We start from the raw sequence: 57,671 nt of genomic DNA, 5'->3' as shown, positions 1-57,671 counted from the left end.
GCATGGTCATCGCGACGCTGGCGACATTCGCGATCACCGGCGGGCACAACCTCTGGCTGATCGTCGGCGGCATCCTGGTCGGCGTGGTGCCAACCTGGATCTGGGGACGCCGCGTCGCGATGACCGACATGCCGCAGATGGTCGCGCTGTTCAACGGCATGGGCGGCGGTTCGGCCGCGGCGATCGGTGCTGGCGAGCTGCTCAAGTACGCCCAGCCCGGCGCGCCGGTGCTGCCGGCGGCCACGCTGACGCTGGCCGTGCTCGGCGCGCTGATCGGCTCGGTGTCGATGACCGGCTCGATCATCGCCTGGGCCAAGCTCGACGGACGCATGGACAAGCGCTTCACGTTCTCGGGCCAGCAGTTCGTCAACTTCGCCGTGCTGGCCGCCGCGGCGCTGGCCGGGCTCGCGCTGGTGCTGTGGCAGCTCGACAGCTCGCTCGTGGTCGTGTTCTTCGTGCTGGCGCTTGCCTTCGGCGTGCTGATGACGCTGCCGATCGGTGGTGCCGACATGCCGGTCGTGATCTCGCTGTACAACGCGCTGACCGGCCTGGCGGTCGCGTTCGAAGGCTATGTCATGCAGAACGAGGCGCTGATCATCGCCGGCACCGTGGTCGGCGCAGCCGGTACGTTCCTGACCCAGCTGATGGCCAAGGCGATGAACCGGCCGCTCAGCAACGTGCTGTTCTCGAACTTCGGCGGTGGCGGCGCCGGCGCCGGCGAGATCGCCGGCTCGCAGAAGCCGATCGAGGCCAGCGACGCGGCCTCGCTGCTGTACATGGCCGAGAAGGTCATCATCGTGCCCGGCTACGGCATGGCCGTCGCGCAGGCGCAGCACAAGATCTGGGAACTGTCGCAGCTGCTGATCAAGTCCGGCAAGGACGTCAGGTTCGCGATCCATCCGGTCGCCGGACGCATGCCGGGCCACATGAACGTGCTGCTCGCCGAGGCCGGCGTGCCCTACGATCTGATCGCCGACATGGACGACATCAATCCGGAGTTCAAGACCTGTGACGTGGCGATCGTCATCGGCGCCAACGATGTCGTCAATCCGGCCGCCAAGACCGACAAGTCCTCGCCGATCTTCGGCATGCCGATCCTCGACGTGGTCGATGCGCGCCAGGTCATCATCATCAAGCGCGGCAAGGGCACCGGTTTCGCCGGCATCGAGAACGCGCTGTTCTACGCCGACAACGCGCGCCTGCTCTACGCCGACGGCAAGGAAGCGGCGAACCGGCTGATCGGCGAACTCAAGGCGATCGAGGGCGGCGGTCACGGATGAGCGGTGCCGCGAGCGAGGCGGTGCGATCGCCCGGTCGCGATCGCGCGGTTCCCGCGCCATTGCGCGCCGGATCGCAGCGAGCCACGCATAGGGTGCGGCGGGCGGCCCGCAACTGGCCATTCCTTTCCGAAGCCGGAGCGGACCAGGTCCCTGGCTGATGCCGATCGCCGCGTGCGCCGGCCGTCCCAAGTCGTCAAAGACGCTTGCGCGACATGGATGCGGTGAGGATTCCCGCGACGGCAGCGGACCCGGCCATCAGCGCCGCGTCCCAGGCACCCACGCGCGTCTTGATGACGGCCAGCGCCATGTCCGGTCCGATCTTCGTCAACGCCATGCCCATCGGCAGCCCGAGCAGCGAGGCGATCTGTGCGGTCGCCAGCAGATACTGCGCGTAGAAGCAGGCGGCCAGGGTGCAGATCACGGCGAGGATCGCGCCGGTGGCGGTGCCCGCATAGTCGTGCGCGCGCAGCACCGCGGCCAGGATCAGGCCGATCGCGACCGCGAGCGCGCTGAGATCGCGTCCGGTATACAGCGTCAGCACGCACCAGATGGCGCCGGCCGCCAGCGCACACATCAAGGCAGTCGCGAGGCCGAGGGCGCGCGAAGCGGAGGCGCCGGGCCGGGCTGTGCTCACGGAAGACATGCAGGGCAGGGACGGGACATCGTGGGCGCTTAACCTCAGCAGGCGGATCGCCGATGATAGCGCAGGCTCCGGCGTGCTCCGTAGGGTGCCGTCGTGCGCCATGACGCCGGCGAATTGAGGCGGGCCGGGTACGTCCCGGCCCCGGTCGAGAACGAATCATGCACGTGGAACTGGACGGTCAGGGACCTCGCTACGGCCAGCTGATCCGGGCCTTCAAGGATGCCATCCTGTCCGGACGGCTGCCGGCCGGCGCGCGACTGCCGGCGAGCCGGACGCTCGCCGCGGAGCTTGCGCTGTCGCGCAACACCGTCCTGGCCGCCTACGAGCAGCTGCAGGCCGAAGGCTTCCTGCTCGGGCGCGTCGGCTCCGGCAGCTATGTCGCGCCGATCGCGCTCGGCAAGGCCGCCACGCGCAAGGCGGCTGCGGCGCCGGTCGCGCCGCTGTCGGCGTTCGCGCGGCGTGCGCTGACGGTCGGCGATGGGGCATTCTCGGGTACCGGCCACACCGATCCGCTGCGCTACAACCTGCAGTATGGCCTGCCGCTGACCAACCCGGCGCTCGCGTCGGCATGGCGGCGCGAGATCGTGCGGGCCGCCGATACCGCCGATCCGGACTATCCGGATCCGCAGGGACTGGCGGCGCTGCGCGAGCAGATCGGCGACTATCTCGCGCGCCGCCGCGGCATCCAGGCCGATCCCGACGACATCCTGATCGTATCCGGCACGCAGCAAGCGTTCTCGCTGGCTGCGCGCGTGCTGCTGAGCTCGGGCGAGGGCGTGGCGCTGGAGGATCCGCATTATCGTGGCGCACGCCAGGCGTTTCTCGCGCAGGGCGCCAAGGTCCACGGCTGCCGGGTCGACGCCGAGGGCCTGGTGCCGCAGACCCTGCCGGCCCATGCGCGGCTGGCAGTGGTGACGCCGACGCATCAGTTTCCGACCGGTGCACTGCTGTCGCTGGCGCGACGCATGGCCCTGCTCGAATGGGCGGCGTCGCGGCGCGCCTGGCTGGTCGAGGACGATTACGACGGCGAGTTCCGCTACGGCGGGCGGCCGCTGGCGGCGTTGAAATCGCTCGACCGCGACGAACGCGTCATCTACATCGGCAGCTTCTCCAAGGCGCTGTTCCCGGCCTTGCGCCTGGGCTACATGGTCATGCCGAGCGCGTTGCGGCGCCCCCTGGTCGCCGCCAAGTGGCTCGAGGATCGCGGCTGCAGCGCGCTCGAGCAGGCCGCCCTGGCGCGCTTCATCGCCGGTGGCGGCTTCGAGCGCCATCTGCGGCGCGCGGCAGCCGCCCTGCAGTTGCGGCGTGCGGCGATGCTCGCCGGCCTGGCGCGCCACGCCGGCGCGGTGACCGAGGTGGCCGATTCGAGCGCGGGCATGCACGTGACCGCCTGGCTGCACGGGATCGGCCATGCCGAAGCCGAGCGCCTGGTCGCGCATGCACGCACGCGAGGCCTGGGCCTGCATACGCTGGCGCCGTACTGCCTCAAGCCGCCACCGCGTCCCGGTCTGCTGCTCGGCTACGCCGGCCTGTCGTCGGCGGACATCGAGGCGGCGATGCGATTGTTCGGGCGTTGCCTGCGCGAACTCGGCTTCGACGGGGCGGCGCGGCCGGCCGGCGGTTGAACGGCGGCGCTCCGTCCCGATATCACCGGAGCCGTGATGCGGACGCTGCGCTATGTCGCGCATGCGGCCGCGCCGTCATAATGCGCGACCGCCGCCCACCGCTCCCTTCGATCTGTCCATGTACGGTTACAGCCAAACGTCCGAGCCGGTTCGCTTCGAACGCGATTGCGAAGCGGTCATGGTGCCGCAAGGCGAGGTGGTGACGCTGCCGGCCGGCCAGGCCGGTTACGTCACCCAGGCGCTCGGCGGCAGCTTCACGGTCTACGTCGACGGCAATCTGTTCAGGATCCGCGGTGCCGACGCCGATGCGATCGGCAAGCCACCGCCGCCGCCGCTGGAGCTGCCCGAGGACGCCGACGACGCGACCGTGGAGCGCATGGTCTGGGACCAGCTCAGGACCTGCTTCGATCCCGAAATTCCGGTCAACGTCGTCGAACTGGGTCTCATATACGATTGCACGCTCGAGCATCGGCCCGACGGCAGCCGCGCGGTCAGCGTCCGCATGACCTTGACCGCGCCGGGCTGCGGCATGGGCGACATCCTCGTCGACGACGTGCGGACCAAGCTCGAGCTGGTGCCGACGATCGCCGAAGCCGACGTGGAACTGGTCTTCGATCCGCCGTGGAACCAGAGCATGATGTCCGAACTCGCCAAACTCGAGACCGGCATGCTCTGATTGTGGGTGGACCGATAGGCGGCAGGAGGGCGTTCGACGATGAAGAAGATCCGGGGCTGGGCGGTTGCGCTGGCATTGCTGCTGTGGAGCGTTGCGTTCAATCTGATCGTCTGGGGCGCGGTGCCGTCGCTGCCCGATGTCGGGCCGCAGATCGCGGCCTCGGCGCATCGCGAGGCGCCGCTGGCGACCACCTATATCGTGCTCGGCAGCGCCGTGGACGATGCGGTACCGGCGTTGCGCGGCTATGGCATGCGCTGGCTCGAGCGCGCCTGGAGCGAGGGATTCGCGCGCATCGCCGAAGACGGGCGCGTCGCGATGGATTTGATCACCGGTTCCACCTGGAACGGCGCGCACCGCTGGCTCAAGTTCGTCTACTGGCTGCCGCCGCTGCTGCTGCCGGTGTTCCTGCTGTTCTGGATCAGGCGGCCGCGCCAGGTCCGCCTGATGGGTGCGCGCCGCTGAGAGGGGCGTCGCCGGTTCAGTTGCGGGTGTCGACCAGGGTGCCGATCGCCTCGCCGTGCATGATCCGCATCAGATTGCCGGCCACGCCCATGTCGTAGATGCGCAGCGGCATGCGGTGATCGCGGCACAGCGCGATCGCACTGGTGTCCATCACGCGCAGGTCGCGATGGATGACCTCCTCGTAGGAGAGATGATCGTAGCGCGTCGCGGCCGGATCCTTGGTCGGATCGGCCGTGTAGACGCCGTCGACCTTGGTCGCCTTGAGCAGCAGATCCGCGCCGATCTCGACCGCGCGCAGCGCAGCGGCCGAGTCGGTCGTGAAGAACGGATTGCCGGTGCCGGCCGCGAAGATCACGATGCGCCCCTTCTCCAGGTGACGCACCGCGCGGCGGCGGATGAAGTCCTCGCAGACCTCGTTGATCTTGATCGCGCTCATCGTGCGCGCGTAGCCGCCGGCCTTCTCGATCGCGTCCTGCATCGCCAGCGCGTTCATGACGGTCGCGAGCATGCCCATGTGGTCGCCGGTGACGCGGTCCATGCCGGCTGCCGCCAGCCCCTCGCCGCGGAAGATGTTGCCGCCGCCGATGACCACGCCGACCTGCACGCCCGCCCGCTGCACTTCGATGATCTCGCGCGCGAGGCGCTGGATGACCTTGGGGTCGATGCCGTAGTCGGCCTCTCCCATCAGGGCCTCGCCGGAGAGCTTGAGCAGGATGCGGCGGTAGGCGATCGGGTCGGTCATCGAGCTCTCCAGTCGGGCAAAACGGTGAAATTCTACCTGAAGCGGCTCGATGAAAATCAGATGACGAGGTTTTCGGAGCCCGATCGGCCTGCGGCACGAGCGCGCAACGAAAAGGCCGCGGTTTCCCGCGGCCTTTTCGTTCTCAGCCATGCGTCCGGCTTCAGGCCAGGCCGGCCTGCTTCATGACTTCGGCCGCGTAATCCTCGACGACCTTCTCGATGCCCTCGCCGACGACGAGGCGGTGCATCGAGACGACTTCCGCGCCTTCCTTCCTGAGCACGGCGCCGACGGTCTCGTTGCTGTCGAGCACGTAGGGCTGACCGGTCAGGGTGACGTCGTTGACGATCTTGTTGATCTTGCCGCTGATGATCTTCTCGAGGATCTCGGCCGGCTTGGCCTTGTCCTTCTCGGACATCTTGGCCAGCTCGATTTCCTTTTCCTTGGCGATGAAGTCGGCCGGGACGTCTTTCTCGGCCACGTACGGCGGGTTCATCGCCGCCACGTGCATCGCCAGGCCGCGCGCGAGATCGGCCGATCCGCCCTTGACCTCGACCAGCACGCCGATACGGCCGCCGTGGACATAGGCGCCGACCGTGTTCGGCGTGTCCAGCGCGACCAGGCGGCGGACCTGCACGTTCTCGCCGACCTTGGCGATCAGCGCCGAGCGCGCTTCTTCGACCGTGCCGCCGTCCGGATAGGCGGCCGCCTTCAGCGCCTCGACGTCGGCTGCGCCGGCACCGGCCACGGCTGCCTTGGCGACCTTGTCGGCAAAGCCGAGGAAGTTCTCGTCCTTGGCGACGAAATCGGTCTCGCTGTTGATCTCGACCAGGGCCGAGCGCGAGCCTTCCTGCGCCAGCACGACGCGGCCTTCGGCGGTGACGCGGTCGGCCTTCTTGTCGGCCTTGGCGAGGCCGGCCTTGCGCAGCCACTCGATGGCAGCTTCGATGTCGCCGTTGTTCTGGGTGAGCGCCTTCTTGCACTCCATCATGCCGGCGCCGGAACGCTCGCGCAGTTCCTTGACCAGCTGTGCGGTGATTTCCATCGGATGACCTCGATTGCTTGCGACGCCGGAAACGGCGCCGCGCGAAAGAATGGGACACGGGTGTGACGGCGGCCCGCCCGGGAGCCGCACGCCGGAACCGGGGCGCGCCCGCCGCAGCGGACGCGCCGATACGGCTTACTCGCTCTTGTCGGCGCCGCCGCGCGGACCGTCGCCGCGCTTGCCGGCCGGTGCGCCGCGGCGGTTGTTCGGCGGGGCCTTGCGCGGAGCCGGCTTGTTGCGGCGGTTGTCGCGGTCGTTGGCATCCTTCTTGGTGACCGGATTGCCTTCGGCGTCGAGCTCGACGAACTCGTCCTTCTCGCCGGCCGCGATCTGCGGGGCGGCGGCCTTGCCTTCCAGGACCGCGTCGGCGACCGCACGGGCGTAGAGCTGGACCGCGCGGATCGCGTCGTCGTTGCCCGGGATCGCGTAGTCGACCAGGCTCGGATCGTAGTTCGTGTCGACGACCGCGATGACCGGGATGCCGAGCTTGCGCGCTTCCTGGACGGCGATGTTCTCGTGGCCGATGTCGATCACGAACAGCGCGTCGGGCAGGCGGTTCATGTCCTTGATGCCGCCCAGCGACTTCTCGAGCTTCTCGCGCTCGCGCTGCAGCGCCAGCACTTCGTGCTTGACCAGGCGGCCGAACGTGCCGTCGGTCTCGCCGGCCTCCAGCTCCTTGAGGCGCGCCACCGACTGCTTGACGGTGCGGAAGTTGGTCAGCATGCCGCCGAGCCAGCGCGCCGCGATGTAGGGCATGCCGCAGCGGGCGGCTTCTTCCTTGACCGCGTCGCGCGCCGAGCGCTTGGTGCCGACGAACAGGATCGAGCCGCGCTTCTGCGCCAGACCCGACACGAAGTTCATCGCGTCGTTGAAGAGCGGCAGGGTCTTCTCGAGGTTGATGATGTGAATCTTGCCGCGCGCGCCGAAGATGTAATCGGCCATGCGCGGGTTCCAATAGCGGGTCTGGTGTCCGAAATGCACGCCCGCTTCCAGCATCTGGCGCATCGTGACCTGAGGCATCGTTGTCGACTCCAATCGTGCGTGGGCCGCCGCGCCGGTATCATGGCGGCGTCGGTGGGGCCCGGGGTTGAGACCTCCACGCATCCGCCGCTTGCGACCCGGAACCTTGGGTTCAGGGCACCCCGAAAGCGGTGACGATGCGTGTGCGGATTTGGCCGTTCGGCCAGTTCATGGTCTTGCCGGATTGCCCGGCAGGCCATATTTCCGTAACGCCGCCGGCTACTTACGCTGGCGGCACTACGAAACCGTAGAATCATACGCCGTCGCCGACTTCCTCACAAGCCACCCGGAGAACCCACCGCTCTCATGCACGTCAAGATCAAGACCCCCGAGCAGATCGCCAAGATGCGCGAGGCCGGCCGCCTGGCCGCCGAGGTCCTGGAACTGCTCGTCGAGCACGTCAAGCCCGGCGTGACCACCGAGGAGCTCGACCGTATCGCCCACGATCACATCGTGCACGTGCAGAAGGCGGTGCCGGCCAACGTCGGCTACAAGGGCTATCCCAAGACGCTGTGCACGTCGGTCAACCACGTGATCTGCCACGGCATTCCGAGTTCGACCAAGGTCCTCAAGGACGGCGACATCGTCAATATCGACGTGACCGTGATCCGCGACGGCTGGCACGGCGACACCAGCCGCATGTACTTCGTCGGCCAGCCCTCGGTGCTGGCCAGGCGGCTGGTCGACACCACCCTGGAGGCGATGCTGCGCGGCATCGCCCAGGTCCGGCCCGGCGCCACGCTCGGCGACATCGGCCACGCGATCCAGCGCCATGCCGAGTCGAACGGCTTCTCGGTCGTGCGCGAGTACTGCGGGCACGGCATCGGCCAGATCTATCACGAGGATCCGCAGGTGCTGCATTACGGCCAGGCCGGTTCGGGCATGCGGCTCGAGAAGGGCATGACGTTCACGGTCGAGCCGATGCTCAACGCCGGCAAGCCGCAGACCCGCCTGCTGCCGGACGGCTGGACCGTCGTCACCCGCGATCACTCGCTGTCGGCGCAGTGGGAGCACACGATCGTCGTGACCGACGACGGCCACGAGATCCTGACGCCCTGGCCGCAGGCAGCCTGAGTCCGGCATGACCGGTGCGGCGACCGACCCTCAGGACACGCCGAGCGCCCCGGCGCTGCCCGTCCTGCGGCGGCTGGCCGATCCGATTCCGCGTTCCGGCGTCGATGCGACGGCGCGGCTGGCGCTGCGCCAGTTCCTGGCCGACGGCGACCGCGACCTCGGTGGCGCGTTCGGCGACGGTGCGGCGGCGACCGATCTGGCTGCCGCGCGCGCCGCGTTGATCGATCGCATCGCCGTCCACGTCTGGCAGGCCTGGGTCGGCGACCGCGCCGGCATCGCGCTGCTCGCGGCCGGCGGCTACGGCCGGCGCGAGCTGTTTCCGCATTCGGACGTGGACCTGCTGATCCTGGCCGACGGTCCGATCGGCGACGCGCGCCAGCAGCGCGCGCTGGAGATGTTCCTGTCCACGCTCTGGGACGTGGGGCTCAAGCCCGGCCATGCCGTACGCGATCCGGCGAGCTGCCGCGCGCTCGCGCAGAGCGACGAGACCGTCTACTCGAACCTGCTCGACGCGCGCATGCTGAGCGGCGATGCGGCGCTGGGCTCGGCGCTGATCGGCGCGCTGCCCGACGCCGGCCTGTGGACGCCGGCGGCATTCCTCGAGGCCAAGCGCGCGGACCGCGCCGCGCGGCGCCGGCGCTTCGGCGACACCGCCTACAACCTGGAGCCCAATCTCAAGGAGGGGCCGGGCGGATTGCGCGATCTGCAGCTGATCGGCTGGCTCGAACGCGTGCTCGGCACGGCGCTGCTCGACGAGGAAGAGCGGGCGGCCGTCGCTTCGGCGCGCGAGCGGCTGTTTCGCGTCCGCTACGCGCTGCACCTGCAGGCCGGGCGTCCGGAGGAGCGGCTGCTATTCGACCATCAGCGCGCGCTGGCGCAGCGCTTCGGATATCGCGACGAGAGCCGGCGCAATCTCGGCGTCGAGCAGTTCATGCAGCGCTATTTCCGTGCGACCGGACGCATCGCGGCCGCCTGCGACGACGCGATCGACCGGGCGGCCGAGCATCTCGAACCGGCCTCCACGCCGATCGCGCGGCTCGGCGACGGCCTGGTCCGCATCGGCGATCGCCTCGACCTGGAGGACGCCGGCGTGCTCGCGCGCGAGCCGCAGCGTCTGGTCGGCCTGCTGGCGGCGCTGGCGCGCGTGCCCGGCGTCACCGGTCTGCGCGCCGGCACCACGCGCGCGGTGAGGCGTCTGCTGCGCGATCCGGATTTCGACCCCGACCGGGCCGAGGTGCTGGCCGCCGTGCGCGAGGTGCTCGAGGGCGACACCGTACAGGCGGTCGCGACGCTCTCGACGATGGCGCGCTACGGCCTGCTGGCGCGGCTGATTCCCGGTTTCGCGCGCGTCAGCGGCCGCATGCAGTACGACCTGTTCCACGTCTACACGGTCGACGAGCACACGATGCGCGTGCTTGGCTTCATGGCGCGTTTCGCAGGCGCGGACGCCGGCGAGGAGTTCGCGCTGGCGCGCTCGATCTTTCCGCGCCTGCCGCAGCCTTCGCTGCTGCTGCTCGCCGGCCTGTTCCACGACATCGCCAAGGGGCGTGGCGGCGACCATTCGGTGCTCGGCGTCGAGGATGCGCAGCGCTTCTGCGACGCGCTCGGGCTGCCGCGCGCCGACGCCGAACTGGTGGCTTGGCTGGTGCGCTGGCATCTGCTGATGAGCACCACCGCGCAGCGCCAGGACATCACCGACCCGGAGGTCGTGCACCGGTTCGCCTCGGAGGTGGCCGACTGGGAGCGGCTGGACTACCTGTACCTGTTGACGGTCGCCGACATCTGCGGCACCAGTCCCAAGCTGTGGAACTCCTGGAAGGATCGTCTGCTGTCGGATCTGTACGGCGCGGCGCGCTTCGCGCTGCGCGAGCGGCGCGAACTGCCGCCGCTCGCAGCCGAACGCGCCGAAGCCTGCCGCGCGCGGGCGCGGCGCCTGCTGGCCGGCAGCGGTCTCGACGAGGCGGCGATCCAGCGCGTCTGGAGCGCGTTCCCGGAGAGCAGCTTCCTGCGCTACAGCCCCGACCAGATCGCCTGGCAGACGCGCGCGATCGCCGAGGCCGGCGAGCTGCCGCTGGTCAAGGTCCGGCCCGAGGGACTGCGCGGCACCAGCGAGGTGTTCCTGCACGCCGCCGATGCGGACGGCCTGTTCGCGACGGTGACCGCGGTGCTCGACCGCAAGCAGCTGGACATTGTCGAGGCGCGCGTGGTGACCTCGCGCTCGGGTCACGTGCTCGACACGTTCCTGGTGCTCGACGCGCAGGGTCGCATGCTGAGCGCCGAGACCTGCCTGCAGATCGAGCGTCAGCTGGCCGATCTGCTGCGCCGTCGCGCGTTCGATGTGATGCCGGCGGTGCGCGCGCTGCCGCGAACGCTCAAGCATTTCCAGGTCGAGCCGCGCATCGTGTTCCGTGCCGATCCGGCCCGGCAGCGCACGCGGCTGGCCTTGATCTGCTCGGACCGCCCGGGCCTGCTGGCGGCCGTCGCGCAGGCCTTGCGCGATTGCGCGATCCGCGTCCACGACGCGCGCATCGTCACGTTCGGCGAGCGAGTGGAAGATTTCTTCGAAATCACCGACGATGCCGGCCAGCCGCTCGATCCCGCCGCCCAGGATGCCCTGCGCGCGGTGCTGATGGATCGACTGCTGCCCGCCGCCTCCGCGGCATCGGCCGGCGCCTGATCCGGCGGCGCCGCCGCCGGACTTCCTATCGAATGTGGAGCACATGATCGAACAAGTGATTGAAGCGGCGTGGGAGCAGCGCGCCCATCTGGATCCCGAACATGTCGAGTCGACGCTGCGCCCGGCGGTCGAGCAGGCGATGGATCTGCTCGAAAGCGGCGAGGCGCGCGTCGCGCAGCCGGACGGGCAGGGCGGCTGGCAGACCCAGGCCTGGCTCAAGAAGGCGGTGCTGCTGTATTTCAGGATCAACGGCAATGCCGTCGTCGACCGCGGCGCGATGCCGGGCTTCGACAAGGTGCCGCTGCGCTTCGTCGATGCCGACGAGGCCGCGTTCCGCGAGGTCGGCGCGCGCTTCGTGCCGGGCTCGCTGGTGCGCCGCGGCGCGCACATCGCCTCGGGCGTGGTGCTGATGCCGAGCTACGTCAACATCGGCGCCTACGTCGGCGCCGGTACGATGGTCGATACCTGGGCCACGGTCGGCTCGTGTGCGCAGATCGGCCGCAACGTGCACCTGTCCGGCGGCGTCGGCATCGGCGGTGTGCTCGAGCCGCTGCAGGCCGCGCCGACGATCATCGAGGACGACTGCTTCATCGGCGCCCGCTCCGAAGTCGTCGAGGGCGTGATCGTCGAACGCGGCAGCGTGATCGGCATGGGCGTGTTCCTCGGCCAGTCCACGCGCATCTACGATCGCGCGTCCGGTTCGGTCAGCTACGGCCGGGTGCCGGCCGGCAGCGTCGTCGTGGCCGGTTCGCTGCCGGCGGCCGACGGCAGCCACAGCCTGTACGCGGCGGTCATCGTCAAGCGCGTCGATGAGCGTACGCGCGCCAAGACCGCGATCAACGACCTGCTGCGGGGGGACTAGATGACCACGTTGTACGGCCTGACCCAATGCTCGACCTGCCGGAAGGCACTGACCTGGCTGCAGCGCCATGGCATCGAGCACCGGTTCGTCGATTACCGCGATCATCCGGTCGCGCCGGCCACGCTCAAGCAGTGGGCCACCGCGGTCGGTGGATTCGAGAAGCTGGTCAATCGCACCGGCATGACCTGGCGCAACCTGCCCGACGCCCGCAAGCAGCCCGGCAGCGATGCCGAGTGGACGCTGCTGATCCGCGAGTATCCGGCCCTGGTGCGGCGCCCGGTCGTGGTCGTTGCCGACGGCGCGGTCAGCCTCGGCTTCAGCGACGCCCTGTTCAAGCGCCTGTTCGCGACGTGAGCGCGGTCTTCGACCTGGCCTGCGCGCTGATCGAGCGCGCCTCGGTGACGCCGGACGATGCCGGCTGCCAGGATCTGCTCGGCGCGCGCCTGGCCCGATGCGGTTTCAGCTGCGAGCGGCTGCGCTACGGGCAGGTCGACAATCTATGGGCCACGCACGGGCAGGGCGGTCCGGTGCTGGTGCTGCTCGGCCACACCGACGTCGTTCCGAGCGGACCGCCGCAGGACTGGACCGATCCGCCGTTCACGCCGACCGTCCGTGCCGGCCGGCTGTACGGGCGTGGCGCCGCCGACATGAAGGGGAGCGTGGCGGCCATGTGCGTGGCGCTCGAAGACTTCGTCGCACGACACCCCGATCACGCCGGCACGGTGGCGCTGCTGGTCACCTCGGACGAGGAGGGCATCGCGCTGGACGGCGTGCGTCGCGTCGCGCGCACCTTCGTCGAACGCAGGCAGCGCATCGACTGGTGCATCGTCGGCGAGCCTTCGTCGCGACGGCGGCTCGGCGATCTGATCCGCGTCGGACGCCGCGGCTCGCTGACCGGTCGCCTGCGCGTCGCCGGCGTCCAGGGGCACGTCGCCTATCCGGAGCAGGCTTCGAACCCGATCCATGCGTTCGCCGCGGCGCTGGCCGAGCTGACCTCGATCCGCTGGGACGAAGGCGACGCCGCTTTTCCGCCGACCTCGTTCCAGGTCTCCAACATCGCTGCCGGTACCGGCGCCGACAACGTCATCCCCGGAGAACTCCGCGCGACGTTCAATTTTCGTTATGGCATCGCCAGCAGCGCGGATGGACTGATCGAGCGCGTCGAGTCGCTGCTGCGTCGCCATGGCCTCGACTTCGAGCTGGCCTGGCACCGTTCCGGCGAGCCGTTCGTGACCGCCGAGGGCGCCCTGCGCGAGGCGGTCACCACGGCGATCCGCATGCGCTGCGGTGTGGAAGCCGAGGCGAGCACCGGCGGCGGCACGTCCGACGGCCGCTTCATCGCGCCGCTGGGCGCCGAGGTCGTCGAGCTCGGTCCCTGCAACGAGAGCATCCACAAGGTCGACGAATCGATCGCGCTGGACGAACTCGAGGCACTGCCGGGGCTGTACGAAGACATCATCGAACGCATGCTCCGGCTTCGCCGCTGAGCAGATCGGGCGCTTCGTCCAGTCCACCGGTTCAGACACCCTCGTCATCTGAGCTTCCAGTCCTTTCGCGCTATGGAGCGGCGCTTTGGGCTGTGCTAGGGTTATATGTTATGACCGGACGATCGACTCGCCGGAGTTTTTGCGACGCCGCATTTCGTACGGCACACTTCGTAAAGACTTCGGCCCGGCGCTGCGGCGCCGTACGGGTGATACGCGGCAAGCGGACTGCGCCTTATTCTTGGGAATGGCCCGGCCGGGAGGTCGGGTCGGATGGCGGGGGATTCGACGTTGTACGAAACGCAGTGCGCTGAACGACGGATTCGGAGGAGCGGTTTCCGCTCGCTCGGCATCCTGATGCTGGTTCTACTGTCCCTCGCCACCGCCTCGGTCGCGGCGCTGGACTTCACGCCGCACGGCACGCAGCCGGGTCTGTTGAGCAACCTCAACGACGCATCGGCCTGCTCTTCGTGTCACCGTGGCTACGACGCGACGACCGTGCGTTTCCTGCCGCACAACACCTGGGGCGGCTCGATGATGGCCAATGCCGCCCGCGACCCGCTGTTCTGGGCGGCGCTCGACGTCGCCAACAACGACATCCCCGGTGTCGGCGACTACTGCATCCGATGCCATACGCCGCGTGGCTGGCTGCGCGGGCACTCGACCAAGCCCGAGAACGGCGGTGCGCCGAACCCGCAAGGTGCGCTCGGCTGCCTGCTCGAAGGGGGATACGATCGCCCCGACGGCAAGCTGAACGACTATGGCGGCGTCGATTGTCATTTCTGTCATCGCATGATGCCCGAGGGGCCGCAGGCGCAGCCGCTGTTCCTCGAGAACGCCAATTTCTGGGTCGACGATGCGCTGGAGTGTCTGACTCCGGATGGCTCCGGTTACGGCGGACCGTGCCGGCGCGGACCTTACAATTACACCGACGGCCACCTCACGCCGCCGCACGGCTGGGTCTATTCGGCCTATCACGAGAGTTCGGCGATCTGCGGCAACTGTCACAACGTCACCTCGCCGCAGACCGATGCCGGCACCTACGCCCAGACGCTGCATCTCAACGACGGGACCAACACCGGTATTCCGTTCCCGATCGAGCGCACCTACAACGAATGGAAGCAGAGTCTGTTCGGTGACGCGATCTTCCGCGATGGTCTGAGCGAGGCGCCGGCCGGCACACCGGCGGTCGCGCGCGCCGAGCAGTGCCAGCAGTGCCATATGCGCGACTCGCAGGATCCGGCAGCGAAGGCCTGTCAGCAGAATCCGGCAGGCTCCCGCACCGGCAATCTGCCCTTGCACGAGCTGGCCGGCGGCAACACCTGGATTCCGGCGATCATCAAGGGTCAGTACGGCGGTTCCAGTGGACTGGATCACGACGCGGACTACGACCAGACCATCGCCGCGGCGCGCCTGATGCTCGAGTCCAGCGCGCAGGTCTCGGCGAACGTGACGGCGTATACCGCACCCTCGCCGGGTAGCGCCGGCTCGATCAGCGCGAACGTGGACATCGTCAATCTGAGCGGACACAAGCTGCCGACCGGCTACGCCGAAGGACGGCGCATGTGGATCAACGTCCAGGTCCGCGACGGGAATGCCAACGTCGTCGCCGAAAGTGCCGCGTACGACCCGTCCACCGGCGTGCTGACGCAGGACGCCCAGTCCAAGGTCTACGAGGCGTTGCAGGGCATCTGGGACGCGGGTACCAGTACCTGCAAGACCGAGGAAGGCGGCCGCAAGCTGTTCCACTTCGTGTTGAACAACTGCATCGCCAAGGACAACCGCATCCCGCCGCTCGGGTTCCGTCCGAAGACCGCCCAGGATCCGAACGGCTACGAGACGCGTCCGGTCGGCTACACGTATCCGGAGACCACGCCGGGCTCGGGCGTATTGGTCAATCGCGATCGTACGCCGTATACCTTTACGATTCCGGCCGGCACCCAGGGCCCGATCAGCCTTCGCGTCGCGCTCAAGTACCAGATCTCGAGCAAGGAATACATCGAGTTCCTGCGCGACGAATCCGTCGAGCACGGATTCCCGGCCGAGAACACCCTGTGCGCGGGCGGGCCCGACCGGCCGTTCGACTCGGGCCCGCAGTCGCAGAGCCGCGGTGAATACATGTATGCGCTCTGGAACGATCCGGCCTACGGCAAGTCGCCGCCGGAAGACGTTCAGGTGGTTTCGGTTCCCGCTGCAAGGCCTGCACGATGAAATTGATCGCGGCTGTATTGTTCTCGTCGGTCGGTGCGCTGCTGCTCAACGCCTGTACCTCGCCATCGGCACCCGAAGCGGTCGAGGAACCGATCGCGAGCGCGGCGCCCTCGGACGGCCGCATGAGCGGCTACGTCATGCTGAGGCGCTATCAGGACCGGTTCAACGTGGACGGTCAGGAGGTCGTGCGCGACGTCGAGTATGGGTGGGACTACGCACGCGGCATGACCGTGCTCAAGATGTTCGACACCGATGGCCGGCTGGTATCCAGCGAGGACCGTCCCGGCGAGTCACTGCGTCTGAACGAGGCGGAGAATGCACGGGCCGAGGCGCTGGTCCGTACGCATCCGCAGCTCGAACAGATTCTCAACCAGCCCGGCGACACGAAGATCTGGATCGGCGGCTTCATCCTGCGCGAACCCGACGATCCGTTCTGCAAGCCCGGATCGCGCTGCGTGCATGTGATCGCCTCGAAGGATCAGGGGAATACACCCGTCGCTCACGCCATCGTCGACCTGATGCGTGACCGCGTCGTTTATCCGTTCTATCACCAACAGGCCGGCAGCGAATCCGGCAAGCGCTCGGAGAAGTCGTCATGAAATCGCTTCATCACGCAAGTCTGGGACTGCTGTTGCTCGGCCTCATGGGTGGACAGCAGGCGCTCGCCGCGACCCCAACGTGCAGCGGCAGCGAAACCAAGTTGAGCTGGCCGGCCGTCAATCCGGTCTGGGAGATGTGCTGGTTGCGGCCGAGCCAGAGTGCCGGCCCGGACGGGTCCGGTCTCGAGGTGCGCGACGTCCATTACAACGGCATTCCGGTCATGCGCCGGATGCACGCTCCATTGTTGTTTGCCGAATATCGCAACTCCGCAGGCGGCAACTGCTACCGCGACTGGAAGGACGAGAACGCGAACATTCTGTCGGTGCCCGCGGTTCGCAATACGCTCGGCACGCCGCCCTTCGGCTCCTACGCGAAGACTGCTTGCGACCGTTCGCTCGATCCTACCGCGTCCTACGGAACCTGCCCCTACGGTCTGTCGATGCCCGGAGCGAGCTGCGGGTCCGGCGTCACGATCGAAGACCTCGGTGACGAGGTGCGCCTGACCACGCAGTACACGGCCGGCTGGTACATGTACAGCTCGCGCTTCGCGTTCTTCAAGGACGGCCGTATCCAGCCGTACTTCGGCTTCGGCAACATGGACGGCACGTACAACGAAGTGACGCACTGGCACCACAACTATTGGCGCTTCGAGTTCAACATCGACGGCGACGGCGATCAGATGATCAGCGAGAACGGGGTCGACAAGACGACCGAGTTCTCTGCGCTTCGCAGTCTCACCGGTGGCGTCAACGGCGGCCCGACCACCTGGGAAGTGCGCAACGCGACCAGTGGCCGTGGTTATCGCCTGGTACCCGGCAGCGGCGACTACGTCGTCCCGACCAACGAATCGGGCCGCGGCTTTCACACGGTGGACGTGATGGGCACCAAGCAGATCGATGGCGAATATGGGGATCGCACCGACAACAGTCTCGGCGCCTGCCAGATGAACCAGGGCGCCTTGGTCAACGGTCAGGCGATCGATCACACCACCGTCGCGCTGTACTACCGCGTCGCAGTCCGCGACAGCACGGCCAACAACTGGCCGCCGGGATGCAGTGGCGGTACCTGCATCGCGCAGGATTCGATGGTCTGCAAGAACACCGGACCGATGCTGGTACCGTTCGGCGACTGGTCCGATTACATCCACGTCAGCGGCATCGAGGGTCCGATCAACGGCGCGTCGCCCTGACGCATATCGTCCTCCGCAATTCACTAGACGGCAGGTCCGCAGGAAGCGGGCCTGTCACGTCTTCTCACGTTCAACTGGCTAGGGGCTCTATGAACACTACTGTCGGATTGGTTGGCAAATCTCTCGCGATCGCCGTGGCGATCGCACTGTCCGGCGCGGCCGGAATCGTCCAGGCGGCGGACATCGGCCGCGACATCAAGCCCGGCAGTGCCGAGCACTGGTCGGCCTGGGGCGGCACGGTCGGCGTGCGCTGGAACCGCGAGCTGGCCGAGGACATCGGCCTGGCCATCGGTCAGGCCAGCGGCAAGCACGCGCAGCTGAGCTGGCGCGAACACGAGATGTTCGACCTGCGCCAGACCGGCAGTCTCGAGTTCGACGTGCGCAACAGCAATCTCCACGATTTCATCGGCGGCTCGCTGCAGGCGCGCGGCGGCTATGTGATCGAGTCGCCGGCCGGCCGCATCGACCTCAGGGACTTCCGCCTGAGCCCGCGCGCGGGCGACGAGCTGATCCTCGACATCGTCGGCGGCGACGGCAATGCCTGGTTCTACATCGACCGGCTGATGTACGAGCTGATCGACGGCAATCAGCGTCTGGCCGTACGCACGATGGATCTTCGCATTTCGCCGGAGCTGGCCGCGCGACTGGGCCATCCGGAAGTCGCCAACTGGGCGATCGCCGACATGCAGATGACGACCGACGTGCTGCGCCAGGGCGCCAATCCGCAGCAGCCCAGCGGCGGCTTCAAGTGGCACGACACGCCGGTGCCGGGCGCCGGCGGCGCGGTCTACCAGGCCGATCTCTTCATGCAGACTTTCAATGCGCAGTACAGCCGTTGCGACGGCTGCACCGGCGAAGGCGGCAATGGACGCGTGGTGTTCACGCCGTCCTCGACGCTGCGCAACAACGTCAACAACGGCACGCAGCAGGTCACGATTCCGAACGATCCGCTCGGCACCAGCAGCGCGCTGTATGCGGCCGATATCCCGTGGTGGCAGAAGTTCACCGGCAACCACGAGCCGTACGGCAACGACCAGCATCCGTTCCTGATCTGGAACCTGTACCGCCTCAACGCCGACGGCTCGATCGACCAGATCGGCCGCTCCGGCGTCAAGCACGCGTTCCTGACCACCAACTCCGGCTGCCTGGATCACCCGGGCACGAGCCAGGTGCTCGGCCGCGGCTGTTCGGACACCTACGGTACCGGCAACAACGACAGCAACAGCGATCTGGGACCGCGTTCGGAGATCGTCCCGGCGACCAACCAGTGGGGTCGCTGCGGGTCGATCTACGACGTCAACTGCGACGGCTCGCCGAACAGCTCCGGCAACGGCAACTTCGACCAGCGCATGATCACGCTGGAGTCGCAGTTCAGCGGTCCGGCCCATGCCGGCGCGACCTATCTGTTCGAATCGTGGTACCTGGCGCGCCAGGACATCAACATCTCCAACTCGATGGCGACCAAGCGCGTCACGTTCACGCGCAATTCGAGCACCTGGAGCATCGGCGGCAACGATCAGTACCGCCTCGGTCCGGCGATCGATCGCTGGGTCGATCCGAGCGCGCCGGGCGCGAATGCGCGTTCGGTCGCGCTGAGCAGCGCCGAAGGCAATACCCGGGTTGCGGTCAAGGTCACCGACCTCGGCGGCGGGCAGTGGCGCTACGACTATGCGGTCATGAACCTCGACTTCGCACGCGCCAAGACCGAGGGCAGCGAGCCGAACCTGCGCGTGCTCAGCAACATGGGTTACGACAGTTTCAGCGTGCCGATCGGCGGTGCCACGATCACCGACATCCGCTTCAGCGACGGCGACGTCGATACGACCAACGACTGGAGCGGCGCGATCTACAACGGCAGCGTGCTCTGGGCGACGCCGAACAAGACCAATCCGCTGAACTGGGGCACGATGTTCCGGTTCTCGTTCGTCGCGAACCAGGCGCCGTCCGAGAATGCCGCCGAGCTGCATATCGCCGAGCGCGGCACGCCGCAGGTCGTCAACGCGAGCGGGGTGCTGGCGCCGGTCGCCGCGCGGCCGAAGGCCTCGTTCGGCAACAACGCACCGTGATCGGCTGCCGGGGCAGTCGGCCCCGGTGACGCCTGGAACGCCCGGCTCCGGCCGGGCGTTTTTTTATGTGCGTTTCTCGGACGCGACATCCGCGGCCGCCTGCGTCGGCATCGAGGCCGAATCGCCTCAACGCACGGCCGGCTCGAACCTCAGCTGATGCCGCGGCGGCCCCGGCAGGAACGGGGTCGGCGCACCGCGCGCCCAGTCGGCATGGCCGGCGCCATAGAACGGCGACAGCGGATGACCGCTCTGGCCGCCCGGCATGTGCAGGTAGCCTTCCTGTTCGGCGCCCGGCGAGACCGCGAAGCGCTCGGACGCGCCGAAGCTGCGGCCCTGCACACGCGGCATGTGGCTGTCGCCGGGCAGCGCCTGGGCCGGCATGTCGAGCCAGCGTCCGAGCAACGGCGGCAAGGCGCGCGACAGCGGATGGCGGATCCGCGTCGTGTTGCGCTCGCCCCAGGTGCGCGCGGCGATGCCGCCGGGCTCGGCTCGGAGCCGGGCGGCGACGCGTAGCGCGGCATCGCCGAGCAGGGCGTCCCAGCTCGCGTGGCCGGGCGGCAGCAGATGCGCCGGGCGGAACAGCAGCAGCGCCGATACGGCATGCTCGAACTGATTCAGCCGCGGCAGCGCGAAGTCCGGGAAGCGCGTCCGCACGGCGGCCGTGAAGCCTCCACGCACGGTCTGGACGACCTCCTCGCGCCAGGCGCGCACGATGCGGTAGCCGACCGAATCGACGTCGGCCTTGCCGGTCCAGTCGGCGAGCGCCGCGCGCAGCGCGTCGCGATCCGGTCCGGCTGCCATCGCGTCCAGCTGACGCGCCAGGGCGTTCTTCCACGATTCGAGCAGCGTCGCCTGGTCGTCGAGCTGGATCGCGAGCATGTCCTGCGGCGTGAAGCGCTCGCGCGCCGCGAGGTCGTCGCGGATGCGCATCGCGCGGACGCCGAGGTCGTAGCCGCCGTCGCCGAGCACGTCGAGCCAAGGCGATTCGACCATGCGCTGGTTGCCGCTCCAGATGCGCTGCCACGGCGGATCGGCGATCAGCGGGTGCTGCGCGGCCTCGATCCAGCCGTCCCAGCCGACGCCGGGCCGGCTCCAGTCCGACGGCAGGCTCGCATCGTAATCGCCGCTGCGCCTCGGGATGCGGCCGGCGATGGTCCAGGCGATGTGGCCGGCGCGGTCGCCGACGACGAAGTTCTGCGCGGGGATCCCGCTCGACTGCGCGATCGCGACGGCCTCGTCGACCGTCTCGGCGGTGTCGAGCGCGAGCAGGCCGAGATCGATCGCGCCGGGCCGATGCGCCGCCCAGGCCAGCGCCAGCGGCGTGCCGTCGGCATCATCGGCGAGCAGCGGTCCCCAGGCGGTTTCGCGCACGTCGAGCGCGATGTCGGCGCCGCCGTGCACGGCGATCGTCTCTCGGATCGTCGCGACCGGCGCCCAGCCGTCGGTGCTGCGATAGCGGTCCGGATCGGCCGCGTCGATCGAGACGCGGACCCAGTCGGCGAAGTCGCCGTAGCTGTTCGTGAATCCCCAGGCGACGCGGCCATTGCTGCCGGCGACGATCGCCGGCATGCCCGGCAGCGAGACGCCGCTGACGTCGACGTCGCGGCCGGCACGGCGCGGATCGGGATAGACGAACCGCGCGCGAAACCAGATGTTCGGCACGCGCAGGCCCAGATGCATGTCGTTGGCAACCAGCGCCGGTCCGCCGGCCAGCGCGCCCGATACCGCGAAGGCATTGCTGCCGGGGGTCTCCTGCGACGGCGCGACGGCGGCCGGATCGGCCGGTGCGAGCGTGCGCAGGTCGAGTTCGGCCGGCGTCGGCAGCGCCGGCCAGCGCAGCGGCGGACCGGCCAGCGGCGCGTCCCAGCCGCCGCCGGAGGCGGTCACGAAGCGGTAGGCCGTCTCGGACAGCGCGGCATGCAGGCGCGAGAGTCCGAGCTCGCGCGCGTTGCCGGCATCCTGCAGGTCGAAGAACATCGCCGCCACGACCAGCAGGCTGTCCTCGCTGCGCCACGGCGCCGGCGCAGTGCCGGTCAGCAGGTAAGGAAACGGCCGCGCGTGCAGCGCGCGGAGGCCGGCATTGACGCCGTCGCGATAGCGGTCGAGCGCGTCCCTGTGCCCTGTCGGGAGCCGATCCAGTGTCGCGGCCAGGCGCGCACGCATGCGGTGCACGCGCGCCTGGCGATCGAGCGGTACGGCCGCCTCGCCGAACAGGGCAGCCAGTTCGCCGGCAGCGCTGCGCCGCATCAGGTCCATTTCGAAATAGCGCTCCTGCGCATGCACGTAGCCGATCGCCCAGGCGAGGTCGCTGCGATCGGCAGCACGCACCGTCACCGAACCGGCCGTGTCGCGCTCGACCGTCACCGGCGCGCGCAGCGCCGCGGCGGCGACGTCGCCGTCCAGCTGCGGCAGGCTGGCACGCAGCAGCGCCCAGGCGGCGGCCGCGGCGATGCCCGAGAGCAGGATCGCCGCGGCGAGCAGGCGGCCGGCCCAGCGCAGCGTGCGGCGCATCAGCCGCTGGCCTCGATGCGCTCGACGCGCTGGAATCCGCGCGGCAGCAGGCCGCCGCGTCCGGCGCGTCCGCCGCCGTACTCGACCAGATCGGCCCACTTGAGGATCAGCTTGCGCTGGCCGGCGTAGAGCGTCACCTCGCCCTTGCCTTCGGCGATCACCGCGACGCCGGCGACGCGTTCGCCGGCCGCGAACTTGGCCTTCGGGATCTCGATCAGCTTGTTGCCGCGGCCGCCGTTGTCGAGCTCGGGCAGGTCGGCGACCGAGAACATCAGCAGGTGTCCGGCGGTCGTCGCGACGACGATGCGGTCGCGTGCCGGATCGGCGACCAGCGGCGGCGCCAGCACACGGCTGCCGGCGTCGATGTTCATCAGCTGCTTGCCGGCCTTCTTGTTGGCCAGCAGCGTCTCGAAGCGCGTCACGAAACCGTAGCCGGCGTCGGAGGCCATGACCAGGCGCGTGCCGGCATCGGCGACCGCGATCGTGTCGATCCGCGCGCCGGCCGGCAGGCTGAAGCGGCCGGTGACCGGCTCGCCGTTGCCGCGCGCCGACGGCAGTGCATGGGCCGGCAGCGAATAGCTGCGGCCGGTCGAGTCGATGAAGGCCACTTGCTGGGTCGTGCGTCCCCTCGCAGCGACCAGATAGGCGTCGCCTTCGCGATAGTTCAGGCCCGGCGCATCCACGTCGTGCCCCTTGGCGGCGCGTACCCAGCCCTTCTCGCTGAGCACGATCGTGACCGGCTCGCTGGCGACCAGGGCCGACTCGTCGAGCGCCTGCGCGATCTGGCGCTCCACCAGCGGCGAGCGGCGGTCGTCGCCGTACTTGCGCGCGTCCTCGCGCAGTTCGTCCTTGATCAGCGTCTTGAGCCGCGCCTTGGAGTTCAGCAGCACGTTGATGCGCGCGCGTTCCTCCTCGAGCTGGTCGCGCTCGGCGTTGATCTTCATCTCCTCCAGGCGCGCCAGCTGGCGCAGCCGCGTCTCGAGGATGTAGTCGGTCTGCTCCTCGCTGAGCCTGAAACGCGCGATCAGGACCGGCTTGGGCTCTTCCTCGGTGCGGATGATGCGGATCACCTCGTCGAGGTTCAGATAGGCCGTGCGCAGGCCCTCGAGCAGGTGCAGGCGCTTTTCGACCTTGCCGAGCCGGTGCTGCAGGCGCCGCGTCACCGTGTCGGTGCGGAAGCGCAGCCATTCGGTCAGGATCTGCTTGAGGTTCTTGACCTGCGGGCGGCCGTCCAGACCGATCATGTTGAAGTTGACGCGGTAGCTGCGTTCCAGGTCCGTCGTCGCGAACAGATGCTGCATGGTCTCGTCGAGGTCGATGCGGTTGGAGCGCGGCACCAGCACCAGGCGGATCGGGTTCTCGTGGTCGGACTCGTCGCGGTAGTCCTCGAGCATCGGCAGCTTCTTGGCCTTGGCCAGCGCGTCGATCTGCTGCAGAACCTTGGACGGCGAGACCTGGTAGGGCAGGGCGGTGATGACGAGGTTGCCGTCTTCGCGCGTGTAGACCGCCCGGCAGCGCACCGAGCCGCCGCCGGTCTCGTACATCGCGATCAGCTCGGAGGCCGGCGTGATGATCTCGGCGGCGCTCGGGAAGTCCGGGCCGCGGACGTGCTCGCACAGGTCGCGCACGCTGGCGTCCGGATCGTCGAGCAGCCGGATGCAGGCGCTGGCCAGCTCGCGCAGGTTGTGCGGCAGGATGTCGGTCGCCATGCCGACCGCGATGCCGGTCGAACCGTTCAGCAGCACGTGCGGCACGCGCGCCGGCAGCCAGGCCGGCTCCTCGAGGGTGCCGTCGAAGTTCGCGGTCCAGTCGACCGTGCCGTGCGCCAGTTCCTCGAGCAGCAGCTCGGCGATCGGCGTCAGCTTTGACTCGGTGTAGCGCATCGCCGCGAACGACTTGGGATCGTCCTGCGAGCCGAAGTTGCCCTGGCCGTCGATCAGCGGGTAGCGGTACGAGAACGGCTGTGCCATCAGCACCATCGCCTCGTAGCAGGCCGAATCGCCGTGCGGATGGAACTTGCCGATGACGTCGCCGACCGTGCGCGCCGACTTCTTAGGCTTGGCCGCCGCGTCGAGTCCGAGTTCGCTCATCGCATAGACGATGCGCCGCTGTACGGGCTTGAGTCCGTCGCCGACGAACGGCAGGGCGCGGTCGAGCACGACATACATCGAATAGTCGAGATAGGCCCGCTCGGCGTAGTCCTTGAGGGCGATCTGTTCGTAGTTGGCTTGCAGGTTCATCGGCTTCTTCGCGCGATCGGGCCGGTTCGGTCCGGTCAAAGGATCCATTGTGCCGGAACGCGGAAAAATGCGCTGTCCCTGTTGCGCCGCACACGTCAAAACGGTATCAACAGCGACCTTTTTCCTTGCATCTTTTTCAGAGACGACGATGAGCGACGGCAGGACCTACAAGGTGGCGGTGGTCGGGGCGACCGGTGCGGTCGGACAGGCGCTGCTGGAGATCCTGGCCGAGCGCCTCTTTCCGGTCGGCGAGCTGGTACCGCTGGCCAGCACGCGGTCGGCCGGCGGCGACGTCGTCTACGCAGGGCGGCGCCTGATCGTGCGCGACCTGGCGGGGTTCGACTTCGCCGGCGTCGACATCGCGTTCTTCTCGGCCGGCGGCGCGGTCTCGCGCGAGCACGCGCCGCGCGCCGCGGCGGCCGGCGCCGTCGTGATCGACAACACCTCCGAGTTCCGCTACCAGGACGACGTGCCGCTGGTCGTCAGCGAGGTCAATCCGCACGCGATCGCGGGCTACCGCAGGCGCGGCATCATCGCCAATCCGAACTGCTCGACGATGCAGATGCTGGTCGCACTGGCACCGATCCACCGCGCGGTCGGCATCGAGCGCATCAACGTGGCCACTTATCAGTCGGTATCGGGCGCCGGCCGCTCCGGCGGCGAGGAACTCGGCCGGCAGACTGCGGCCCTGCTCAACTTCCAGGATCCGGCACCCGCCAAGTTCCCGGTGCAGATCGCGTTCAACCTGATCCCGCACATCGACGAGTTCCAGGACAACGGCTACACCAAGGAAGAGATGAAGATGGTCTGGGAGACGCGCAAGATCCTCGAAGACGACACGATCCAGGTCAATCCGACCGCGGTGCGCGTGCCGGTGTTCTTCGGGCACGCCGAGGCGGTCCACGTCGAGACCCGCGAGCCGATCGACGCGGCGGTCGCGCGAGCCCTGCTCGAGCAGGCTCCCGGCGTGGTCGTCGTCGACGAGCGCAGAGCCGGGGGCTACCCGACGCCGGCCGGCCACGCCGCCGGCAAGGACCCGGTCTTCGTCGGCCGGATCCGCCAGGACATCTCGCATCCGCGCGGATTGAACCTGTGGGTAGTCGCCGACAACATCCGCAAGGGGGCCGCTCTCAACGCCGTGCAAATCGGTGAACTGGTGGTCAAAACGTATCTCTGATCCGCAGTTACGATTGTGTTATAAGGCAGTTTCGAGATTCGCTCGCAGGAATCCGCCGCCCAAAAGCCGGATTCCGGATCATCGTCGCCGGGGGAGCTTTGCATATGAAACGACCGTTGCAACTGTCGCTGGCGATCGCGCTGGCGATCAGCGGTATCGATGCCATGGCCTTGGGGCTGGGCTCGATCCAGGTCAAGTCGCGTCTGAATCAGCCGCTGGAAGCCGAGATTCCGGTCATCCAGAGCAGCCCCGGGGAAGCCGAGGGCCTGATCGTGCAGCTGGCCAGCGCCGAGGATTTCGAGCGCGTGGGCCTGGACCGCACGCGCAGTGCGGCGGTCCCGCTGGAGTTCAAGCTGGTCCGCAACGCGCAGGGCCAGACCGTGATCCGCGTGACCACGGCCGAGGTCGTCCGCGATCCGTTTCTCGACCTTCTGATCGAGGCGAACTGGCCCAACGGCCGGCTGCTGCGCGAGTACACCGTGCTGCTCGACCCGCCGGTCATGGCCGCGGCGCTGCAGGGATCGACCACCGTTGCCGCATCGCCCGAGCCGGAGCGCGCACGGATCGAGCCGCTGCCGGCAGCGACGCCGAAGCCGGCGCCGAAGACCTCCTCCGTCCCGCCGCCGGTCGCCCGCGCACCGGCCGCGCCGCCCGCTCCCAGGCCCGCTGCCGAGGGCGACTATGCCGTGCAGAAGGGCGACACCCTGTCGGGCATCGCGCGGCAGGTCCGCCCCGATGGCGAGGTCAGCGTCGACCAGACGATGCTGGCGATCTTCAAGGCCAATCCGTCGGCGTTTTACAAGGACAACATCAACGCGCTCAAGAGCGGCGCGATCCTGCGCATTCCCGATACCGAGACGATCCGCGCGGTCGGTTCGCTGCGCGAGGCGGCCGAACAGGTGCGCGGTCAGGTCGAGGACTGGCGCGGCGTTTCCGGCAGCCCGACCCGCATCGCACGCACGTCCGGCGAGGCCGATGCGCCGGCGGCCACTGCGTCGCCGAGCTCGCGCACCAGCGACGATTCGCGCCTGGCGATCGTGCCCCCATCCGTCGGCAAGGACAGTCTGGCTGCCAGCGATCGCGTCGGTGCGAGCAGCGCGGCCGGCGGCAGCGGCGACACGCGCCTCAAGAACGAGCTGTCGCGGACCCAGGAAGCGCTGGCCAGCCGTGAGCAGGAAGCCGGCGAGCTCAAATCGCGGGTTCGTGAACTGGAAGATCTCAAGAACAAGAACGATCGCCTGCTGAGCCTCAAGGACTCGGAAATCGCCGAACTGCAGCAGCGGCTCAAGGCGCTGCAGGATGCAAAGGGCGGCATGGCGGCGACGCCGTCCGTGCCGGCCACGACCGCGCCGGCGAGCGCGACGCCGCCGGCCGCTACCGATGCGCCGTCCGCGCCGACCAAGGACGACATCTGGGGACGCGGCGACGCGGCCACCTCGGCGCCGGCCACGGCCGAGCCGTCCGCGACCGCAACGCCGGTTCCGGCACCGGCGCCGACCGATCCGGTTGCCGCCGATCCGGCCGGCAGCACACCGCCGGTGACGCCCGAGACCGGCACTGCGCCGCCTGCGGTTCCGGCCGGCGATGCGATCACCGCCACCGGCTCGGATACCGCACCGGCGACGCCGCCGGCCACCCCGGCGCAGCCGCCGGCCGCCGCGCCGAAGCCGGCCGTCAAGACGCCGCCGAAGCCGGTGACGCCGCCGCCGGCCGACAGCCCGTGGTTCATGGATCCGAAGGTGCTCGGCGGTGCCGGTGCGATCGGCCTGCTGCTGGTGCTGCTCGGCGTGGTCGGCCTGCGCAAGCGTCGCAAGCCGGTCGAGCGTTCGTCGATCGCCGAGTCGTTCGGCGACTCGCCACTGTCGGCGGCCGCACTGGCCGGCACGGCCGCCGTGGCCGCAGCCGATCCGATCGAGGCCGCGCTGCGCGCGCAGATCGATGCCAATCCGGCCGATCTCGGCGCCCGACTCGAGCTGCTCAGCCATTTCTACGCCGAGCGCCGCATCGAGGATTTCCAGGCCGGTGCGCTCGACATGAACGATTACGTGATCGACCGCAGCCAGCCCGAATGGCTCGAGGTGCAGGCGATGGGCCGCGAACTGCTGCCGGGCCATGCGCTGTTCGCCGAGCCGGGCAGCTCTGCCGAGGCCGCGCCGGACGCGAACGACGAAGCGGCCTACGACGAGGCGTTCGCATTCGATACGCCGGTTGCCGATCCGTTCGACCCGGCGCCCGCGCCGGCACCGGTCACCGATTTCGACTTCGATTTCGACGCACCTTCGCCGGCCCGCATCGAGGAGCCGGTCGCGCCGCCCGCCGCAGCGCCGGCCGACGATGACGGCTTCGACTTCGGCGACCTGCCGCCGCTGGACTTCCAGAGCGAGATCGACGCGGAGGCGCGCGACACCGCCGAGCGCGCGAGCCTGGCCGAGGATGCCGCGCCGGCAGCCTCGCTCGACGACGAGTTCTTCGTCGGCGACGATGCGGTCAACACCAAGCTCGATCTGGCGCGCACCTATCTGGACATGGGCGATCCGGACGGCGCACGGGCGATGCTCGAGGAAGTGCTGGCCGAAGGCAGCCAGGTGCAGAAGGACGAGGCGCGACGCCTGCTCGACGGCATCGTCTGATCGGGTGCGCCATGACCGCGTGCGAGGCCGGGAGCGATCCCGGCCTCGCCGTTTTTGCGGTCGGCCGCTTACAATCGCGCTCTTTTTCCAACGCGGCGGAGTCAGGACCTTGCGCATCGCTCTCGGTGTCGAGTACGACGGCACCGATTTCCTCGGCTGGCAGCGGCTGCGTCACGGGCCGACGGTGCAGGCTGCGCTCGAGGACGCGTTGAGCTTCGTCGCGGCGCGGCCGGTCGAGGTCACCTGTGCCGGGCGCACCGACGCCGGCGTCCACGCGCGCTGCCAGGTCGTCCATTTCGACACCGAGGCCGAGCGCAGCACGCGCGCCTGGGTGCTCGGCAGCAACTCGCAGCTGCCGCCGAGCATCGCCGTGCGCTGGGCGACACCGGTCGAGGATGCCTTTCATGCGCGGTTCGGTGCGCGCGCCCGCCGCTACCGCTATTCGATCCTCAATCGCAGCGTCCGGCCCGCGCTCGACGCCCGCTTCGTGACCTGGGAGCGCGTGCCGCTGGACGCCGTGACGATGCAGGCGGCCGCGCAGGCACTGGTCGGCGAGCACGACTTCAGCGCGTTCCGCACCAGTGCCTGCCAGGCGCGGTCGCCGATGCGCTGCGTGCACGCGATCGCGGTCGCGCGCGAGGGCGAGTACGTGCACATCGAGGTGCAGGCCAACGCGTTCCTGCATCACATGGTCCGCAACATCGTCGGCTCGCTGCTGCCGATCGGTCGCGGCGAGCGCGCGCCGGGCTGGCTCGGCGACCTGCTGGCCGGCCGCGACCGCGACCGCGCCGGTCCCACCGCGCCGGCGACCGGTCTGTGCTTCGTGGGGCCGCTGTATCCGCAGCCGGCCGGGCTGCCGGCCGAGGTCTCGAGCGCGCCCGGGGACCGCATATGAACGGGCGGACCCGCATCAAGTTCTGCGGCATCACGCGTGCGCAGGACGCCGCCTGCGCGGTCGCGCTCGGTGTCGATGCGCTCGGTTTCGTGTTCACGCGGCGCAGTCGCCGCTTCGTCGAGCCGGCGGCCGCCGCGGCGATCCGTGCGACCCTGCCGCCGTTCGTCTGCGCGGTCGCGCTGTTCATGGACGACGAGCCGGCCTGGATCGCGGCGGTACTGGATGCGTTTGGCGCGGATCTGATCCAGTTCCACGGCAGCGAGCCGGCCGCGTTCTGCGACGGCTTCGCGCGGCCGTATCTGAAGGCGGTCGCGATGGCGTCGGTTGCGGACGTGCCCGCCCATCTGGATGCCTACCCGCGCGCTTCGGGTTTCGTGCTGGACGCGCACGCGGCCGGCGAAGCCGGCGGCACCGGCCAGCGCTTCGACTGGGCGCGCGCCCGCGGGCTATCCCGGCCGGTCGTGCTCGCCGGCGGACTGACGGCCGGGACCGTCGGCGAGGCGATCGCGCGCACGCGTCCGTATGCCGTCGACGTGTCGAGCGGCATCGAAACCGCCCCCGGCCTCAAGGATGATGCGAAAATGCGTGCTTTCGCGGCGGCCGTGAGGGCCGCCGACTGCGGATGAGACGATGATGCCTTCGACCGGTTCCAGGACTCTGCCCGACGCACGCGGCCACTTCGGCGACTTCGGCGGCAGCTACGTGGCCGAGACCCTGATGGTGCCGCTGGCCGAGCTGAGCGCCGCCTATGAAGCGGCACGCGCCGACCCGGCGTTCGTCGCCGAGTTCGAGCGCGATCTCAAGTTCTACGTCGGACGGCCGTCGCCGATCTATCACGCTGAGCGCCTGTCGCGGAAGGTCGGCGGGGCGCAGATCCTGCTCAAGCGCGAGGATCTCAACCACACCGGCGCGCACAAGATCAACAACACGATCGGTCAGGCCCTGCTGGCGCGCCGCATGGGCAAGCGGCGCATCATCGCCGAAACCGGCGCCGGCCAGCACGGCGTCGCGACCGCGACGGTCTGCGCGCGGCTTGGCCTGGACTGCGTGGTCTACATGGGCGCGGTCGACGTCGAGCGCCAGGCGATCAACGTGTACCGGATGAAACTGCTCGGCGCCGAGGTGGTGCCGGTGACGTCCGGCTCCAGGACGCTCAAGGATGCGCTGAACGAAGCGATGCGCGACTGGGTGACCCACGTCGCCGACACGTTCTACATCATCGGCACGGTGGCCGGACCGCATCCGTATCCGATGATGGTGCGCGACTTCAACGCCGTGGTCGGCCGCGAGGCGCGCGCGCAGATGCTCGAAGGCTACGGCCGGCTGCCCGACGTGCTGGTCGCCTGCGTCGGCGGCGGCTCCAATGCGATCGGCCTGTTCCATGCGTTCCTCGGCGACGCGGACGTGCGCATCGTCGGGGCCGAAGCCGCCGGCGACGGCATCGCCAGCGGCCGCCATGCGGCCTCGCTGGCCGCGGGCCGGCCGGGCATCCTGCACGGCAACCGCACCTACGTGCTGTGCGACGACAACGGCCAGATCATCGAGACCCATTCGATCTCGGCCGGCCTGGACTATCCCGGCGTCGGTCCCGAGCACGCCTGGCTCAAGGACAGCGGACGTGCCCAGTACGTCGGCATCACCGACGAAGAGGCGCTGGCCGCGTTCCACGAACTGGCGCGCAGCGAAGGCATCCTCGCCGCGCTCGAGTCCAGCCATGCGATCGCGCAGGGCATCAAGCTGGCGCGCGAGCTGCCGCGCGATGCGCTGATCCTGGTCAACCTGTCCGGCCGCGGCGACAAGGACGTGCACACGATCGCCGCGCGCGAAGGGATCAGCCTGACATGAACCGCATCGACGCGCGCTATGCGCAGCTGCGCGCTGCCGGCCGCATCGGCCTGATTCCGTTCGTCACCGCCGGCGATCCGTCGCCGGACCTGCTGGTGCCGACGATGCATGCCCTGGTCGCGTCCGGCGCCGACCTGATCGAGCTCGGCGTGCCGTTCTCCGATCCGATGGCCGACGGACCGGTGATCCAGCACGCGAGCGAACGCGCGGTCGCGCGCGGCGTCGGTATCGGCCTGATCCTCGAAGGCGTCGCGGCGTTCCGTCGCGACGACGCGGCGACGCCGGTGGTCCTGATGGGCTATCTGAATCCGATCGAGATCTACGGCTGGGCGCGCTTCGCGCGCGACGCGGCCGCGGCCGGCGTCGACGGCGTGCTGCTGGTCGACTGTCCGGTCGAGGAGGCCGATCGCGCCGCGCCGCTGGCGCAGACCGGCCTGCACCAGATCTTCCTGGTCGCGCCGACCACGACGCCCGAGCGCCTCGGCGACGTCACCGCGCGCGCGCAGGGCTTCCTCTACCTGGTTTCGTTCGCCGGCGTGACCGGTGCCGACCGCCTCGAAACCGGCGAGATCGCGCAGCGCATCGCCGCGATCCGCCGTGCGGCCGCAGTGCCGATCGCGGTCGGCTTCGGCGTGCGCGACGCGGCATCGGCTGCCGCCATCGGCGCCGCCGGCGCCGATGCGGTCGTCATCGGCAGCGCGCTCGTCGAGCGGCTGGCCGGCGCCGCCGACGCGGCCGAGATCGCGGCCCGTGTCGGCCGATTCCTGGCGCCGATCCGCGCAGCATTGGATGCGACGCCGCGCGACCCCAGCTGATTCTTCGACTTCGACCGAATCCGGTGCCGCGCCGGATTGGTCACCCGATCCAGGAGGCACGCACATGAACTGGCTGCAGAAACTGATGTCCGGCCGCGCCCGCACCGAGGGCACCAATGCCAAGGGCAAGGTGCCCGAAGGCCTCTGGGAGAAGTGCGACGGCTGCGCCGCGGTGCTCTATCGCCCCGAGCTCGACCGCAATCTGATGGTCTGTCCGAAATGCGGGCACCATCATGCGATGCGCGCGCGCGACCGACTCGCCACGCTGTTCGACGAAAATTCCGCGGTCGAGCTGTTCGCCGGTCTGGAGCCGGTGGACGTGCTGAAGTTCAAGGACACCAAGAAGTACCGCGATCGTATCGTGGCCGCGCAGAAGCAGACCGGCGAGAAGGACGCGATGGTCGTGATGCGCGGCCTGCTCAAGGAGCGCGCGCTGGTGGCCTGCGCGTTCGAGTTTTCGTACATGGGCGGATCGATGGGCTCGGTGGTCGGCGAGAAGTTCACGCGCGGCGCCGAGCAGGCGCTGCGCGACGGCATTCCGTTGGTCTGCTTCTCGGCGACCGGTGGCGCGCGCATGCAGGAAAGCCTGTTCTCGCTGATGCAGATGGCCAAGACCTCCGCGGCGTTGGCGCGGCTGCGTGCGGCCGGGCTGCCTTACATCTCGGTGCTGACGCATCCGACCACCGGCGGCGTGTCGGCCAGCCTCGGCATGCTCGGCGACGTCAACATCGGCGAGCCCCAGGCACTGATCGGCTTCGCCGGTCCGCGCGTCATCGAGCAGACCGTGCGCGAGACGCTGCCCGAAGGCTTCCAGCGTTCGGAATTCCTGCGCGAGCACGGCGCGCTCGATCTGATCGTCGACCGGCGCGAGATGCGCGACAAGCTCGCCGCGCTGTTCGCGCTGATGATGCGCCAGCCGCGCGCAGCCTGACCCGCGTGACGCCGGCCGCGGCATCGCGGCCGCCGGCATGCCGCGCTCAACGCAGCGACAGAAAGTCCGCGCTGCAGACCAGCCGCACCGCGTCCAGGCGCGCGGCCGCCTTCGGCAGGGCCTCGCGCAGCGCCTCGAGCTCGGCCGCGACCGCGTCGACTTCTTCGGAGCGGACCGCCGGATTGACGCGCGCCAGCGCGCTCAGCCGCGCGTGCTCGTCGCCGAGCCGGCGCTCGGCCTCGGCCAGCGCGGCGGCAATCTGGATCTGCGCGTACTCGCGCACGCGTGTCTGCGCATGCGCGAGCAGCGGCGGTACCAGCTTGGAGAGGATCGGCCGGTAACGCGCCGGATCGAGCGTGCGCTCGTTCGCGCGCAGGTCGGTCTGCGGCTGGAAGTCGTGGCGCTCCTGCAGGCGCGAGTCGATCACGACGCGGATCGGCGAGGGCGGCAGGAAGCGGTCCACGCCGAGCCGGCGGTCGGCGACGCAGGCCAGCACGAAGACGCATTCGAGCAGCGCGCTGCGCGCGGGCAGGGCGGGGTCGACCAGGAACGCCGCGTTGCCTTGCTCGCTCTCGAGCAGCAGGTCGAGTGCGCCGGCGACCATCGGATGATCGAGCCGCAGCAGCGGCAGATCCTCGCGCGACAGCGCGACCGTGCGCTGGAACGTCGCCTGCTGAGGGCCGTCCTTGAGCCCCGGAAATCCGTCGGTGCTGAGGTATTCCGGATCGAGCAGGATCAGGCCGCCCCCCTGTTCCTCGCCGTGCACGCCGAACTGCTCGAACAGGCGCAGGATGAAGTCGCGCGCGCCGGTGTCGGCATCGAGCATCGCCAGCGTGTCGGTCAGGTCCTCGCCGCGCGCGTCGCGTTCGCTGGCCAGTTCGAGCAGACGATCGCGTCCGGCATGGACGATCGCCGAGAGCTCTTCGTGGGCCGCGCGCGTCTCGGCGATCAGCGCGTCGAGCTCGGCATCGGTCTCCTCGCCGCCGCGCGCGTGCAGCATCGCGATCTCGGTGAGGCGCGCGCCGAAACGCTTGAGCAGCTCGCGGCCGTCGGCCGGACTGTGCCGGAACGCATCGAGTCCTTCCTCGTACCAGCGCGCCAGCGCCTGTTGCGCGCTGCCCTGGACGACGCAGTAATGCAACTGGATGTCGTGCTTCTGGCCGATCCGGTCGAGGCGGCCGATGCGCTGCTCGAGCAGATCCGGATCGAGCGGCAGATCCCACAGCACCAGATGCCGTGCGAACTGGAAGTTGCGGCCTTCCGAGCCGATCTCCGAACACAGCAGCACGCGTGCGCCTTCCGGATCGGCGAAATAGGCCGCGTTGCGATCGCGCTGCACCAGGCTCATGCCTTCGTGGAAGCGCGCGACCTTGGCGCCGCTGCGCGTGCGCAGCGCGTCCTCGAGCGCGAGCACCTTGGCCTGGGTCCGGCAAATCAGCAGCAGCTTGTCGGCGCCATGGCGCTCGAGCAGATCGACCAGCCACGGCAGGCGGACGTCCTCGCCGTAGTCGTGCTCGAGGCCGACGTCGCCGCTCTGGCCGTCGGCCTGGAACTCGGCGAGCAGACGCTGGCGAGCGGCGTCGTCGAGCACGCCGGCGTCGAGCATATGCGGTCGCGGCAGACGCTGCGGAAAGCCGCCGATCCGCGCGCGCCGGTTGCGGAACATCACGCGACCGGTGCCGTGGCGGTCGATCAGTGCGTCGAGCAGGGCGTCCGGGTCGGCGCCGCTGTCGAGCAGCGCCTGCAGTTGCGGGTCGGCGTCGAAGCGCTGCGCGAGCTCGGCGCGCTCGGACGCGTCCAGCGCGGCGCCGTCGTTGAGCTTGCCGGCGATCGAGGACAACCGCGCATAGCCGTCGGCTTCGGCGACATAGCGGTCGAGGTCCGGGAAGCGCGCCGGATCGAGCAGGCGCAGGCGCGCGAAATGGCCGCTGCGGCCGAGCTGTTCGGGCGTCGCCGTCAGCAGGATCAGGCTGGGGATGCGCTCGGCCAGGGTCTCGACCAGGCGATAGGCGGGGCTGGCCGACTCGGGCGTCCAGGCCAGATGGTGCGCCTCGTCGACGACCAGGACGTCCCATCCGGCGGCGATCGCCTGCGCGGCGCGCTTGGGATGGCCGGCGAGAAAGTCGACGCTGGCGATCACCTGCTGTTCGTCGGCGAACGGATTGCGGCCGTCGCCGGCCGCCTCGATCGCCTCGCAGCGCTCCTCGTCGTAGAGCGCGAAGGACAGGTTGAAGCGGCGCAGCAGCTCGACGAACCACTGATGCACGAGGCTTTCGGGCAGCAGCACGAGCACGCGTCCGGCACGTCCGGTCGCGATCAGGCGGCTGACGATCATGCCGGCCTCGATGGTCTTGCCGAGGCCGACCTCGTCGGCCAGCAGCACGCGCAGCGGCTGCCGTCCGATCGCCGAGGCGGCCACCTTGAGCTGATGCGGAATCAGGTCGATCCGTGCCGATGCGAGGCCCCAGGCCGGCGAGCGCAGCGCGGCGGCACGCCGGCCGAGCGCGTCGAGGCGGAAGTCGAAGCGGTCGCTGCGATCGAGCCGCACCGAGATCAGGCGCTCGTCGGCACGCGAGATCGGCTGCGTGTCGTCGAGCTCCGATTCGGCCAGCCGCTGGCCGTCGCCGTGATAGACGAGCAGGCCGTCATCGTCCTCCACGCGCTCGACCGTGAACGAAAGTCCGTTGCCCTGGATCTTCTGACCGGCGCGAAACTCGGCGCGGGTCAGCGGCGCGGCGTGCACGGCGTAGTGGCGCAGCACGCCCGAGGTCGCGTAGAGCACCTGCACGCTGCGGCCCTCGACGCGCAGGATCGTGCCGAGGCCGAGTTCGGGTTCGGCATTGGAGATCCAGCGTTGTCCGGGCTTGAGCTGCATGCGCGTGTCGACTCCAAAACGGCGAAGGGGCGCGGATTATCCGCACTGGCCCGCGACGGCGCCAGGCATGCGCCGCGATGCGGCCGCGATCAGCTCTCGCGCAGCGCGACGAACCGGGCCAGATCGACCAGGGCGCGGCCGCCCTCGCCGAACGTCGCCGCGTCGGCGAGTGCCTGAGCGGTCATCGCGGCGAGCTGCGCGCGCGAGGCGGGCATGCCAAGTATCGCCGGATAGGTCGGCTTGGCGTGCGCCTCGTCCTTGCCGGCCGTCTTGCCGAGCTGGTCAGTGCTGCCCTCGACATCGAGGATGTCGTCGCGGATCTGGAAGGCCAGGCCGACGCAGTGGCCGTAGCGGTCGATCCTCGCCAGCACGGCATCGTCGCGGCAGCCGGCCGCGAGCGCGCCGAGGCGCACCGAGGCGCGGATCAGCGCGCCGGTCTTGTGCACGTGCATGCGCTCGAGGGCGGCCGGATCGAGCCGATGGCCGACCGACGCCAGATCCAGCGCCTGTCCGCCGGCCATGCCCTGCGATCCGCAGGCCTTGCCCAGGATGCGCAGCATCTCGATGCGGACCGCAGGCTCGACGTCGAGCGCCGGTGCTTCGCTCAGGACCTCGAACGCGAGCGCCTGCAGCGCGTCGCCGGCGAGGATCGCCATCGCCTCGCCGAACGCGACATGGCAGGTCGGCTGGCCGCGCCGCAATGCATCGTCGTCCATCGCCGGCAGGTCGTCGTGCACCAGCGAATAGGCGTGAATGATCTCGACCGCCGCGGCCGGTGCGTCGAGCCGGTCCAGCGGCGCGCCGAGCGCCAGGCCGGCCGCATAGACCAGCAGCGGACGCATCCGCTTGCCGCCGCCGAGCACCGCGTAGCGCATCGCGCGATGCAGCGGAACCGGCGGCGTCGCCTCATCCGGCAGGACGCGCGCGAGCGCCGCGTCGGCGCGGTTCGACAGCGCCTGCAGATCGGGCGGGAGATCGCGCACTCAGGGCGTTTCGGGATCGAAGGGTCTGGCCGAGCCGATCGCTTCGGGATCGAGCAGTTGCTGTACGCGCAGCTCGGCCTGTTCCAGGGCACCCTGGCAACTGCGATAGAGCGCGATGCCGCGCTCGAACGAATGCAGCGACTCGTCCAGGCTCAGATCGCCGTGCTCCATGCGCGCGACGAGCTGCTCGAGTTCGTCGAGCGACCGCTCGAACTGGGCTACCTGCGTCGTGCTGTCGTCGGTCGGATCGGGCATGCGCGAAAAGTAGCCCAGCGCTCGGTCAAGTTCAATGGCGTCAACCGGCCGTGCCGCTGCGTCCGGCCCACTGCACGCGGCAGCCGAGCCGCGCGAACAGGGCCTGTCCCTCTTCGCCGGTCCACAGGTCGGCCACGGCCAGCAGCGTGCCGTCCTGCGCGATCACCAGCGGCACCCGGCCGCGTTCCCACGGCGGCAGGCCCGACTCCTGAAACAGCTGAGACAGCTCGCGGCGATGTTCGCTGCCCGACAGCCGGATCGTCTCGCCGCCGTGGCGGAACCGGACGTAGAGCGGGAAGGGCGGCTCGATGAGGGGCGTGCCGTCCCCGGCGCTCACCAGGCGCAGGACGCCCAGGTCGGCCGGAAGTACGACATCGCCGGCGTCCAGGCGCGCCATCCAGTCCAGTGGCGGTGATTGCAGCGGCGCCGAGGCGTACAGGAGATCGCGATGGCGGCGCAGCTCGGCACCCGGCCAGCGTACGCAGGGCTGGCGATCGTCGCCGGCCTCGGCCAGCTGGCGCATCAGTTCGGCGGTCTGGAAGTGCGTCGGTTCGGACAGGCCGAGTCCGCGCAGCCAGCGCCGCAGCGACGGATCGCGCAGCGCTTCGGGCAGGTCGAGCCAGCCGCGATAGCGCAGGGTCGCCGGATCCAGCCCCTGCAGCGAGGCCAGGGCCTGTTCGGCCGCCACGTCGATGAAGTCGGAGGCCGCCCGCGCCCAGGCCGACGCCATGACGAGGCTGGCATCGGCCTCGGGCCACCGCTCGCGCAGGCGCGGCAGGATCTGCGCGCGGACGAGATTGCGGTCGATCGTCATGTCGAAGTTGCTCGGATCCTGCACCCAGGGCAGGTCATGCAGGCTCGCGTAGTCGCGCAGCGTGGCCTGCGGCAGGTCCAGCAGCGGCCGCCAGGCGTGCCCGAGACCGAGCGGGCGCAGTGTGCGCATCGCGCCGAGGCCTTCCGGCCCCGAACCGCGCATCAGCTTGAGCAGGACCGTCTCGGCCTGATCGTCACGGTGGTGCGCGAGCGCGAGGATCTCGCCCGGTGCCAGCACGGTCTCGATCGCGCCGTAGCGCGCGCGCCGGGCGGCGCCCTCGGGACCGGCGCCGGGCCCGACCTCGATCGTGATCCGCCGGATCGAGACGTCAAGCGACCGTGCGAAGCGCTGGCAATGTTCGGACCAGGCCCGGCTGTCCGCCTGCAGCCCGTGATCGACGTGCAAAGCGCTCAAGCCGCGCGCGCGCGCCGCCTCCATCCCGGCCAGGGCATGCAGCAGCGTCGAGGAGTCCAGTCCGCCGCTGTAGGCCACGCGAATCGGGCCGGCCGGCAGCCGGGCCAGTGCCGCTTCGAGGGTCTGCGTCAGACGGTGGGCTTTCAGTTCTCGCTCCGTAGACGTGCAGGTCGCCCCCGGCCGCGATCGTCGCGGGCGGGGGCCGCCGCGGTCGTGCTCAGTTCCAGGAGCACACCACCTTGCCGCAGTTGCCTGCTTCCATCAGGTCGAATCCTTTCTGAAAATCGTCGATGTGGATCTGGTGCGTCAGCACCTTCTGCAGCGGGAATCCGGTCAGCACCATCTGCGTCATCTTGTACCAGGTCTCGTACATGCGCCGTCCGTAGATGCCGTGCAGGACCAGGCCCTTGAAGATCACCTTGTCCCAGTCGATGCCGGCGCCCTTGGGCTGGATGCCGAGCAGTGCGATCTTGCCGCCGTGGTACATGCAGTCGAGCATGTCGTTGAACGCGCGCGGATTGCCGCTCATCTCGAGGCCGACGTCGAAGCCCTCGATGTGCAGATCCTTGACGACGTCGCGCAGCGACTGCTCGGAGACGTTGACCACCCGCGTGGCGCCCATGTCGGCGGCCAGCTTCAGGCGGTAGTCGTTGACGTCGGTCACCACGACGTTGCGTGCGCCGACGTGCTTGGCGATGCCGGCCGCGATCACGCCGATCGGACCGGCGCCGGTGATCAGCACGTCCTCGCCGATCAGGTCGAACTCCAGCGCGCAGTGTGCGGCGTTGCCGTACGGGTCGAAGAAGGCGGCCAGCTCCGACGGAATCGGGTCGGGAATCGGCCACAGGTTCGACGCCGGCATCGCGATGTATTCGGCGAACGCGCCGTGGCGGTTGACGCCGATGCCGACCGTGTTGGGACACAGATGCTGGCGGCCGGCGCGGCAGTTGCGGCAGACGCCGCAGACGATGTGGCCCTCCGCCGAGACGCGCTGGCCGACCTCGTAGCCGCGCACGCCGGCGCCGATGTCGACGATGCGGCCGACGAACTCGTGTCCGATCACCAGACCCGGCTTGATCGTGCGCTGCGACCACTCGTCCCACAGGTAGATGTGGAGGTCGGTGCCGCAGATCGCGGTTTTTTCGAGCTTGATCAGGACGTCGTTGGGTCCGATCTCGGGGAGCGGCACGTCTTCGAGCCAGATGCCCTTGCCGGGCTCGCGTTTCACCAAGGCCTTCATGCAGGTCGTCGCGGTGTGAAGAGGGGCGCGGATTATAGGTCCACGACGCATGCGCGCAGCGCTGCAATGCACCAGGTCCCGCTCGAGCCCGTCCCGAGCGCTCGTTTGCGCTCGGGCCATACCGCTTCGTATGGAAAATCCCAAAAAATGATGACCTTCCGCCTGTTGCGTCCGCAGGCTGAATGTGCTCGAATTGTTAAATGGCTTTCGTACGTCCAGTCCGCTGGACATCATTCGAACAGTTGCCCAAAGCCCGGGAGGGGGTTTCTCCTGGGAAGTTCGTCAACGCGGGCGGTTTCTGCCCCATTCCGGAGAACGTGTAGTGTCCAAGTCCCTTCTTGCCCTTTCCGTCGGCCTGTTCTGCGCTGCCGGTGCCCAGGCTGCCAGCTTCAGCACCACGACCCAGTCGCTCGGCAACGTGCCGGCCGCGGCCTGCCCGACCGGCCCGGGCAATCTCAGCCACAACACCGACTGCGCTCCGCTTCAGGGCACGGTCGCCTGCGGCGCGACCGGTCTGGCCACCACGGCCGAGAACAGCTACTACCGCCGCTACGTCCTGGCCGCCGGCACCACGCCGGGTGCCAGCGTTTCGTCGGTCCACATCGGTATCGAGAGCACGACCTCGGGTACCGGTAGCGATGTAACCGGCATGGAAGTGCGCATCTACACGATCCCGACCGGCACCGCGCTGACGACCGGCGCGCTGACCCTGATCGGCTCGGCGCCGTTCACCTCGCCGGACGGCAACGTGCTGGCCGAGCTGGACCTGGCGATCTCGCCGGCCGCGGTCATCGACGATCCGGCCACCAAGGACATCGTCGTCGAGCTGTTCCAGCCGGACCTCGAGCCGTCGGCCAGCGCGTTCGTGTTCGGTTCCAATTCGACCGGTTCGGGTATCACCTACCTGCGCGCTCCGGACTGCGGTGCCAACCAGCCGACCGACATCGCTTCGCTCGGCTTCCCCGATGTCAAGATCATCGCCGCGCTTGCCGGCCAGGGTCTGCCGGTGTCGCTGCAGGACTTCACGATCGAGTGATGCTGCGCGCCATCGCGTGAAAACGACGCCCCGGTTCGCCGGGGCGTTTTTTTGTCCGTCGTTCCGGGCATGACTTCTGTCCTGCGCCCGGCAGGCCGTGTTGCGGCACCATCGGCGGTTCGTTTTCGCCGAAGGTCCTCCCATGCATCGCCGTTCACTGCTGGCCCTCGTCCTGGCCCTCTTCGTCACCACGCCCGCCCTCGCGACCGAAGGCATGTGGCAGCCGGCGCAGCTGCCGGCGATCGCCGGCGATCTCAAGGCGGCCGGCCTTCAGCTCGATCCGCACGATCTGACCGACCTGACCGGCCCGACGATGGGCGCGATCGTCAGCCTCGGCTTCTGCACGGCCTCGTTCGTGTCGCCGCAGGGTCTGGTCGTGACCAACCACCACTGTGCGTACGGCGCGATCCAGTACAACTCGACGGCCGAGCGCAACCTGATCAAGAACGGCTTCCTGGCGCGCCGGTTCGAGGAGGAACTGCCGGGCGATCCGAACCTGCGCGTCTACGTCACCGAGGAGATTCGCGACGTCACGCGCGAGATCGCCCGCCGCGTCAAGCCGGACATGGACGGCTACGCGCGCTACGAGGCGATCGACCGCGCCGAAAAGGAGCTCGTCGCGCGCTGTGAGAAGCCCGGCGGCCTGCGCTGCAGCGTGTCCGCGTTCTACGGCGGCGCCAGCTACCAGCTGATCCGTCAGCGCGAGATTCGCGACGTCCGGCTGGTCTACGCGCCGGCCGGCGCGGTCGGCAAGTTCGGCGGCGACGTCGACAACTGGATGTGGCCGCGCCATACCGGCGACTTCAGTTTCCTGCGCGCCTACGTCGGCAAGGACGGCAAGTCCGCGGCGTACTCGAAGGACAACGTGCCGTACCAGCCCGCCCACGTGCTGCCGGTCAATGCCGATGGCGTTCAGGCCGGCGACTTCGTCATGGTGACCGGCTATCCGGGGCGCACCAACCGCTACCGGCGTGCCGCCGAGGTCGCCGATGCGATCGACTGGTCCTATCCGGCCCAGCAGCAGATCGTCACCGACATCCTCGGCATCATCGACGTCGAGGGCCGGCGCGATCCGGAGGTGGCGGTCAAGTACGCCAGCTCGGTCGCGAGCTTCAACAATGCGCTCAAGAACTACGGCGGCCAGCTCGAAGGCCTCGGCCGCGCCGATGCGGTCGCGACCAAGCGTGCGCGCGAGGCGGAGCTCGACGCCTGGCTGTCGCGCCAGGGTACCGAGGAAGCGGCCCTGCGCGCCGACATCACGGCGCTCGACGCGCTCCTGGCCAGCCAGCGCGCGACGCGCGATCGCGACATGCTGCTCGGCTATCTGCAGCGCACCCAGCTCTACAGCGCCGCCTACAGCGTCTACCGGCTCGCGATCGAGCGCGACAAGCCGGCGCTCGATCGCGAATCGGGCTACCAGCCGCGCGACGAGGCACGCATCGAGGGCAATCTGCGGCAGATGGAGCGCCGCGGCGATCCGGCGACCGACGCCCGCATCCTCGCCTACGTGCTCAAGCGCTACCAGCAGCTGCCGGCCGCGCAGCGCATCGCGGCGCTCGACCAGTGGCTTGGCAGCGATGCCGCGCAGGTCGACCCCAAGGTTGCCGCGCTGTACGCCGGCAGCGCGCTCGGCACCACGGATGCCCGACTGGCCGGGCTGAAGCTGTCGCGCAAGCAGATCGAGGCCTCGGACGATGCCGCCTACCGGATGATCGTCGGGCTGATGCCGGAGCTGCTGCGCATCGAGCGCGAGCGCAAGGCACGCGTCGGCGAGGAGATGAAGCTGCGGCCGCGCTACATGCAGGCGATGATCGCGTTCAACGAGTCGCAGGGGCGGGCGGTCTATCCGGACGCCAACAGCTCGCTGCGCCTGACCTACGGCAAGGTGCAGGGCCTCAAGAAGGACGGCGCGGAGTTCTTCCCGTTTACGACGCTCGAGGGCATTGCCGCCAAGAGCACCGGCGTCGACCCGTTCGACACGCCCCAGAACGTGCTCGAGCGGATTCGCGCCAAGGACTACGGCCGCTACGTCAATCCGGCGATTGGTTCGGTGCCGGTCGATTTCCTGGCCGACCTCGACATCACCGGCGGCAACTCCGGCTCGCCGACGCTCGATGCGCGTGGACGGCTGGTCGGTCTGGCCTTCGACGGCGTGTGGGAGAGCGTCAGTGCCGACTGGCTGTTCAATCCGGCATTGACGCGCTCGATCCAGGTCGACGTGCGCTACATGCTGTGGGTCATGGACAAGGTCGACGGCGCGAGCAACCTGCTGCAGGAGATGGGCGTACGCTGAGCGCTTTCCTAGCGCGAGGCCTCCATGTCGGTCGACACGCGCCCGCCCGCGATCTTCCTGATGGGGCCGACGGCGTCCGGCAAGACGGCATTGGCCTGTGCGCTTGCGGCACGCTTCGATGTCGGCCTGATCAGCGTCGATTCGGCACTGGTCTATCGCGGCCTCGACATCGGCGCCGCCAAGCCCGATGCCGAGACGCTGCGCCGCCATCCGCATGCGCTGATCGACATCCGCGACCCGGAGGAGGCCTACTCGGCCGCCGAGTTCGCGGCGGACGCGCATGCCGCCATGGAGGCGGTGACGCGGTCGGGCAGGGTGCCGCTGCTGGTCGGCGGCACGATGCTGTACTTCCACGCGCTTCAGCAGGGGCTTTCCGATCTGCCGGTAGCCGATCCGGCCATCCGCGCGCGCCTCGCCGCCGAGGCGGCGAGGCTCGGCTGGCCGGCGCTGCATGCGCGCCTGGCCGAGCGCGATCCTTCGGCTGCCGCGCGGATCGGACCGGCCGACGGCCAGCGCATCCAGCGTGCGCTCGAGGTGATCGAGCTCTCCGGCCGCCCGCTGTCGGAGCAGCAGGGCGGGCCGCGCGGCCGATTCGCCTGGCGCGTACTCAAGCTCGCGCTGGCGCCGACCGATCGGAGACCGCTGCATGCGCGGATCGCGCATCGGCTGGAGACGATGTTCGAGGCGGGATTCGTCGAAGAGGTGCGAGCGCTGCGCATGCGTCCGGCGCTGGACGCCGACGCGCCGGCGATGCGAGCGGTCGGCTACCGCCAGGTGTGGCAGTACCTGGATGGCGAAACCGACGCGGCCGGCATGCGCGAGCGCGCGATCTTCGCGACGCGTCAACTGGCCAAGCGGCAGATCACCTGGCTGCGCAGCGAGCTCGATGCGCGCTGGCTGAATCCCGAGGACGAACGGCACGCGCAGGCCGCCGAGCAGGCGCTCGTCCAGTTCCTGGGCCGTCCGAAACGTGAGTCGGACATTGGAACTTGGCCGTCGTTTGCCTAAGATAACAGCCGTTGAACCGGGGCCATACCGGACGCATGTTGCGTGCGGTGCTCGTTTTGTCCGGTTCGGGTCGCGTCGCCAGGAGAATGAAAATGTCTAAGGGGCAGTCATTGCAGGATCCGTTCCTCAATGCACTTCGGCGCGAACGCGTGCCGGTGTCGATCTATCTGGTCAACGGCATCAAGCTGCAAGGCACGATCGAGTCGTTCGACCAGTTCGTCGTTCTGCTGCGCAATACCGTCAGCCAGATGGTCTACAAGCACGCCATTTCGACCGTAGTACCCACGCGCAACGTGCGCATCGCCGGCCCGGAAAGCGCCGGAGCTTCCGGCGACGCCGCCGATCCGGACTGACCCGAGGTAGACCGCACTGTTCGAACGATCCAGAAAGGGCGAGCGCGCGCTGCTGCTGCAGCCGCAGCCGCCGGGCGGCAACGATCCGGTCCTGCTCGAGGAATTCGCCGAGCTCGCCCGCTCGGCCGGTGCGAGCGTGGTCGGCAGTCTCAGCGCCCGCGTCGAGCGGCCGAATCCGCGCTATTTCGTCGGCACCGGCAAGGCCGACGAGCTCAAATCGCAGCGAGAAGCGCTCGGCGCCGACCTGATCCTGGTCAATCACGCGCTGAGCCCGGTGCAGGAACGCAATCTCGAGAAGCTGACCGCCTGCCGCGTCGTCGACCGCACCGGCCTGATTCTCGACATCTTCGCGCAGCGCGCACGTTCGCACGAAGGCAAGCTGCAGGTCGAGCTCGCCCAGCTCAAGCACATGTCGACCCGGCTGGTGCGCGGCTGGACGCATCTGGAGCGTCAGCGCGGAGGTGCGATCGGCTTGCGCGGCCCCGGCGAGACCCAGCTCGAACTCGACCGCCGCCTGCTCGGCGAGCGCATGAAGCAGCTGCAGAAGCGCCTGGACAAGGTCGCCACGCAGCGCGCGCAGGCGCGCCGCGCGCGCATGCGCAACGAACTGCCGGTAGTGGCGCTGGTCGGCTATACCAATGCCGGCAAGTCGACGCTGTTCAATGCGTTGACCGGTGCCGGCGTCTATGCGGCCGATCAGCTGTTCGCAACGCTCGATCCCACCTTGCGGCGGCTGCCGGATCTGGACAGCGGACCTGCGTTGCTCGCCGACACGGTCGGTTTCATCCGCGATCTGCCACACGATCTGGTCGCGGCGTTCCGCTCGACGCTGGCCGAGGCGCGCGATGCCGATCTGCTGCTGCACGTGATCGACTTGGCCGATCCGGAGCGCGAGCAGCGCATCGTCGACGTCGAAGCGGTCCTGGCCGAGATCGGCGCCGGCGACGTGCCGCAGATCCTGGTCTACAACAAGATCGACCAGGTCGAAGGCCTGCAGCCGCGTCTCGACGCCGGCGAAGCCGGAGCGCCGCCGCGCGTATCGGTCTCGGCACGCGACCGGCGCGGGCTGGAGCTGCTGCGCGAGGCGGTCGCCGGACGGCTGGCCGCCGAGCGCGTCGAGGCCGTGCTGCACCTGCCGCCGACGGCCGGCCGGCTGCGCGCGCGCCTGCATCAGCAGGGCGTGGTCGCCGAGGAGAGCGCGGACGAGAGCGGCTGGCGCGTCCGCATCGACGCGCCGCGGCTGCTGGTCGAGCCGATGTTCGGCCTGCCCGACGGCGACGGTGCCTGGCTGCGCGAGCGCTTGCTTGCCCCGTCCGAGGACGAAACCTACAATCCCCGGGCAACTGCGCATTGATCGCGTCATCGCGACGCCGGCGGTTGCCTTTTCCCGATTCGGAATCATCGACGGTCACGCCTCGCGCGGCGGCCGTTCAAGGCAACGAGGTACGAGATCGATGGCTTGGAACGAACCCGGTAGCGGCAAACGCGATCCGTGGCGTGACGGCGGCGGTGGCGGCGGCAACGGCGGCGGCATGCCGCCGGACCTCGACGCGTTCTTCCGCAGGATCCGCAATTTCTTCGCGCGCCTGACCGGCGGCGGCAGCGGTGGCGGCGGAATCGGCATCGCCGTGATCGGCGTGCTGATCGCCTGGCTGCTGCTCGATTCGTGGGCGCTGATCGATGCGCGCCAGCATGGTGCGGTGCTGCGTTTCGGCGAGTATTCGCGCGCAATGACGCCGGGTCTCAACTTCAAGTGGCCGCGCCCGATCGAATCGGTCGAGAAGGTCGACGCGACGATCCGCTCGATCTCCGATCAGGTCCGCATGCTCACGCGCGACGAGAACATCGTCCAGGCCGAGTTCAACGTGCAGTACGAGGTCTCCGACGCCCGCCGCTACCTGTTCAACGTCGACAAGCCCGACGAGACGCTCAAGCAGGCCGCCGAGAGCGCCGTGCGCGAGGTCATCGGCTCGAGCAACCTCAATTCGATCATGCCCGACCAGGTCGTCGAGGTCGAAGGCGAGCCGACGCCGGCCAACCCGAGCGCGGAACTCGCCAACCAGGTCAAGCGCATCCTGCAGCAGACGCTCGACCGCTACGAGGCCGGCCTGGAAGTGACCGAGCTCAACTTCCAGAACGTGCGTCCGCCGCAGGAGGTCAAGGACGCCTTCGACGATGCGATCAGCGCCCGCGAGGATCGCCAGCGTTCGAGCAACCTCGCCGATGCCGACGCCAAGCGTCTGGTGCCCGAGGCGCGCGGCGAGGCCGCCCGGATCCTCGCCGAGGCCGCCGGCTACAAGGCCGAGCGCATCGCCAAGGCGCAGGGCGACGCCGATCGCTTCCGGCTGATCGCCGAGGAGTATCGCGCCGCGCCCGAGGTCACGCGCCGCCGCCTGTACATCGAGACGCTGCAGCAGGTTCTCGGCGAGAGCAACAAGATCATCGACTTCACCGACGGCAAGAACGTGTTCTATCTGCCTGCGCCGGGCACGAACGCGGCATCGCCGCACGTGCAGCCCGATCCGATGCCGTCGGTGATGGCGACCCCGCAGGCTCCGAAGGGAGGACGCTGACATGCGTACCGCTACCGCCGTCGTGCTCGCGCTGCTGGTGCTGCTCGGGATCAATTCCGCCTTCGTCGTCAGCGAAGCGCAGACTGCGCTGCTGCTGCAGTTCGGTCGCATCGTCAAGTCCGGCTACGAGCCGGGTCTGCACTTCAAGGTGCCGCTGATCCAGCAGGTCAGGCATTTCGACAAGCGCGTCCTGACCCTCGGCTCGGCGCCCGAGCGCTATCTGACGTCCGAGAAGAAGGACGTCAACGTCGACTTCGTCGTCAAGTGGCGCATCGTCGACGCGGCCAAGTACTACACCGCGATGGCCGGCGACGAACAGCGCGCCCAGGCGCGCCTGGGCCCGATCGTCAAGGAAGGCATGCGTACCGCGATCAACTCGCGCACGCTGCAGCAGGTGGTATCGAGCGCACGTTCGGACATGACCGCCGGCCTCGTGCTCGGTGCCAACCGCGCCTCGCAGAACTTCGGCGTCGAGATCATCGACGTACGCATCAAGCGCGTGGACCTGCCCGAGGAGAGCGCCGTGCTGCGCTCGGTCTACGAGCGCATGCGCTCGGAGCGCAAGCAGGTCGCCGACTCGCTGCGCGCCGAGGGCGAGGAAGCCGCCGAGCGCATCCGCGCCGAGGCGCGCCGCGAGATGCAGGTCATCAAGGCCGACGCCTACCGCGACGCGCAGAAGACACGAGGCGAGGGCGATGGCGAGGCGGCCAAGATCTACGCATCGGCCTATGGCGGCGATCCGGAGTTCTATGCGTTCTACCGCAGCCTCGACGCCTACCGCGAGTCGTTCAAGGGCGGCAATGGCGTGCTGCTGCTCGATCCGGAGTCGGAGTTCCTGCGCTACCTCAAGAGCAGCAAGTAGGCGGTGAGCGCGACCACGCTCTGGGCCGCGCTGTGCCTGGTCCTGGTGCTCGAGGGGCTCGTGCTGTTCGCGGCTCCCGGCGGCTGGAAGCGTCTGGTCGAGCAGGCGCGCCAGCTCGACGAGCGCAGCCTGCGCATGATCGGCCTGGGCATGATCGTGGTCGGCCTGATCGCGCTGCAATGGGCCGGCTGACGCGGCCCGGCTGAAAGAAATCGGTATCCCGATCGGCGTATGCTGGCCGCGCGGTACGGCGTGGCATCGTGCCGGATCGGAACGGATGGACGGGCGACTTGGCGAGCGAGGATCGCGAGCCTAGTCGCCGACGTCGCCCCACGGTGGGGCGTGATCAACGAAGCGAGAATCAACATGGGCAAGTCGGTAGTCATTCTGGGCGCGCAGTGGGGCGACGAAGGCAAAGGCAAGATCGTCGACCTGCTGACCGAGCGGGTCAGCGCAGTCGCGCGCTTCCAGGGCGGCCACAACGCCGGGCACACGCTGGTGATCGGCGGCAAGAAGACCGTGCTGCATCTGATTCCGTCGGGCATTCTGCGCGAGGGCGTGCAGTGCCTGATCGGCAATGGCGTCGTGCTGTCGCCGGCAGCGCTCAAGAGCGAGATCGCCGAGCTCGAAGAGCAGGGCGTCGAAGTGCGCTCGCGGCTCAAGATCAGCCCGGCCACGCCGCTGATCATGCCGTATCACATTGCGGTCGATCAGGCGCGCGAGCGCGCGTCCGGCGCCAAGGCGATCGGCACGACCGGTCGCGGCATCGGTCCCGCCTACGAGGACAAGGTCGCGCGCCGCAGCATCCGGGTGGCCGATCTGATGTATCCGTCCGAGTTGCCCGAGAAAGTCCGCGCGGCGGTCGACTACCACAATTTCGTGCTGACGCAGTGGCTCAAGGCCGAGGCGGTCGACTACGACCGCGTGCTCGAGGACGCGCTGGCGTTCGCCGAATACTTGCGTCCGATGATCGACGACGTCTCGACGCTGCTCTACGACGCACGGCGCGCCGGCAGCAACATCCTGTTCGAGGGCGCGCAGGGTGCGCTGCTCGATATCGACCACGGCACCTATCCGTACGTGACCTCGTCAAACACGACCGTCGGCGGTGCGCTGGCCGGCACCGGCGTCGGTGCCTGCGACATCGACTACGTGCTCGGCATCTGCAAGGCCTACGCCACGCGCGTCGGCGGCGGTCCGTTCCCGACCGAACTGCACGACGAGATGGGCGAGCGTCTGCGCAAGGTCGGCAACGAGTTCGGCGCCAGCACCGGCCGGCCGCGCCGCTGCGGCTGGATCGACCTGGTCGCGCTCAAACGCGCCACCCAGATCAATGCGATCAACGGTCTGGCGATCACCAAGCTCGACGTGCTCGACGGCCTGCCGACGATCAAGGTCTGCATTGCCTACGAATATCGCGGCAAGCGGCGCGAACTGGCACCGCTGGACGCCGACGGCTGGGCCGAATGCAAGCCGGTGTACCTGGAGTTTCCGGGCTGGGAGGAACCGACCTCCGGCGTGCGCGACTGGAACAAGCTGCCGCCGGCCGCGCGTGCCTATCTGCGCGCGGTCGAGGAACTGTCCGGCTGCCACCTCGCCCTGGTCGCGACCGGAGCCGACCGCGACGATACGATCGTCCTGCGCGATCCGTTCGCCTGAGTACCACGGAGCCCGGGCATCTCGCTCCGGCTCCGCGGCAGCAAGCGACAACGCGGCATCGCGCGTTCGCCGCGACGGGCGGACCCCGGGCGTCGGGCTGGCGGCCGACAGCGCCTGTCAGCCGCGCTCGAGGACGTTCGTGAAGATGGCCGCAGCCGGCGATGGTTCCGGCGACGAAGGCCGGGCGCCAAGTACGGCCGGATGCAACCGCAGAGCTCTCGCGCCTCGCACGCGACGACCTCCACCGTGGCGGCGCTGAGCCGCCCGCCCACGTGCCGACACCGAATTCCCGATCGGTGCCGTCCCGGCACTGCCTGGCCGCCATGTCGTCCGCGTGCCCACGTATGTGGCCGACCGTGACTTTCGAACTACTCGCGTGCCGGCCGGATCGCCTACATTGGCAGACTGCCTCTCATCCGGAGCCGCCCCATGCGTATGCGCCACGCCAGACCCCTCATCCTGGCTTTCTCGATCACGACGGTATTGGCCGCCTGCCAGCAGGCGCAGACGCCGGCCGCCGATCCGGCTCCGGCCACGGCCGACAAGCCCGCACCGGCCACCGCCGCGATCGATCCCAAGGCCCTGAAGACGCCGATGATCGCGTTCAACCCCGCCGATCTCGACCCTGCCGTGCCGGCCTGCACGGACCTCAACGCCTACGTCAACGGCAAGTGGCTCGCTGCCAATCCGGTGCCGGCGGACCGCACGACCTGGGGCAGCTTCGAGATCCTCGGCGAGCGCTCGCTCGAACTGCAGCAGAAGATCGCCGAGGCCGCCGCCGCGCGCACCGACGCGACCGGCATCGAGAAGCTGGTCGGCGACTTCTACGCCTCGGGTCTGGACGAGAAGGCGATCAATGCCGCCGGCGCCAAGCCGCTCGAGCCGTTCTTCGCCCGGATCGCCGCGATCGATTCGCCGGCCGCGGTCGCGGCCTACGTACGCGACGCCTATGCGCAGGGCCGCGGCGTGCTGTTCAGCTTCGGCGGCAATGCCGACTACAAGAACTCCGAGATGGTCATCGCCTATGCCGGGCAGGGCGGCCTGTCGCTGCCCGAGCGCGCCTACTACCTGGAGGATCGCGAGGATTACCAGAAGGCGCGCACCGCCTTCGTCGAGCACGTCAAGAAGATGCTCGAACTGTCCGGCGTCGATGCGGCCTCGGCCGCGACCCAGGCCGAGGCCGTGATGGCGCTCGAGACGCGCCTGGCCAAGGCCTCGCTGCCGCGCGTCGAACTGCGCGACCCGGCCAAGCGCTACCAGCCCGCCACGCTCGCCGAAGCCGATGCGCTGACGCCGAACTTCTCGTGGACCGCGTTGTTCGATGCGGTCGGCGTCGAGCAGCCGCAGATGTTCTCGCTGTCGATGCGCGACTTCTTCACCGAGATGGACAAGATGCTGGTCGACGTGCCGGTGTCGACCTGGCAGGCGTACCTGCGCTTCCACGAGATCGACAACGCCGCGCCGTATCTCAGCGATGCCTTCGCCGATCAGAACTTCGCGTTCTACAGCCAGGCGCTGCGCGGCCAGGCCGAGCAGCAGCCGCGCTGGAAGCGCGTGCTCAACGCGCTCAACGGCCTGGCCGGCGAGACGCTCGGCCAACTCTATGTCGACATCGCGTTCCCGCCCGAATCCAAGGCCAAGATGGAGCAGCTGGTCGGCAATCTCAGCCAGGCGCTCAAGCACCGGCTCGAGAACCTGGAGTGGATGGGCGACGAGACCAAGGTCAAGGCGCTCGAGAAGTGGTCGACCTTCACGCCGAAGATCGGCTATCCGGACAAGTGGCGCGACTGGACCGGCCTGACGTTCACGCGCGACAGCTACGCCGACAACATCGTCGCGGCGATCGCCTTCAATGCGCGCTATCGCTACTCGAAGATCGGCAAGGCGGTCGACCGCGACGAGTGGTACATGCCGCCGCAGACCGTCAACGCCTATTACAACTCCACGCGCAACGAGATCGTGTTCCCGGCCGGCATCCTGCAGCCCCCGTTCTTCGATCCGAAGGCCGACGATGCGCTCAACTACGGCGGCATCGTCGCCGTGATCGGCCACGAGATGCTGCACGGCTACGACGACCAGGGCAGCAAGTTCGACGCCAAGGGCAATTTCGACAACTGGTGGACCGATGCCGACCGTGCCGGCTTCGAGCAGCGCACGGCCAAGCTCGGCGCGCAGTTCGACGCCTACGAGTCGATCGACGGCATCCACGTCAACGGCAAGCTGACGATGGGCGAGAACATCGCCGATCTCGGCGGCCTGGCGGTCGCCTACGACGCGATGAAGCGCGCCCAGGGCGAAGGCTACACCGACCCGAAGATCGACGGTTTCACGCAGGACCAGCGCTTCTTCCTCAACTGGGCCACGGTCTGGCGCCGCAACTTCACGCCGTCCGAACTGAAGGTCCGGCTGACCACCGACTCGCACGCGCCGGCCAATTTCCGTGCGATCGGCGCGCCGTCGAACCTGCCGAGTTTCGCGGCCGCGTTCGACTGCAAGGCCGGCGATCCGATGGTGCGTCCGGACGACGTGCGCGTGGTGATCTGGTAAGAGAGCAGGGCAGCTTCGCGCCCGTCGCGAAGCTGCATTTTTCCGTTGACAATGCGGCAGGTGAACCGTATTGTTCGCGCCCCGGTCGGCACTGCCGGCCGGTATGCCCAGGTGGCGGAATTGGTAGACGCACTAGTTTCAGGTACTAGCGGGTAAAACCGTGGAGGTTCGAGTCCTCTCCTGGGCACCACCTATCGATCGTCGGATGCGACATCCCGATCCGATGATCAACCGAGAAACCCCGCCATCGTGCGGGGTTTTTTGTTGCGCGCTTGGCGCATCTGCGCAAAGGTCGCTGCGTTCGCGCGCACATGCGGCGCGTTCGCGTCACATGGCGCATGCGCCTTGGCGAGGGAAGATGCGCGCTGCGAGCGCGCTTTGGTATGGATGGTGCGAAACCAGACCCGGCGTCGAAGCGCTCAGAGTCTCTCGTTCGACCCTCGCGTCGCCAACGGCGGCCGCAGGTCCGTCGAGATTCGAACGCCTGAAAAGAATCGGCCCCGGCATTGCCGGGGCCGTACGTTCTCTGGCCGGTAAGTCCTTGGCGATCCGATCGTCCCTGATGGCGGCGCTCTCGCGCGGCGCGTGCGGGGAGTACCTCAGGGGGAAGGAGACTCCGGATCCGACGCATGCGCAGTGTCGCCGATCGGGGCTGAACCGTCCCAAACAATCCGTCACGTGATGGCTCACATCATGCCGCGTTCACGGCGCGACACGCTGCCACCGCGTATCGTTCCGGCTTCGTCGCGCCTCGATGCGCTCGCCGCGCGAGGCGCACGTGGTGGACATACTCTCTCTTGATACGAGGACGGCAACGATGAAGATTCAGCGCAGCGGTTCGGCCCAGTGGCGTGGCGGGCTCAAGGATGGACAGGGTGCGATTTCGACGCAGAGCGGGGCGCTCAAGGCGCATCCGTACGGTTTCGCGAGCCGGTTCGAAGGCGTCGCCGGCACCAATCCCGAGGAACTGATCGGCGCCGCGCACGCCGGTTGCTTCACGATGGCGCTGTCGTTGGCGCTGAACAAGGCCGGATTCACCGCCGACCAGCTCGACACGAAAGCGCTCGTCACGCTCGAACAGGACGATACCGGATTCGTGATTTCGTCGGTCGCGCTGACCCTGGACGCGAAGGTGCCCGGAATCGAGGACGCGCAGTTCCAGGAGATCGCCGCCGATGCCAAGGCCAATTGTCCGGTCTCCCGCCTGCTCGACACCGAGATCAGCTTGAAGGCGACCCTCGCGTAAGTCTTCAGCCGCAACTCCGGCCACAGATTGCAGGCGACCGTGGCCCTGGGGCTGTTGCGACTTTCAAGCCGCAACAGCCTTGGGGTCTCACACGCCGGTACCGACCGGCTCTTTCCGGCAGCTCCTGCGAGTCGTAGCCGCCGGCATCCGGCGCGATCGCGCGCGCTTCGGATCCATCGCGGCACGAAGAGCCGCGGAGCAGGGCGGATGTCCGTTTTCCCCGAGGAGTGCCATCGAAAATCGCCGTGTCTCGTGCGGCGGCATCAGGGGAGCGATGCTCGCTGATCGAGCTCGTGATGGATCAGCACGACGCACTGCGAGGCGAACAGCATCCTCGAGCCCAACGAGATCTTCCGCGCGCCCTTGCGTTCGAGGCTGTGAAAGGTCTTCTTCGGCATCGGAATGTGGTCGGTCAGCAGAAAGCACGGATCGCCCCCGAAGGCCTGTGTGCGGATCGGCGTGCCCTTGCGGTCCATCAGGTACAGCTGATGGCGCTCGGCCAGCTCGTCGACCAGCCGTTCGAAGCTAACGGTGCGCACCGTCACGCCGTCCTCGACCGGGCGCGATTCGTCCTTGCCCATGCCGTGCGACGTATCCAGCGCCTTGGCGATCTTGGCGAGCAGCGCCTGCTCGTGGAAGCCGCCGATGTCGTGCATCCGGTCGGCGTCGAAGCGGATCGTGCGCGAATAGTCCTGGGTGCTTTCGAGCACCAGGAACACGGTCACCTCCGTCCGATGCGACTGGGCGACGAAGATCGCATTCATCAGCGTGTGGGCGAGTACCTCGGTGTGCGCGTCCTGGCCGACAGACGCCAGCAGTCTGGCGCTGTCGGTCGGCGCCGCGCGCGCTCTCAGTACGAAGGTTCGCGTGTGCAACGGATGCGCTCCCAGGAGGTCTCGGGACAGGACGGTCCGCGAGCCATCGATGTTCGGATGCGCACTGTAGCCGACGGGCGCGGCCGATTGCACGGCGGGTAGTTCAAGCCAGCTACCGTCATCGAGCAGGCGCCATCGTCGTTCAGCACGGGGTGAAGCCGACTCGCAAGCGTATGTTCGCGGCAGCCGGCCGGCCGCGTGCCTCGAGCTCCGCCAGCTCGGTTTATCGCGCGATCCACGCGCTGCCGCCAGGTCCTGCGCCTAGGAAGTGCCGGATTGGCGCCGCCACCACCGGGAGCCCGACGAGGACGCGCTGTATGCGCAGGACTCGACCGCAGCGCATCGAATAGGCATATCTTTAGCGTAGCAGGGAGCCTGGCAGGATGGCCGGTTCACTCTTCTGGTCGTATGCGATGGACAAGCATTCGACACGACCCTGATCCGCGCGAAGTCCTTTTCATTCAAGCCGGCTGACGTGGTTAGTCGGCACACATCGAGAACTGAAGAATGGTTCCGCATCTGCTGCGCAAAGCGTTTTGGAAGCGACCCTCGCATATGTCCGTGAGCGGCATGAGCACCGAAAGGGCCGATGTCGAAGACGTTCGCTACGCCTATCGTCTGTTGCTCGGCCGGTTGCCGGACCCTCAGGGTCTGGAAACCTGTACTCGTCTGGTTCGCGACCAGGTATTGACGCCGTTCGAGCTCGCCGAGCGCTTCCTGGGATCGAACGAATTTCACAGTCGTTACAAAACCGAGCCCGTGGAGGTGAATCTCGGCAGTCACGTGCTCGTAGTGCGAGCAGACGATACCGATGTCGGCAGGGCGGTGGCGACTACGCGGCAATGGGAGCCACATGTGGTCACGGTCCTGCACAGATACCTGCAGCCGGGCGGACGCTTTCTCGACGTCGGAGCGAATATCGGCTACTTCACGGCTTGGGCTGCGCATCGGGTAGGGAGCGCCGGCCGTGTGGTCGCGGTCGAGCCCATGGACAAGAACGCGCAGCTCATCTATGCCACGGTCGCGCGCAACGGGTTTACCCAGGTACGTGTCGAACCGTTCGCGGCGTCCGATGCTGCCGGAGTCATATGCATGGGTACACATCCCGGAACGTCGAACGGGGAGATTCTGGGCGAAGGAAGCCATGGTGGATCGTTGCTCTATGCGCAGGCGTGCCGCCTGGACGACCGGCTTGCCGGTGAATCGCGTTTTGACGTGGTCAAGTTCGACATCGAAGGACACGAGCTGCATGCCTGGCGCGGCTTCTCACGGACGCTCGAGCGCGAGCGGCCGATCGTACTGACCGAGTTTCATCCTCACTGCCTGCGCCGGAACGCGAAAATCGAGCCCGAAGTATACGGCGCCGTCCTTTTGAACTACGGCACCGTCACGGTATTGCACTTCGACGGCAGGCACTCGGCCTGCCAGGATATCGAGACGCTGATGCGGCTCTGGGCGAGCGAGGATGCGGCCTTGGGTACGGATGGGACGGCGCATCTGGACCTGCTCGTCGAGCCGCGTTACTGACTCGCGACTTTCGCGAATTTCCCGACACGGTGCGGCGGCCGAGGGTTGCTACGAGCTAACAGCCCATATGTATGGATATGTATATTATGTCAAATACAGGATTGGCCTTCGCATACCATTGATAACCCCCTCTCCTTGGCTTCCAAGATAACGGCTATCCCGTGCTCCAACCCGTAAGCCATTGAAGCGGCTCGCTCCGATGTCCCTCGATGCGACCCGGTCTCGCATAGCGGCTCGCATGCCCGATATCACGGCAGCGGCGCTGTCGGGCGCCGCTGCCGTACGGCCGGCGTCGGCTCGTGCCGACGCCGGCCTTCCCGCTATCGACGAACCACGAATGCGGTCTCGGCACTGCCGCTTGGCAGCAGCGGCCGTTCGCTGCTCGGCGAGAACCATGCGCTGACCGTATGCGTGCCGGGGCGAAGCTCGACCTTCCAGACCGCCTGGCCATGGGCATCGAGGCTGAGCGCCGGCTCGATGTCCCTGCCATCCACGGTAAAGCGGACTTCGCCGCCCGCGATGCCGACTGCGGCGCTGCCGGCGACCGGCTCGCCCGACTTCTTCATGCGTACCAGTGCGACGAACGTGACGCTGCCGGGGTTCTGCGCGATGCGGACGTCGGTCTGCGTCGCCTCCAGATCGATCTTCTCGCTGAGCTGGTAGGCCTTGACGAAGCTGAGCTCGCCGGTCGCGGCGACGTCGAACGTGCAGCTGTGCCTGAGGGCGCCGTCGATCAGGGTGCGGCATTCGTGGGCCGCCACTTCCCAACGGATCGGCGTCACGCGCGGCGAGTCCGGCGCGATGCACGGTTCACCGGGTTCCGGCGGCCACTTCTTGTCGGTGAAGCTGGCGGTCGAGGTGCCGGGCGCGTAGTCGAACAGACTGGTCGCATTGGTGATCCGCCAGGCATCGGCGAACGTGCGGTTCAGATCGAGGTGACGCTGCACCGTCGCCGCCGGCCGCGGCCCCATCGAGCTGCCGTCCGGCAAGGCCGGGAGCCAGCCGCCGGGCGAGAGCGCGCCCATGATGCCTTCGGTCGCCGGCGTCTTGAACACGCTGAGGTTCAGATACCACTTGCTCTGCGCGCCCCACCACTGCGGAATCGCACTCAACGAGGTGCCGTTCGGGAAGTCGATGTCGATGCCGCCTCCGACCGGCGATTTGGCGACTCGCCCGCCCGATCCGAGGTTGACGCTCTGCAGCGCGTTGATGTCGGTCAGCACGCCGTCGATGCGCAGCTGCAGCCCGTTCGGGTTGGGCTGGCCGGACAGGTCCGGCTGGTAGCTGACCGTGTGGCCGCCGACGCGGGCCGCGACGGCCGTGTTGACGCTGACGCAGCTGCTGAGGCCGGTATGCGCATTGGCGATCGGCGAGGTGCCCGAGATCGCGGTCTGCCTCACCTGCACTTCCATCGCACCATCCTGCAGCAGCGTGAATTCGCCGGCGCCCTGGAAGTCGTAGTACGTGCCGTCCACCGTCGTGATGTGGGGGTCGCCGTTGGTGCCGCCGTCGTAGACCGCGCGATCGTTGGTCAGCATGAGGTCGTCGATCACGATGCGGCCTTCGGACGATCCGTGTGCGGGACCGACGTCGAGCCGGATCGCGACGATGTTGGTCAGGTCGATCCCCGATCCGTTGTTGAGGAAATCGGTCAGCCGGATGCGGATCGTCTCCATCTCGTTGTGCCAGCCGCCGTCGCGCTGGTACGGCTGCTCCAGACCGCCGCCGAACGCCCCGATGTTGATCGAGCTGGTCACCGACGCGGCGTCGCGCAGGGTCACGTCGAAGGTCAGATCGCCGAGCACCGCCAGCGTATTGGGATGCCGGGTGCCCTGCGCGCCGCGGAACGACAGCAGCAGATTGTCGGTGAAGTCCTGCTCGGTGATCGGGACCGCCCATTCGTAGAACCGGTTCGCACCGTTCCAGTCGAACACCACGCCGCGGCTGGTGTCGCCCGGACCGGCCTGGGTGGCGCCATTGAACGGATCGGTGGGTGTCCAGACGAAATCGGAGTTGTTGTCGTCGAGCAGGCCTTCGGTGAGGTTGGTGACGTTGAACGCCACCGCGGCGCCGGAACTGCTGAGGTTGGTCGCGAACTGCGTCTGGTAGTCGTCGATGATGACGGTCTTCTGCGCACCGACCGAGGCGTCGAGGTATTCGTGGCTGACCACGATGCAGGCATTGCCGGTCGGTACGCCGATCGGCCGGAAGCTCTCGTACTGGCGCGTCAGGAAATCGATCGACGGAATGTTGTCGTCGACGTAGCGCTTGACCAGCGGCAGCAGATGGCCCAGCTGGATCTGATGCGTCAGCGCGCTGGTCGGCCCGATCGAGCACGGTCCGACGAACCACGGGTAGCCCGGATTGTTGTGGAACCAGGCGTGGCCGGTGCCCTGGACCGACGTCGACTGGCG

General features: G+C 68.6%; 45 protein-coding genes and 1 tRNA gene (2 of these 46 cut by a window edge). 33 read left to right on the top strand and 13 right to left on the bottom strand.

Annotation, left to right across the window (positions count from 1 at the left end):
* Positions 1-1,280, top strand: the 3' portion of a protein-coding gene (locus VMR06_RS07185; protein WP_325374573.1) for an NAD(P)(+) transhydrogenase (Re/Si-specific) subunit beta. It extends 133 nt beyond the left edge of the window; 1,280 of the gene's 1,413 nt are visible here — the last part of the coding sequence; the start codon falls outside the window, past its left edge; the stop codon is at positions 1,278-1,280.
* A 193-nt stretch (positions 1,281-1,473) separates the two neighbouring features.
* Here VMR06_RS07185 and VMR06_RS07180 read toward each other — a convergent pair whose 3' ends face one another.
* Positions 1,474-2,025 carry a hypothetical protein gene (locus VMR06_RS07180; RefSeq protein WP_325374570.1) on the bottom strand — a complete coding sequence of 184 codons (552 nt, stop codon included), beginning with the start codon at positions 2,023-2,025 and terminating at the stop codon, positions 1,474-1,476.
* 56 nt (positions 2,026-2,081) lie between these two features.
* On the opposite strand from VMR06_RS07180, the gene VMR06_RS07175 reads away from it, so the two are divergent.
* The 3 genes from VMR06_RS07175 to VMR06_RS07165 all read left to right on the top strand — a co-directional run bounded on the left by VMR06_RS07175 (position 2,082) and on the right by VMR06_RS07165 (position 4,686).
* Positions 2,082-3,548, top strand: coding sequence for a PLP-dependent aminotransferase family protein (locus VMR06_RS07175; RefSeq protein ID WP_325374568.1), 1,467 nt, complete (start codon positions 2,082-2,084; stop codon positions 3,546-3,548).
* Positions 3,549-3,666: 118 nt separating this feature from the next.
* Positions 3,667-4,224 (top strand): putative Fe-S cluster assembly protein SufT, encoded by a 558-nt coding sequence (gene sufT / locus VMR06_RS07170; protein WP_325374566.1) that lies wholly within the window; start codon positions 3,667-3,669, stop codon positions 4,222-4,224.
* A gap of 39 nt (positions 4,225-4,263) precedes the next feature.
* A complete protein-coding gene (locus tag VMR06_RS07165) occupies positions 4,264-4,686 on the top strand; it encodes a hypothetical protein (protein ID WP_325374563.1) in 423 nt (140 codons plus the stop codon).
* Positions 4,687-4,702: 16 nt separating this feature from the next.
* Here the strand turns inward: VMR06_RS07165 and pyrH are convergent, their stop codons facing one another.
* The 3 genes from pyrH to rpsB all read right to left on the bottom strand — a co-directional run bounded on the left by pyrH (position 4,703) and on the right by rpsB (position 7,490).
* Entirely contained in the window at positions 4,703-5,428 is a 726-nt protein-coding gene (gene pyrH, locus VMR06_RS07160; protein WP_325374560.1) for a UMP kinase, read from the bottom strand.
* Positions 5,429-5,588: 160 nt separating this feature from the next.
* Complete coding sequence (tsf, locus tag VMR06_RS07155) at positions 5,589-6,470, bottom strand: translation elongation factor Ts (protein WP_325374557.1); 882 nt, start codon at positions 6,468-6,470, stop codon at positions 5,589-5,591.
* 135 nt (positions 6,471-6,605) lie between these two features.
* The gene (gene rpsB, locus VMR06_RS07150) at positions 6,606-7,490 is read right to left on the bottom strand and encodes a 30S ribosomal protein S2 (protein ID WP_325374555.1); all 885 of its coding nucleotides are present in this window, start codon (positions 7,488-7,490) and stop codon (positions 6,606-6,608) included.
* 306 nt (positions 7,491-7,796) lie between these two features.
* On the opposite strand from rpsB, the gene map reads away from it, so the two are divergent.
* The 9 genes from map (at position 7,797) to VMR06_RS07105 (ending at position 19,653) form a co-directional block, all read left to right on the top strand.
* Positions 7,797-8,564: a type I methionyl aminopeptidase gene (gene map / locus VMR06_RS07145; RefSeq protein WP_325374553.1), complete on the top strand. Its 768-nt coding sequence runs from the start codon at positions 7,797-7,799 to the stop codon at positions 8,562-8,564.
* Between the two features lie 7 nt (positions 8,565-8,571).
* Positions 8,572-11,241 (top strand): [protein-PII] uridylyltransferase, encoded by a 2,670-nt coding sequence (glnD, locus tag VMR06_RS07140; protein ID WP_325374551.1) that lies wholly within the window; start codon positions 8,572-8,574, stop codon positions 11,239-11,241.
* A 43-nt stretch (positions 11,242-11,284) separates the two neighbouring features.
* A complete protein-coding gene (gene dapD, locus VMR06_RS07135; RefSeq protein ID WP_325374549.1) occupies positions 11,285-12,103 on the top strand; it encodes a 2,3,4,5-tetrahydropyridine-2,6-dicarboxylate N-succinyltransferase in 819 nt (272 codons plus the stop codon).
* Positions 12,104-12,457 carry a Spx/MgsR family RNA polymerase-binding regulatory protein gene (locus VMR06_RS07130; RefSeq protein WP_325374547.1) on the top strand — a complete coding sequence of 118 codons (354 nt, stop codon included), beginning with the start codon at positions 12,104-12,106 and terminating at the stop codon, positions 12,455-12,457. It abuts the gene before it with no gap.
* Positions 12,454-13,590 carry a succinyl-diaminopimelate desuccinylase gene (gene dapE, locus VMR06_RS07125; RefSeq protein ID WP_325374545.1) on the top strand — a complete coding sequence of 379 codons (1,137 nt, stop codon included), beginning with the start codon at positions 12,454-12,456 and terminating at the stop codon, positions 13,588-13,590. The genes VMR06_RS07130 and dapE overlap by 4 nt, the downstream gene beginning before the upstream one ends.
* Before the next feature lie 354 nt (positions 13,591-13,944).
* Entirely contained in the window at positions 13,945-15,798 is a 1,854-nt protein-coding gene (locus tag VMR06_RS07120) for a hypothetical protein (RefSeq protein ID WP_325374543.1), read from the top strand.
* Positions 15,799-15,920: 122 nt separating this feature from the next.
* Positions 15,921-16,397, top strand: a complete 477-nt coding sequence (locus VMR06_RS07115) for a hypothetical protein (protein ID WP_325374541.1) — start codon at positions 15,921-15,923, stop codon at positions 16,395-16,397.
* Positions 16,394-17,587, top strand: coding sequence for a hypothetical protein (locus tag VMR06_RS07110; protein WP_325374539.1), 1,194 nt, complete (start codon positions 16,394-16,396; stop codon positions 17,585-17,587). Before VMR06_RS07115 ends, VMR06_RS07110 begins: the two co-directional genes overlap by 4 nt.
* 89 nt (positions 17,588-17,676) lie before the next feature.
* The gene (locus VMR06_RS07105; protein ID WP_325374537.1) at positions 17,677-19,653 is read left to right on the top strand and encodes a hypothetical protein; all 1,977 of its coding nucleotides are present in this window, start codon (positions 17,677-17,679) and stop codon (positions 19,651-19,653) included.
* A gap of 126 nt (positions 19,654-19,779) precedes the next feature.
* Here the strand turns inward: VMR06_RS07105 and VMR06_RS07100 are convergent, their stop codons facing one another.
* Both VMR06_RS07100 and parC read right to left on the bottom strand, forming a co-directional pair.
* Positions 19,780-22,164, bottom strand: coding sequence for a penicillin acylase family protein (locus VMR06_RS07100; protein ID WP_325374535.1), 2,385 nt, complete (start codon positions 22,162-22,164; stop codon positions 19,780-19,782).
* Entirely contained in the window at positions 22,164-24,404 is a 2,241-nt protein-coding gene (gene parC, locus VMR06_RS07095) for a DNA topoisomerase IV subunit A (protein ID WP_325374533.1), read from the bottom strand. Before parC ends, VMR06_RS07100 begins: the two co-directional genes overlap by 1 nt.
* Positions 24,405-24,552: 148 nt before the next feature.
* Here parC and VMR06_RS07090 point away from each other — a divergent pair, with 148 nt between their 5' ends.
* The 7 genes from VMR06_RS07090 to accD all read left to right on the top strand — a co-directional run bounded on the left by VMR06_RS07090 (position 24,553) and on the right by accD (position 32,697).
* Positions 24,553-25,581, top strand: a complete 1,029-nt coding sequence (locus VMR06_RS07090; RefSeq protein ID WP_325374531.1) for an aspartate-semialdehyde dehydrogenase — start codon at positions 24,553-24,555, stop codon at positions 25,579-25,581.
* A 104-nt stretch (positions 25,582-25,685) separates the two neighbouring features.
* On the top strand, positions 25,686-28,211 hold the full coding sequence (locus tag VMR06_RS07085) for a FimV/HubP family polar landmark protein (protein ID WP_325374529.1): 2,526 nt from the start codon (positions 25,686-25,688) through the stop codon (positions 28,209-28,211).
* Between the two features lie 109 nt (positions 28,212-28,320).
* Positions 28,321-29,106, top strand: coding sequence for a tRNA pseudouridine(38-40) synthase TruA (gene truA, locus VMR06_RS07080; protein WP_325374527.1), 786 nt, complete (start codon positions 28,321-28,323; stop codon positions 29,104-29,106).
* Positions 29,103-29,732, top strand: a complete 630-nt coding sequence (locus VMR06_RS07075; protein ID WP_325374525.1) for a phosphoribosylanthranilate isomerase — start codon at positions 29,103-29,105, stop codon at positions 29,730-29,732. Before truA ends, VMR06_RS07075 begins: the two co-directional genes overlap by 4 nt.
* A gap of 4 nt (positions 29,733-29,736) precedes the next feature.
* Positions 29,737-30,951, top strand: a complete 1,215-nt coding sequence (trpB, locus tag VMR06_RS07070) for a tryptophan synthase subunit beta (protein WP_325374523.1) — start codon at positions 29,737-29,739, stop codon at positions 30,949-30,951.
* Positions 30,948-31,766, top strand: a complete 819-nt coding sequence (gene trpA / locus VMR06_RS07065; protein WP_325374521.1) for a tryptophan synthase subunit alpha — start codon at positions 30,948-30,950, stop codon at positions 31,764-31,766. Before trpB ends, trpA begins: the two co-directional genes overlap by 4 nt.
* Positions 31,767-31,830: 64 nt before the next feature.
* Positions 31,831-32,697, top strand: a complete 867-nt coding sequence (gene accD, locus VMR06_RS07060) for an acetyl-CoA carboxylase, carboxyltransferase subunit beta (protein ID WP_325374519.1) — start codon at positions 31,831-31,833, stop codon at positions 32,695-32,697.
* A 46-nt stretch (positions 32,698-32,743) separates the two neighbouring features.
* Here the strand turns inward: accD and rapA are convergent, their stop codons facing one another.
* The 5 genes from rapA to tdh all read right to left on the bottom strand — a co-directional run bounded on the left by rapA (position 32,744) and on the right by tdh (position 39,278).
* Complete coding sequence (gene rapA, locus VMR06_RS07055; protein ID WP_325374517.1) at positions 32,744-35,572, bottom strand: RNA polymerase-associated protein RapA; 2,829 nt, start codon at positions 35,570-35,572, stop codon at positions 32,744-32,746.
* 89 nt (positions 35,573-35,661) lie between these two features.
* Positions 35,662-36,555: a (2E,6E)-farnesyl diphosphate synthase gene (gene ispA, locus VMR06_RS07050; protein ID WP_325374515.1), complete on the bottom strand. Its 894-nt coding sequence runs from the start codon at positions 36,553-36,555 to the stop codon at positions 35,662-35,664.
* On the bottom strand, positions 36,556-36,810 hold the full coding sequence (locus VMR06_RS07045) for an exodeoxyribonuclease VII small subunit (RefSeq protein ID WP_325374513.1): 255 nt from the start codon (positions 36,808-36,810) through the stop codon (positions 36,556-36,558).
* A gap of 40 nt (positions 36,811-36,850) precedes the next feature.
* A complete protein-coding gene (gene tilS / locus VMR06_RS07040) occupies positions 36,851-38,116 on the bottom strand; it encodes a tRNA lysidine(34) synthetase TilS (RefSeq protein WP_325374511.1) in 1,266 nt (421 codons plus the stop codon).
* A gap of 139 nt (positions 38,117-38,255) precedes the next feature.
* Positions 38,256-39,278 carry an L-threonine 3-dehydrogenase gene (tdh, locus tag VMR06_RS07035; protein WP_325374509.1) on the bottom strand — a complete coding sequence of 341 codons (1,023 nt, stop codon included), beginning with the start codon at positions 39,276-39,278 and terminating at the stop codon, positions 38,256-38,258.
* 322 nt (positions 39,279-39,600) lie between these two features.
* On the opposite strand from tdh, the gene VMR06_RS07030 reads away from it, so the two are divergent.
* The 12 genes from VMR06_RS07030 to VMR06_RS06975 all read left to right on the top strand — a co-directional run bounded on the left by VMR06_RS07030 (position 39,601) and on the right by VMR06_RS06975 (position 52,855).
* On the top strand, positions 39,601-40,314 hold the full coding sequence (locus VMR06_RS07030) for a hypothetical protein (RefSeq protein ID WP_325374507.1): 714 nt from the start codon (positions 39,601-39,603) through the stop codon (positions 40,312-40,314).
* Positions 40,315-40,528: 214 nt separating this feature from the next.
* Entirely contained in the window at positions 40,529-42,607 is a 2,079-nt protein-coding gene (locus VMR06_RS07025) for a S46 family peptidase (RefSeq protein ID WP_349255341.1), read from the top strand.
* A 24-nt stretch (positions 42,608-42,631) separates the two neighbouring features.
* On the top strand, positions 42,632-43,615 hold the full coding sequence (gene miaA, locus VMR06_RS07020; RefSeq protein WP_325374502.1) for a tRNA (adenosine(37)-N6)-dimethylallyltransferase MiaA: 984 nt from the start codon (positions 42,632-42,634) through the stop codon (positions 43,613-43,615).
* Between the two features lie 92 nt (positions 43,616-43,707).
* On the top strand, positions 43,708-43,968 hold the full coding sequence (gene hfq, locus VMR06_RS07015; protein WP_325374500.1) for an RNA chaperone Hfq: 261 nt from the start codon (positions 43,708-43,710) through the stop codon (positions 43,966-43,968).
* A gap of 16 nt (positions 43,969-43,984) precedes the next feature.
* Positions 43,985-45,322 (top strand): ribosome rescue GTPase HflX, encoded by a 1,338-nt coding sequence (gene hflX / locus VMR06_RS07010; protein ID WP_325374665.1) that lies wholly within the window; start codon positions 43,985-43,987, stop codon positions 45,320-45,322.
* Between the two features lie 100 nt (positions 45,323-45,422).
* Positions 45,423-46,541: an FtsH protease activity modulator HflK gene (gene hflK / locus VMR06_RS07005; protein ID WP_325374498.1), complete on the top strand. Its 1,119-nt coding sequence runs from the start codon at positions 45,423-45,425 to the stop codon at positions 46,539-46,541.
* 1 nt (position 46,542) lies between these two features.
* Positions 46,543-47,403 carry a protease modulator HflC gene (gene hflC / locus VMR06_RS07000; protein WP_325374496.1) on the top strand — a complete coding sequence of 287 codons (861 nt, stop codon included), beginning with the start codon at positions 46,543-46,545 and terminating at the stop codon, positions 47,401-47,403.
* A gap of 3 nt (positions 47,404-47,406) precedes the next feature.
* Entirely contained in the window at positions 47,407-47,595 is a 189-nt protein-coding gene (locus VMR06_RS06995) for a DUF2065 domain-containing protein (protein ID WP_325374494.1), read from the top strand.
* A 174-nt stretch (positions 47,596-47,769) separates the two neighbouring features.
* Positions 47,770-49,062 (top strand): adenylosuccinate synthase, encoded by a 1,293-nt coding sequence (locus VMR06_RS06990; RefSeq protein ID WP_325374492.1) that lies wholly within the window; start codon positions 47,770-47,772, stop codon positions 49,060-49,062.
* 429 nt (positions 49,063-49,491) lie between these two features.
* Complete coding sequence (locus VMR06_RS06985; protein WP_325374490.1) at positions 49,492-51,609, top strand: M13 family metallopeptidase; 2,118 nt, start codon at positions 49,492-49,494, stop codon at positions 51,607-51,609.
* 105 nt (positions 51,610-51,714) lie between these two features.
* A tRNA-Leu gene (locus tag VMR06_RS06980) sits at positions 51,715-51,799 on the top strand.
* Between the two features lie 627 nt (positions 51,800-52,426).
* Entirely contained in the window at positions 52,427-52,855 is a 429-nt protein-coding gene (locus VMR06_RS06975) for an OsmC family protein (protein ID WP_325374488.1), read from the top strand.
* A gap of 263 nt (positions 52,856-53,118) precedes the next feature.
* Here VMR06_RS06975 and trmY read toward each other — a convergent pair whose 3' ends face one another.
* On the bottom strand, positions 53,119-53,823 hold the full coding sequence (gene trmY, locus VMR06_RS06970; protein WP_325374486.1) for a tRNA (pseudouridine(54)-N(1))-methyltransferase TrmY: 705 nt from the start codon (positions 53,821-53,823) through the stop codon (positions 53,119-53,121).
* Between the two features lie 414 nt (positions 53,824-54,237).
* On the opposite strand from trmY, the gene VMR06_RS06965 reads away from it, so the two are divergent.
* Positions 54,238-55,257: an FkbM family methyltransferase gene (locus tag VMR06_RS06965; protein WP_325374484.1), complete on the top strand. Its 1,020-nt coding sequence runs from the start codon at positions 54,238-54,240 to the stop codon at positions 55,255-55,257.
* Positions 55,258-55,577: 320 nt separating this feature from the next.
* Here the strand turns inward: VMR06_RS06965 and VMR06_RS06960 are convergent, their stop codons facing one another.
* Positions 55,578-57,671 carry the 3' portion of a hypothetical protein gene (locus tag VMR06_RS06960; protein ID WP_325374482.1) on the bottom strand. 1,155 nt of this gene lie beyond the right edge of the window, so only the last 2,094 of its 3,249 coding nucleotides appear in the window; its start codon lies beyond the right edge, outside the window; the stop codon is at positions 55,578-55,580.

The sequence above is a fragment of the Dokdonella sp. genome (genome assembly GCF_035511235.1).
Classification (GTDB): Bacteria; Pseudomonadota; Gammaproteobacteria; order Xanthomonadales; family Rhodanobacteraceae; genus Dokdonella.
This window is presented reverse-complemented; position numbering and strand designations above follow the sequence as displayed.

Bases quoted from the DNA above. Each gene is read 5' to 3' on its own strand.
- VMR06_RS07100 (WP_325374535.1), bottom strand. From the start codon at position 22,164: ATGCGCCGCACGCTGCGCTGGGCCGGCCGCCTGCTCGCCGCGGCGATC.
- VMR06_RS07120 (WP_325374543.1), top strand. From the start codon at position 13,945: ATGCTGGTTCTACTGTCCCTCGCCACCGCCTCGGTCGCGGCGCTGGAC.
- VMR06_RS07025 (WP_349255341.1), top strand. From the start codon at position 40,529: ATGTGGCAGCCGGCGCAGCTGCCGGCGATCGCCGGCGATCTCAAGGCG.
- rapA (WP_325374517.1), bottom strand. From the start codon at position 35,572: ATGCAGCTCAAGCCCGGACAACGCTGGATCTCCAATGCCGAACCCGAA.
- tsf (WP_325374557.1), bottom strand. From the start codon at position 6,470: ATGGAAATCACCGCACAGCTGGTCAAGGAACTGCGCGAGCGTTCCGGC.
- glnD (WP_325374551.1), top strand. From the start codon at position 8,572: ATGACCGGTGCGGCGACCGACCCTCAGGACACGCCGAGCGCCCCGGCG.
- map (WP_325374553.1), top strand. From the start codon at position 7,797: ATGCACGTCAAGATCAAGACCCCCGAGCAGATCGCCAAGATGCGCGAG.
- VMR06_RS07130 (WP_325374547.1), top strand. From the start codon at position 12,104: ATGACCACGTTGTACGGCCTGACCCAATGCTCGACCTGCCGGAAGGCA.
- VMR06_RS07115 (WP_325374541.1), top strand. From the start codon at position 15,921: ATGAGCGGCTACGTCATGCTGAGGCGCTATCAGGACCGGTTCAACGTG.
- VMR06_RS07085 (WP_325374529.1), top strand. From the start codon at position 25,686: ATGAAACGACCGTTGCAACTGTCGCTGGCGATCGCGCTGGCGATCAGC.
- accD (WP_325374519.1), top strand. From the start codon at position 31,831: ATGAACTGGCTGCAGAAACTGATGTCCGGCCGCGCCCGCACCGAGGGC.
- hflK (WP_325374498.1), top strand. From the start codon at position 45,423: ATGGCTTGGAACGAACCCGGTAGCGGCAAACGCGATCCGTGGCGTGAC.
- miaA (WP_325374502.1), top strand. From the start codon at position 42,632: ATGTCGGTCGACACGCGCCCGCCCGCGATCTTCCTGATGGGGCCGACG.
- VMR06_RS07090 (WP_325374531.1), top strand. From the start codon at position 24,553: ATGAGCGACGGCAGGACCTACAAGGTGGCGGTGGTCGGGGCGACCGGT.
- VMR06_RS06975 (WP_325374488.1), top strand. From the start codon at position 52,427: ATGAAGATTCAGCGCAGCGGTTCGGCCCAGTGGCGTGGCGGGCTCAAG.
- tdh (WP_325374509.1), bottom strand. From the start codon at position 39,278: ATGAAGGCCTTGGTGAAACGCGAGCCCGGCAAGGGCATCTGGCTCGAA.
- VMR06_RS06990 (WP_325374492.1), top strand. From the start codon at position 47,770: ATGGGCAAGTCGGTAGTCATTCTGGGCGCGCAGTGGGGCGACGAAGGC.
- VMR06_RS06985 (WP_325374490.1), top strand. From the start codon at position 49,492: ATGCGTATGCGCCACGCCAGACCCCTCATCCTGGCTTTCTCGATCACG.
- VMR06_RS06965 (WP_325374484.1), top strand. From the start codon at position 54,238: ATGGTTCCGCATCTGCTGCGCAAAGCGTTTTGGAAGCGACCCTCGCAT.
- VMR06_RS07110 (WP_325374539.1), top strand. From the start codon at position 16,394: ATGAAATCGCTTCATCACGCAAGTCTGGGACTGCTGTTGCTCGGCCTC.
- rpsB (WP_325374555.1), bottom strand. From the start codon at position 7,490: ATGCCTCAGGTCACGATGCGCCAGATGCTGGAAGCGGGCGTGCATTTC.
- VMR06_RS07105 (WP_325374537.1), top strand. From the start codon at position 17,677: ATGAACACTACTGTCGGATTGGTTGGCAAATCTCTCGCGATCGCCGTG.
- sufT (WP_325374566.1), top strand. From the start codon at position 3,667: ATGTACGGTTACAGCCAAACGTCCGAGCCGGTTCGCTTCGAACGCGAT.
- hflC (WP_325374496.1), top strand. From the start codon at position 46,543: ATGCGTACCGCTACCGCCGTCGTGCTCGCGCTGCTGGTGCTGCTCGGG.
- VMR06_RS07175 (WP_325374568.1), top strand. From the start codon at position 2,082: ATGCACGTGGAACTGGACGGTCAGGGACCTCGCTACGGCCAGCTGATC.
- VMR06_RS07180 (WP_325374570.1), bottom strand. From the start codon at position 2,025: ATGGCGCACGACGGCACCCTACGGAGCACGCCGGAGCCTGCGCTATCA.
- VMR06_RS07165 (WP_325374563.1), top strand. From the start codon at position 4,264: ATGAAGAAGATCCGGGGCTGGGCGGTTGCGCTGGCATTGCTGCTGTGG.
- VMR06_RS07045 (WP_325374513.1), bottom strand. From the start codon at position 36,810: ATGCCCGATCCGACCGACGACAGCACGACGCAGGTAGCCCAGTTCGAG.
- VMR06_RS07075 (WP_325374525.1), top strand. From the start codon at position 29,103: ATGAACGGGCGGACCCGCATCAAGTTCTGCGGCATCACGCGTGCGCAG.
- pyrH (WP_325374560.1), bottom strand. From the start codon at position 5,428: ATGACCGACCCGATCGCCTACCGCCGCATCCTGCTCAAGCTCTCCGGC.
- parC (WP_325374533.1), bottom strand. From the start codon at position 24,404: ATGAACCTGCAAGCCAACTACGAACAGATCGCCCTCAAGGACTACGCC.
- trpA (WP_325374521.1), top strand. From the start codon at position 30,948: ATGAACCGCATCGACGCGCGCTATGCGCAGCTGCGCGCTGCCGGCCGC.
- trpB (WP_325374523.1), top strand. From the start codon at position 29,737: ATGATGCCTTCGACCGGTTCCAGGACTCTGCCCGACGCACGCGGCCAC.
- dapD (WP_325374549.1), top strand. From the start codon at position 11,285: ATGATCGAACAAGTGATTGAAGCGGCGTGGGAGCAGCGCGCCCATCTG.
- hfq (WP_325374500.1), top strand. From the start codon at position 43,708: ATGTCTAAGGGGCAGTCATTGCAGGATCCGTTCCTCAATGCACTTCGG.